Raw genomic sequence first — 56,739 nt, 5'->3', positions numbered from 1 at the left:
GATATATGCCTTGTGGGACCTGTGAACCTGCCGGTTGAACAAGGAGATTTCTCAACGGTTTTCCAATGGTATACATGGCTTCAGCTTGACGGTGCGGACAATGACAAGGATACGGTGCTTGATTCGCTTTCGGAAGCGAACCTCGCTTTTGGACAGCAATCCTCCGTATTGGTTTATGGTGATTTTGAAAAGTCGGAGGATGCACTTGTCCGGATGCATAGCATCTGCCACACAGGTGATATCTTCGGCAGTAAACGCTGTGATTGCGGCTACCAGCTCCACCAATCGATGAAGATGATAGCCGAGCATGGGTGCGGGGCCATTTTTTACCTTGCGGACCATGAAGGAAGAGGGATTGGCCTGTTTTCCAAATCTCTTGCCTATTTGCTACAGCAGGAAGGTTATGACACGGTCGAGGCGAATGAGGCTTTAGGATTCGAAGACGATACGCGATCTTACGAGGGAGCCATTCGCGTGTTGAGGGAACTTCGTAAGGATCCGGTTACTTTAATCACGAACAACCCCAAAAAGCTGGATGCCCTCATGAAGCATGGACTTGCGGCAAAGGACCATATTCCGCTATGGGGCGGTTTGACGGAAGATAATAGTTTCTATCTCGATACAAAGGTCAAGAAGTCTGGACATATACCCACAAAGAAGCCAACTTTGATTGTATAAAGGAGAGCTATAGAATGAATGATGATCAATATTACATGAAGCTGGCACTGGATTTGGCAGCCAGTGCTAAAGGAAAGACGAATCCAAATCCAGTGGTCGGGGCAGTCATAGTGAAAGACGGTGTGATAGCCGGGACAGGGATCCACCGTAAAGCGGGTGAACCGCATGCGGAAGTACATGCTTTTAAAATGGCGGGTGAGTATGCAGAAGGTGCAACACTTTATGTGACTCTTGAGCCTTGTTCCCATTATGGAAAGACACCTCCTTGTGCAAATTTGGTGAAAGAATCAGGTGTCCGGCGAGTCGTGGTTGCGACTCAAGATCCGAATCCGGAAGTGGCCGGCAGAGGAATATCGATCATAAAGGATGCAGGCATTGAAGTTGAAGTCGGCGTCCTGGAAAAGGAAGCTCAAAGGCTGAATGAGCGTTTTATTCACAATATGCTGACGGATCGTCCATTTGTCATATCGAAGTATGCGATGACGCTCGATGGAAAACTTGCAACCCACACAGGCCATTCAAAGTGGATAACAGGGGAAGAGTCACGTCATTCCGTTCATTTGCTCCGTGATGAGGTGGATGCCATCCTAGTTGGTATCGGGACTGTGTTGGCCGATGATCCATCACTGACGACCAGACTTCCGGAGGGCAGAGGGAAAAATCCGATCCGGATCATTTTAGACAGTGAATTACGGGTTCCATTGGATGCCAAAGTTGTAGAGGTATCAGATGCGAAGACCTTGATCGTAACGCAGGAAAATGCACCTGCGGATAAAATGGACCTTTTACGTGAAAAAGGGATCGAATTCATTTTCGTCCCCAAAAACGAGACGGGACTGAATCTAACGGCATTAATGGAAGAGCTGTATAAAAAGGGGATTACGGATGTCTTGCTGGAAGGCGGAAGCGAAGTGAATGCCTCATTCCTTAGGGAAGGGCTCATTAATAAATACTTGATTTATATAGCCCCTAAACTATTGGGCGGCAGAAACTCACTGACACCGTATACTGGCATGAATGTGGATACGATGGATGAAGCGATGGATGTTTCCTTCTCTGGCGTGGAAACGTTTGGTGAGGACATACGCATCACGGCTTATCCTAAATAAAAATAGACAACAGGTGAAGAGGCATGATGGTTAAATCAGATGTATGCATAGTCGGTTCAGGTCCTGGAGGTGCCCTGCTGGCTTACCTATTGGCCAAGCAGGACATTTCAGTCGTATTGCTTGAAAGGCATTCTGAAGTTTCAAGGGAATTCAGGGGCGAGTTCTTGAACGATGAAGGAGAGGGCATTCTTAAAAAGCACGGTTTATTCAATAGTGTGGAAAAACTTGGCTTGCTTAGGATGGAACAAATTGAATATTGGCATGACGGCCAAATATTCAAAAGCATTATCCCGGAATGGCCAGTCGATCATGTTGGGATCCATGTCCCTCAAAACCATCTGCTTAAAGCCATATTGAATGAAGCTGAAAAGCTGGACTCCTTTCAATTGATGATGAATACGAGGGTTACCGACTTGATGCAGAATGAAATGGGCCGTTTTACGAGTGTCAAGGCCCGTAATGACGGAAATGACCTTGAAGTGCAAAGTCCATTGATAATCGGAGCGGACGGCAGGTTTTCCATCGTTCGAAAAAAAGCGGGAATACCAGTCGAGATTAAAGGTCATGGCTATGATTTACTGTGGGCAAAAATTCCTGCTCCGGAGGGGTGGAAGCCTTCGATCAAGATGGCATTGGTCAATGGCTCCCAGGTTGCCCTCTTCACCCAGGCCGGAGGTTTCATCCAAATTGGATGGAATATAGAGCATGGTTCATTTCCCCATTTGCGAAAACAGCATTTTGAACCATTCATTGAAGATTTGCTTCTTGCCTTTCCTGAATTAAAAAAGGTTGTATGTGAAAATATCCGCTCTTGGCAGGACTTCATTTTATTGGATGTTTACAGCAGCTATTGTGAGACGTGGACAAAGGATGGCGTAGCTTTATTAGGTGATGCAGCCCATACGATGACGCCTACAGGTGCGTTCGGACTCAATTGTGCCATGAAGGATGCCGATATATTGGCCGAGCTTATTTCTGGATGCATCCTGCAGGGGGATACTGGCTTCCTTGGACTTAAAATTGCTGAGCCAAAAAGAAAAGCCGAGATTGAAAGATTACAGGCCATTCAGGTGGACAAGGAGATGTCCTTCGCATCACAGTTTGCTGCCGCTTATGTTTGAATAGGAGTGAAGGATATGAAATTCGGTTTTGATATTGACGATACCCTTATTAACTTGAGGGAGTTCGCGTTCCATCTTTATAATGAAAAGCTTAATACGAACATAGAGTTAACGAAATTCAGGGCATTAAAGACGTTGGAGATCCATGAAGCTTTCGGGCTTGATAAAGAGGCTGGGGGCAAGATGTGGAACAGCCTGGCCGATGAAGTGTATTATTCATCCTGTCCAGCCTTCGAGGGCGCAGTGGAAACGCTGCAGGAGCTTGAACGCGATGGCCACGAAATCTATTACATCACCGCCAGGAAAGCGGAGCATGGTGAACGGACGAAAAAATGGCTGATCGAAAACGGCTTCCCGGTTAAGGATGACCATTTTTACTGCGGGATGAAGGATCATGAAAAAATTGATACGATCCGCAAATTGGAATTGGATTATTATTTTGATGATAAACCGGCAGTGCTGGAAACGTTATTGGATATTCCAACGAAAGTGTATGCAATGGATAACTCCTATAACAGGGAATTGGATATTCCGAGACTGACAAGCTGGTTTGAATTAAAAGAAATCCTCTCCAAATAATACATTTACATTATTGAAGGATGACTTGATAGACTTGAGTCATCCTTTTTTTGTATACTAATATGAATAACGGTTCATTTTTTTTGCTAAAAAAACAAGAGAGTCGGGGGTAATGGGATGGAGAGAAATATTGAAAATTCATTGATAGGCACGCTTGGGATTGAAATGAAAGAAGTGGGCGAGGGGAAAGTCATTGCGACGATGCCTGTGGATGAACGCACTAGGCAGCCGTATGGTTTATTGCATGGGGGAGCGTCCGTTGCGCTTGCGGAATCCGTTGCAAGCTTTGGAGGGATGATGCTGGTAGATCGTACAAAACAAGCTGTCGTCGGCCTTGAAATCAATGCCAATCATGTTAGGGGCGTCCGTTCAGGTGTTGTTACCGCAGAGGGGAACATCATCCATCGCGGGAAGACGACGATGGTGTGGGACGTGAAGATCCGTGATGAAGAGGATCATCTTATCTGCATTTCACGCTGTACATTGGCCGTTATCGACTTACCGAAGTCAAAGTAAATCAAAAGAACAATCGCAATTTGGCGCAATGATTCTATCCGGTTTACGTATAAGATGGCAGTGGACTATTGTATGAAAAGAGGTTTTTCTATGCTGGTGGGTCATATACAAGAAATCACCCGTCATCCTGTAAAATCATTCACTGGTGAACAGGTACAGAAAACGAAGGTGATGGACTATGGACTTTATGGAGATCGCAGCCATGCCTTTAAAGGCAAAAATGGGAAGTTCCTGACGATAACTCAAGTCCCGGAAATGGTCCGATATCAAGCTGCTTTTTCTGGTGAGGAAGCACTTGACCAATATCCGGAAATCCAAGTGAAGACCCCTTCTGGAAACGTTTTGACATGGGGAGAGCAAGCCTTTCAGGAGGAAATGGAAAGGTTGTTGAAACAGGAGGCAGCACCAGTTGTTTATCATCCTTCCCATATTCCGTTAGGTGCGATTGAAGAAGAAAACATCCTGCTTGTCAGTGATGCCTCGATTGGCGAATTGACAAAGCTTTGGGGAAAAGAACTGGATGGCAGGAGATTCAGGCAAAATTTGATTATATCCTTAGTGAATAAAACCCCCTTTTTAGAAGAGCAATGGTTCGGAAAAAGGATTCTAATCGGAAATGAAGTGGAATTGGAGATCAAAAGGCATTGTGAGCGCTGTATGATCATAACTGTCGATCCAAGCGATTCACATAGAGATCCATCACTGCTGAAAACTGTCGTCAAGGAAAGGGAAAATCATTTTGGCGTATATGCCTCGGTCATGCAAACAGGTGAAATCAGAGTGGGCGATGAGGTATTTTTAAAAGATTGAAACAGAAAAGAGCTGCTCCTGTAATCAGGGCAGCTCTTTTTCAATAGCAGGAATCACCGGGTTTTCTTTAAATCATCCTGGACACTCCGATCCCACATTTTTACGCCAGTATGATAAGCCGAGCGCATGATTAAATGTCCGGCAACAGGACTGGTCATGAAGATGAAGATGATCGCGAGCACGACCCGGAAATCGAAATGGCTATGTTTATAATAAAAATATAACAAGGTGCCGATCAGGATGAACATGATTCCAAGTGTCGAGCTTTTTGAGGCAGCGTGATTTCTTGTATAGACGTCGGGCAGCCGGATGATGCCGAAAGCCGAGACTAAAAAGAGAAAGACTCCCATTAATAGGAATAGGGCCGATAGGATTTCAACGATTGCGGTCATCTTCGATTATCTCCCCTTTCTCAAGGAATTTGGCGAAAGCGACCGTTCCGATGAAAGATAGGATTCCGAGCAGAAGAATGGCTTCCAGATATGCGCTTGTATCCATGACGATGGAGGCAAGTGCAACGATTGCGATAAGATTGATTCCCATTGCATCGAGTGCGATGACCCGATCCGGTACGGAAGGCCCTTTGATTAAACGGTATAAGAATCCAATCATGGAAAGCGAAACACCGAGCAACGCGATTTTAAGCATTAGATCGAACATTATTTGCCCACCTCCATAATCGCTTTTTCAAATGTATTTTTAATGCTGTCCACAGCCTCTTCCTTGTCGGCAATATCCATCGCGTGGATATAAAGAATCCGATTATCTTCCGAAACTTCAACGACAAGTGTTCCTGGTGTAAGTGTAATTAAATTCGATAGTATCGTAATTTCCCAATCCTTGGTCAGCACGGTTTCAAATGCGAATATGCCAGGTTTCATATCCAGGCTCGGTTTAAGCACGGCCTTAAGGACGCTAATGTTGGAAAGTATGAGTTCCCTTGCGAATATGAGCAGCAATAGAACGACGGCATTCACCCTTTTCAAGTAAAAACGATCATTGAAAAAATGACGGAAGACGAACATGATGCCGAGCCCCAATATATATCCGATGATAAAAGTGCTCCCGTTAAACTCATTTTTTAAAAACATCCAGATAAACGCAAGGAACACATTCAGTAAAATTTGGAATGACATCAGGCACTACTCCTTTAAAACCGCTTTGTTATAGATTTCGGGATTCATTAATGAATCTACAGCTTGTGTAATGTATGGGTAAACCGATTCTGTCCCTACTCCGAATAAAACGGAAATGATGACGAGGAGGACTGCAGGAACCAGCATTTTATTGACCTTTCCATTAGTTAAGGCATAATCAGCTTTTGGAGTTCCCCAAAAGCCATTCATGAATATTTTCATGACGGAATAGAGGACCATCAAGCTTGAAATTAAGACAACGGCCATTCCCAAGTATGCCCCTTTTTCTGCAGCTCCCTGAAGAATAAGGAGCTTGCCGGCAAAACCGCTGAACGGCGGGATTCCCGCCAATGATATGGCCGCTATGAAGAAGGTCCATGCAACGGTCGGGTATTGCTTGATCAAGCCGCCCATGTCCCGTAAATCATCCGATCCGCTGATTTTGATCATGATGCCTACCAGCAGGAAGAGTGCAGCCTTGATCAGCATGTCATGAATGATATATAGAATGGAACCCGATAAGGCTTGTTCATTCATGACGGAGATGCCGAATAGAATAACCCCGACGGCGATGATGATATTGTAAATGATGATTTTTTTTAAATCCCAATAAGCTATCGCACCAATGACACCGATGATGATGGTCAAGATTGCAAGTATCGCCAGGAATGTATGGGTGAAATCCTGGTCATGATAAAACATCAGTGTATAGGTTCGGAAAATGGAATAGATTCCGACCTTTGTCAGCAATGCCGCGAATAGAGCCATCACTGGAATGGGCGGAGCATAATAAGAACCAGGCAGCCATTGGAAAAGCGGGAAAATGGCTCCCTTCAAACCGAAGACGATCAGAAAGCCAATCGCTATCACCGAGATGATTCCAGGCTGGTTGACCTCCGTTATCCTTTGACTGATGTCCGCCATGTTCAATGTTCCTACGACTGAATAAAGATAAGCCACCATGATGACGAAAAAGGAAGAGGATAGTACATTGACGATGATATACTTCAATGATTCCCTCAGCTGGATTTTCGTCCCTCCGAGTACAAGCAGCACGTAGGAAGCCATCAGCATGACTTCGAAGAATACGAATAGATTGAAAAGATCCCCCGTAAGGAAGGCGCCGTTCACCCCGATCAGCAAAAATTGAAATACAGGATAGTAATAATGTCTTTCCCGTTCTTCCCCTATGGAGTATAACGAGTAAAGCAGTATGGCCAATCCAATGATATTCGTGGTCAGTACGAGCAGCGAAGATAGCATATCTGCGACGATCACGATCCCGAATGGCGCATCCCAGCTGCCGACGCCTAAAGTCAAGATGCCTTGATTATGGACCGTAATCACTAGGTAAAAGGAAATTACAATTCCGATAAGAGAGGAAAAAAGCGATATCCCTCTTTGCAGCTTGATCTTTTTTGCAAAGAATATGAGCAGGATGCCTGTGAAAAGCGGCCATAAAACAGGCATGAAAGTAAGATTATTCATTCGTTTCCGTACCTCTCATTTCTTCCATGTCATCCGTACCGAGTTCCTGGTAGGTCCGATAAGCAAGTACCAGCAGAAATGATGTGACTCCGAAACTGATGACGATTGCCGTCAAGATAAGCGCTTGCGGAAGCGGATCGACATAGGATGCAGCTTCATCACTCAGCAATGGAACGGAACCGCCTTTCAAACCGCCCATCGTCAAAATCAAAAGGTGGGCGCCGTGACTGAGCAGCCCGGTACCGATTATGATTCTTAAAATGCTTTTGGAAAGCATTAAATAGGTCGCACACATAAATAGTATTCCAATGACAATGGCCATTAAAAGTTCCATTATTCACTCTCCCCTATCGTTTGAATAATGGTCATCGTTACACCAACAACCACAAGATAAACACCCAGATCAAAAAGTACCGCAGTATGAAGCGAGATGTGCCCAAGAAGCGGTAAATCAACGTATTGATATACATGTGTCATGAGGGGCACCCCGAACACCAGCCCACCGGCCACGGTCAGGCTTGATATGAACAGGCCTGAACCGATCATTAACTTATAGTCAATCGGCAAAATGCCGGTGACGGTTTTAATGTCGAAAGCGAGCAACAGCAGGACTATGGCGGCTGAAGTCATTAAACCGCCGACAAACCCGCCGCCTGGCGAATAATGCCCGCCTAAAAAGATGGCTACCGCAAACAGCAAGATAACAAAGGCGGCGACTTTCGTAACCGTTTGGAGAATCAGGTCATTTTGCTTCATGATTTATCTTTCCCCCCTGTCAAACGCAATTTGATCATCGCGAATATTCCGAGCGCAGCGATGGAAAGGACAGTGATTTCAAACATCGTATCAAGTCCGCGGAAGTCAACGAGAATGACATTTACGACGTTTTTCCCGCCTGCCTCCTTATAAGCATTTTCAAGATAGTAACTGGATATGGAATCAAACAGTTTATTGCTATGTGCCGATAAGGCGATCAATGTGACGATGACTCCTACACCAATGGATATCATGGCATTATTCAACTTGAACGTCATCCGTTCTTCCTTTCTGCTTGCCATTAACGGGAGGTGGAAGAAACAGAGCAAAAACAGCGATACCGAAATCGTTTCGATGACTAGTTGAGTCAAGGCTAAATCCGGTGCCCGCAGCAAAACGAAAAATAGGGAAATCGTATAACCGACGGCTCCTAAGATGATAATGGAAGTTAAACGGGATCTTGCAAACAGAATGGCGACCGAGCCAATCACGATGATTCCAGCTAATACCAATTCATATATGCCGATCGGGGCAAAATTCCCTGTATCCAATTTAAATGCATCCTTCCAATAGAGCGTAAAGCCCAAGGAAAATATGAAGAAAAGGAAGATTGAAAGCAGATACGTCCGAATCGAACCTGTCATTAATACTTTCATGACGAAGGAAGCTGAACGTTCGAGCCCTCTTACCACGTTATCATACAAAGCATTCAGGGAGATGCGTTCAGGAATCCACTGAGTGACTTTCTGCCACTTCGGAAGCGTTTTGTATAATAGAATTCCAAATGCTATGATGCCGATGGTCATCCATACTTCAGGTTCGAATCCATGCCAGAAGGCGATATGGACTTGGAAATCCGGTCCCGCCAAGCTTGGCTGTATGCCGGCTACAGCAGGTTTAATGATGGATGAAGACAGCAAGTTTGGAAAAATCCCGAAAATGATGACCAACGAAGCAAGGATGATCGGGGATATTAGCATCCCGGCCGGTGCCTCGTGGGGCTTCCTTTCCAAAAGTTGTAACTGAAGTTTGCCAGTAAAGGGTTTGAGCACGACAATCATGCTATAAATAAAAGTGAATACACTGGCTACCCATGCAACCACAGGGAACAGGACCCCCCATGTCTCCATATTGAAGATATCCAATTCCAATACATTCACCATGCTTGCCAGGAACATTTCCTTGCTCAAAAAACCATTGAAGGGCGGAAGTCCAGCCATTGAAAAAGCACCTATCACAGCGACGGTGAAAGTGATCGGCATCAACTGCATCAATCCGCCAAGCTTTCTGATATCACGCGTACCGGTTTCATGATCAATGATGCCTGCAACCATGAATAGGCTCCCTTTAAAGGTCGCATGATTAATCAAGTGGAATACTGCTGCAACCGTGGCTGCCAAGTATATATTTTCCCCCAACGTTTCATAGTGGAGTGCCGCAGCTCCAAGCCCCAAAAGCGACATGATCAATCCGAGCTGACTGATGGTGGAAAAAGCGAGAATCCCCTTCAAATCAGTCTGCTTGATTGCAAAGAATGAGCCCCAGAACAGGGTGATCAATCCGGCGATCGAAACGAGCCAGAACCATAATCCTGATTCTGCAAAAACAGGGCTTAATCGGGCAACCAAATAAATGCCAGCCTTGACCATTGTGGCGGAATGAAGGTAAGCACTGACCGGAGTAGGGGCTTCCATCGCGTCAGGAAGCCAAATATGGAACGGGAACTGTGCGGATTTAGTGAACGCGCCAAGCAGCACAAGCAAAAGTGCAGGAACGAAGAGCGAGTGTTCCATAAGTTCCCCGCTTTGGGCAATCAATTCACGTATGCTGAATGTGTTCCCCATAATGGAAAGGAGAATGATGCCTCCAAGCATGCTTAAGCCTCCAAGTACAGTGATCAGCAGCGATTTCTGCGCCCCGTAACGTGAACGCTCCCTCTCATTCCAATATCCTATCAATAGAAAAGATGATAAACTCGTGAATTCCCAAAACGAATAAAGGACTATTAGATTATCGGAAAGGACGACACCAAGCATCGCCCCCATGAAAAGCAAAAGGAAGACGTAAAATTGGTTAAGCTTTTCTTTCTCCTTCGATAAATAGAAAATTGAATAAAGAACGACGAGTGAACCAATACCTGTAATGAGCAAGGCAAACAAAAGCCCTAGTCCATCGACATAGAAATCAACATCTATTCCGAGAGAAGGAATCCATGTTGCGCTTTCCATAACGATATCCCCTTGTTTGGTCAAGGAAATGAACCTTGAAAAATAGGTGAAAAGGAGAATCGGTAAAATCAATACAAACCAACCTGTATGTATTTGTCGAAATAGTTTGTACAATATTGGTACAATAAGTGCTAATAGAAACGGTGATAATACCGCCCAATGAAGTAAAGACATAAACTCCCCCCTTTTTTAAAAAACGAAGTCAGTCGTCTTATTATGCTTTTTTCACGCAATCCTAGACGTTAGGAAATCTTCGTTGAATATGTATTTTTTTATCGAATGCTTGCCTCGCTTAAAAGTATAACGTAATTTATGAGGGTTTGCATGGCTTTAAAAACGGTGAAGGTCAACTAGAATGATGTTTTATATATAGGTAGAAAAGGAGGGGGAACCGTCCTGAAAAATATATTAAAAAAAGTTTTTCAACGGTGAATGAGCAGAGTATCCATTGTGAAATATTGGATTATATTGCATAATATAGGATAAAAGACACATTGATAGAGAAATCATGTAAAACACTTTTTTATTTAGCTATTTGCCAATCATCAATCCTGTTATTCAGCCTCTCCTTTGCCATTTATGGGGAAATGCAAATGCTCAAGTTATTTGGAAATTTGGGAATCTATCAAGGGATACTGGAATTCTTTTCTGAAGCCGGCATCAAGCTGGCGCTGCTGATCGTATTGCTCCTTTTATTCTTCATGGTTTTTGCTGCATTGAAGCTGATCTCCAATACGATATTGGAGCTGTCTTTATTTTTCTTTTCCAAGGATTCGGAGGGTAAAGCCCTGAACAGTGTAAGAAAGGGGTCTGTCATTTATGTGATTGGCGGTGCCTGTTCATTGTTCAGCGTTCAATTCATCTTCGGGCTTGGGTCGATCTTTATCGCGACGAATGTCGTGGCTAGTGGGATTGGTCTTCTTTCCGATCTTCGTTTGGACGGCATTGATTTCAATAGTCGCTTATGCGGGATTGAAGCTTTATAACAGCTTCATTGCAAGTCTTCCCATATAGCGAAAAAGAAGGTGCAATTGCGGCACCTTCTTTTTTCACTCGGCAGTCTGGCTGATATCTTTCCAAATCAATAGATGGGGTGAATGTGAATAAATGGATTGTAGATTGGATGGCTTGTCCCTTCCAATCCAAACGCCTGTTGTATAGTTTGCTGTCAGACCGACAAACCACATGTCTTTGACATCATTGGTCGTACCGGTTTTACCGCCGACATAATCTGTAGGAAAGTAGGCTTTTCGGGCTGTCCCGGAAAGCGTTGTTTCAGGGAGCAGCTGCCGCATCTTGGCTACGGTGCGTTTGTTCCATATCTCCTTGGAGCGGTCTTTCCATTTATAAAGGACTTTACCTTCTTGGTCGGTGACTTTTGTAATGGCTCGTGCTGGCTGATAGTTTCCGTCATGGAAAGAAGTATAAGCATTTGTGAGTTCAAGGGGACTCATGCCATATTCGAATCCGCCTATGGCCGAACTCGTATGGCGGTCTTTTTTGCTGACTTTTCTAAAGCCAAAAGCATCCAGGTACTTGAAACTCGTTTCCACCCCCATCTTTTCAAAGAGTCTTATGGCGGGTGTGTTATACGACTGAGCAAAGGCAGTTCTTAGTGTGACCATCCCATAGCTGTCTCCGCTATAATTTTTTGGACAATAGCTATTGCTGCAATAGCTTGCTCCGCTAACGAGCTGATTAATGTCAGCATCCGTTTCTTCTAAATAGGGAGCATAATCAAGAAGCGGCTTAATCGCAGACCCTGGCTGCCTATAGCTTTGGTATGCCCTATTGAAAGAATTTTTTTTTTAATCTTTTCCCCCAATCAAAGAGACAAGCTCGTGCGTATGATGCTGTATAACCACTAAAGCTCCCTCGATATCATTGACACCGATTTTTGATTGTACAGCAGTCTTTGATTGTGTTTGCAGTTTAGTATCGAGTGCGGTATGGATGGTTACACCGGAATTCAAAAGCTTTTTGACCTTTTTATCCAACTCGGCTTCCGCGTTCTTACGTATAGTACATCAGTGCTTTGCAGAGATTTGTCGAGACCCTCGGAGGATGCCACCAGGTTTTTCAATTCCTGATGAACATATGTCACGTAATCGGGATATAAGTCGACCGGGATGGACAAGTCTAATTTAATCGTACTTTTAATTAAGACTTTCATACTCGGCCTGTTCTAATGCACCATTGGCAACCATTTGTTCCAGCATTCTCTCCTGACGCTTTTTCGTCGCATCGAAATGTTCAAGGGGATTATAGTATTCCGGATTATTAGGGATTGCGGCAAGGAAGACAAGTTCCGCCTTAGTTAACTCTCCAGTCGGTTTACTTTAAATAATATTGGGAAGCAGCTTCGATTCCATAAGCTCCATTACTGAAATAGATGGCAATATAGCTCCATGATTTCCGGTTTTGATTTTTTTCGCTCTATCTGATAGGCATAAATGAGTTCACTGAGTTTTCGGTTATATGTCCTATCATGTGATAGATAAACATTCCTGGCCAGTTGCTGGGTAATGGTACTGCCGCCTTGTTCGATTGTTTTATTTTGTGAATTGATAAGAAGCGCCCTGCTTATGCCGGATAGGTCGACTCCTGCATGATCATGAAATTTCTGGTCCTCTGTAACGATGAACAGATTTTCCAGGAAAAGGGGGATGTCTTCAAGTTTTAAGTAAGTCCGTTTCTCACCAGTGGAAATTTCACTGATGACCTTTCCATTTGCGGCCTTCATGTAACTATTCTGAGCCAGTTTCTTTCGATTCAACAGGAATTCGCTCGTCGAGTACATGATAGGGAGATTGCGCTAAGGATCACTCCTGAGGGGAAAGGAAAATGAAAAGGATCAATACCGGAACTAAGAGGGAAATCGTGATATAGCCAGATACGTGCGCATAGTTCAACTTCCTAACTAATATATTTTTAGTATGTCCTTGGAATGAAGGAATGAAAAAATGGTACTTTTGGTTCATTCATCCATCGTGATCCAAAAAAGGTAGACAATAAAGGGTTTTGGGTAAATTAGGTAATGACGGCGAGCGCGGTATCCGAATGGCAAAGAAATAACTTTCTAAATCTTCTGTTATAATAATCTCGTGAGAAAAAACCATGTTTGTTTATATGTTGATGTCAGGAATATGAAGGGGGTCATAAAAATGGAGGAACAACAGCAATATGTATTCATAGATTTTGAATTTACGATGCCGGAAGGAAAGGCCAATCCAACGGGGTTTTATCCGGAAATCATTGAGGTTGGTTTAGTCACCGTCATTAATGAGACCATTGAGGAACAATTCTCATCTTTTGTTAACCCATTGAAATTTCCAGTTTTAACGGGAAGATGCAAGAAGTTCTTGAACATTACCCAGGATCAGGTGGACCGGGGGATTTCATTTGAAGAGCTGGTTGCGTTATTGAAGAAAATAGATGAACAGCACCCGACGACGATTGTTACTTGGGGAAATATGGACATGAAGGTGCTTCGCCAGAATTGTCAGAAGGCAGGATTGGATTTCCCTTTTTCAGGGAAGGAAAATGATCTATGCCTGGAGTATAAACGCTTTTTCGGGGATCAAAATCAAACCGGACTTTGGAAAGCTGTACAGGCCTATGGCAAAGAAGGGACAGGCAAGCATCATAGGGCGCTGGATGATGCGATTACGACATATAATATCTTTAAGTTAGTGGAGAAAGATAAAAGTTATATGAAAAATCATGAACCGACGACAATTGGCGACCGCATTGATTTATCAAAGGTATTGAATCATTTAGCGTTATAAAAGCCAAATCATATACTACTGATTTGGCTTTTAAGCTTTATTTGAAATAATCCGCCGCTAGATCTTCAAGCAACTGTAAGCTTTTATCATTCCACTCTGTTTGGGCTTCGCTTAAAGTGCCTTTCATTTTATCAACAGCTTCTCTTAAGGATTCCTTATACTCCGGAATCTCCTCATCGAAAGTCCTTACCATATTCTTTGGTACATTGGTTTGTTCCCGGAATGCAAGAGCACGCCGCTGATGGAACATGGACACTTCCGTTTGCTTCGGGTTATGAAGATCTCCCTGCATGGGATGCTTCAAAACAGCCAACACTCTAACAAGATATGCAGCAGGTCTGATATCGGTGACTTCCCCAATGTATTTTCCAGTTTTATATATGGCGGTAACCTTATCGCCGATTTTAAAATCCTGTTCTGACATTTCCCTACCACCTTTCTTTTAACTTCCTTCATAATACATAAGAACAACGATTTTTCACAGCGAATTTGTTCAATTTCGTAAAGATGCTTTTTTTTTGAAAATCGTGTAAAGTGTACAAATGAAGATGAAAAATGGTGTTTCATGCCATTTTATTTTAAAAAGAAAGAGGTTATGTACAATGACAAACTTTCCGCAATTAACAAGTGAAGTTTTGGAAAATGAAAAAGCGGTCATCATGCAAACGACGATGGGCGATATTAAAATTAAACTATTCCCTGAACTGGCTCCAAAGACAGTGGAGAATTTCTTGACACATGCTGAAAACGGTTATTACGAAGGAATCATCTTCCACCGTGTCATCAAGGATTTCATGCTTCAAGGCGGAGATCCGACAGGGACTGGAATGGGTGGAGAAAGTATTTGGGGAGCTCCATTTGAGGACGAGTTTTCCATGCAATTATTCAATTTGCGCGGAGCTCTTTCCATGGCTAATGCAGGCCCGGGAACAAACGGCAGCCAATTCTTCGTCGTACAAGCCCAGCATGTGGACAGCAGGATGGGTGAGCAAATGAAGCAAGCCGGTTATCCGGAAGAAATCATCAGTGCTTATATGGAACAAGGAGGCACACCTTGGCTGGATCATAAACACTCTGTTTTTGGACAAGTGGTCGAAGGCATGGACGTTGTTGATACGATTGCTAACGTAGAGACAGTTGCGGGAGACAAGCCAGCAGTTGACGTTGTCATTAAAGGGATCACCATTCTATAAATAAAGGCTGTTTTCACATACTTTGTTGCTATTTTTTTAAAACGATACTATTTAAGGTTGATTGGAGCGGAAGTGCGAGACTCCTGCGGGAGCAGCGGGATAGGTGAGACCCCACAGGCGTTTACGCCGAGGAGGCTCACCACCCGCCCCGCGGAAAGCGAGCATCTGGAGGGGAAATCAACCACAACTCACAACAACAATCTTTACGAAAAGAGCCTAAATAAAAGATAAGCGAGGGGCTCAGTGCCTCTCGTTTTTTATGTTTTAGTGGATTAGGCCCACTAGTGGATTGTTCTGGTAATTGATATAATGAGAGAATGCAGTTTAATTCCCTATCAGGAAGGATGTAACGGATGGACTTTCTCAATCATGCTTTACTAGGTTTGTTTCTTTACTTTCCGGAAGACAAGACTGAATATATCTCAGCTGGTATAACTTGCTTCATTTTTTTAGTGGCGGCCGTTTTTACGATGAGGGCAATTATAAGATATTCAAAGAAGGAAGAATTGAAAACGAAGCAATTCGAAGATGAGGTCACCAGAAGGAACCAGCGTATAAAGGATGATACCATTTCCTGATCCCGGAAGATGCCTGCATCTCGAGCCCCTTTTTTTTGATATTGATTATCTCAATATGAATGGTATTATGTTTTGTTAGAAGGTCGTAAAGAATTAAATGTTCCTTTCTCAGCATAAGCATTTTATACTATAAGCATAGAGATAGAAATTTTGGGGGCGTAATTGGTTATGCAAATCGTAGCTAAAAGAATGATTGCGGCAGATACGGTCAAGGATTTTTTCATTCAGCACTGGGAGACGACTCAAGTTGTTTTTTCAAGAGGCTTGTTTCATTATGCGGAACTTGAGGGTGTTGGGGTGATGGACGAGAATGGAAAAATCACGGGGTTGGGAACATACAAATTATCCGACCATGTATGTCAGATCATCTCTTTGAACAGTGAGCATGAAAATCAAGGTGTGGGCTCATCATTGCTTTATGTGATGGAAAATATCGCTAAGGAAAAAAATTGCCATACTATTAAAGCGATTACAACGAACGATAATCTACAGGCGTTGAAGTTTTTTCAAAAGCGTGGTTATGTCATTTCGGAAATCGTTAAAAATGCCGTGGAAGAATCACGGAAAATCAAGCCGGAAATACCATTCTACAGTTTTGATGGAATTCCGATCCGAGACGAGATCATACTGGAGAAATGCTTATAATAAGGTGAAATTCACCTGGATATTGATAGGGGGAATGGTTATGTTTAAGAAAATGGCGGCTGATGCCCTTGGTCTTAGTGATATTGGAAGTGTGATTAGTCCTGCAGATTATGACAAGGTGGATGCAGATGATTATATCATGCATGAAGATGGGGAAAAAATTTATTTCCTGATTAAATCGAAAACCGATGAGTACTGTTTCACGAATCAAGCGTTCATACATTTGGACGGCACAAGTGCGATCAGCAAAAAGCGAACACTTACGAGATATAGCTACAGCCAGTATACGATTTCCAACGCCACGCTTGAAACCGCAGGGACAGTGGATTTGGATGCAGAAATTAAATTTTCGATCGGTGCAAAGACTTTCTCCATTGATATCCATAAGAAATTCATTGAAGAATTAAAGGACTTGTTCAAATCACTCGTGAAAATATCGGAAATTAGCCATGAGAATGAGTTTGCCCTTCAATATGCCCAGCAAAGCGTAAACCTTGCTTCTTCCACTTTGAACCAGGTTCGAACTGATGGAAGCCAAATGGCAGCAAGTTTCAAGGAAATTAATTCGGCCGCTTTCGAATGGTTGATGGACAGCCGGAAAAAGTACCATGTGAAAGATTTTGGCTTTGTTTTTGAAAAATATATCAATAATTAAAAAAGAAGGCGAACACAGAACGATGTGTCCGCCTTCTTTTTTAATTATTCAAATCACTCAATCCCGGGCTATGCTCATTTGGCATATCCGGCATTTCAGGGACCGGGAATCCTTTTGGCGGCTCGGTAACAGCTAGGTTTCCGCCATTTCGGCTCGGTGTCTCCCCTTGGAAAATCTGGCTGATCCGTGTTTGGTCCATCCTGAAATTGAATTGGGCATTATGGTAGCCTAAATCCACATATTTGCGGCATTCAGGATATTTGTTCAAATCATAATTAGGCACAGGGAAGATTTTTCCCCAGTCGACGCCAAGCGTTTCCAATGCCTTGGCAAATGCATTTTGGTGGGCATTGTCGCGAACCATTAAAAATGCCAGTGTTTCGCGCATTGTTTTATTGGAACTCATTTCATAAATCCTCGACTTTTGCAGGACTCCCGTAGATTCAAGCATGACATTATTCAAAAGGTTGGCCACAAGATTACCGTGATCATAAACCCATGATCCGTTCCATGGATTGCCGCCAGCATCGACGGGCAGGGATGCTTTCGCACCGATGATGAAATGGTGAGGGTTTGCGCCGCCTTTAATGACTTCATCCAATGGAGCGCCATCGGTACCGGAATCTCCAGGCATATCCCCGCCAGCATCATTCAGCAGCTGATTGATGGTAGATTGGACAAGTTCTACATGGCTCAGTTCCTCCAAGAAAACTCCGCGAATTAAATCACGATATTGTTTAGCCTTGCCGCGGAAGTTGGCGCTTTGGAAAGAATATTGCATCATCGTCCGCATTTCACCGAATTGCCCTCCAAGCGTTTCCTGGAGCACTTTTGCTGCATTTGGATCAGGCTTATCGGGAACGATCATATTGATTAAGTCTTCTTTATAGAAGTACAAATGGAAGCCCTCCTTAAAATAAATATTTCTAAGTTAGCTTCTGTTATCTGAATTAAATTATTCCTAAGGTAAAAAGTACCTTTATGGAATGACGGGAAGAGAGAAATACTAGAGGGAAGAACGATTTTGAAAGGATGTTGCACATGCTATCCAATCAGCAGCTAAAAGAATTTCAACAGCAATTGCAGCAAACGAAGCAAGAGTTGGAAGAGCGATTAAATGATTCAGGCAACTACGATTTAAGAAGAAGCATGGAGGATTCGACTGGTGAGTTATCGAGTTACGATAATCATCCCGGAGATGAAGGAACCGAGTTATATGAACGGGAAAAAGATTTAGCCCTTTCCGAGCATGATCGGGATGAAATAAGGGATATTGAACGAGCGCTTTCTGCCATCGAGGCAGGTGGGTATGGAAAATGCGAGGTTTGTTCAAAGGAAATACCTCTTGAACGTTTGAAAGCGATCCCTACTACGACTTATTGCGTCGAGCATACGCCCTCACAGGAAACTTCGGACAATCGGCCGGTGGAAGAGGAAGTGCTCGGACCCCCATTTGGGAGGTTTGATTATGATGACCGGCATGAATCGGTTGCGTACGATGCGGAAGATTCTTGGCAGGATGTTGCCAGTTATGGAACATCTGAATCGCCTTCCGATTTCGTAAATCCGCCAAACGATTACGAAGATATGTATGTCGAGTCCGAAGAAAATGTCGGCTATGTCGAAAATTATGAAAATTTCGTTGGTGTGGATATATACGGTAAAGAGGTAACGGTTTATCCGAACTCCCAATATGAAGAATTGAAGGAAGAACTTTTTGAAGAAAATATTCAAACCCCGTTTGGGGATTTGCCCCGATATGAGCATGATCCATATGTGGATGAAGAAAAAGATTGAAAAAGAAGAACCAGGATGCTAAGCCTGGTTCTTTTTTTAAGTAAAAGCCAATTTCAACCGGTTTAGCCCATCCATCATGACGCTGCGTGAACAACCGAGATTCATGCGGACGAAACCTTCTCCGCCAGGTCCGTATTTAGAACCAGGCTCCAATGCGAGCTTCCCTTGATGGATCAGTCGATCCTTTATTTCCTTGTCGGTCAATCCAAGGTCACGGCAGTCAATCCATAAAAGGTAAGAGGCTTCCGGATGCATGACATGCAGTGAAGGAATTTCGGCTGCAATGAATTCCTCTGCCACTTTTATATTCTCCTCAATGTAGCCAATCATGTCTTCAAGCCATTCCAAGCCCTCCCGATACGCGGCTTCCATTGCTGTTAAGGCAAAGATGTTAAGGCCATGGAAGGCTAGTTTCGTTTGCGCCATTTGCAGTTTCTTCTGCAATCTTTCATTACTGGTGATCAGGAATGAAGCCTGAAGGCCGGCAATATTGAATGTTTTGCTTGGCGCCATCAATGTAACGGTCCTATCCGCTAATTTTCGTGAAAGGGAGCCGATCGGATAATGCTTGGATGTTGTATGGAATAAGTCAGCATGTATCTCATCACTGACGATGACTACATCATATTTTTCACATAGCTCCCCGATCCGTAGGAGTTCATCCTTTGTCCAAACGCGTCCGCCAGGGTTATGGGGACTGCAAAAAAGGAATAGTTTCACTCCGCTCTTCAGCTTGTCCTCAAAATCGTTGAAATCAATCTCGAAGCGGTCCTTTTCTATGATAAGGGGACTGTTGACCACTTCCCGGTCATTATTTTTGATCATATCAAAAAATGGGGTATAGACGGGAGATTGTAACAGTATTTTATCGCCCGGGTTCGTGAATGCCTGGATTGTTGTACCGATTGCGGAAACGACGCCGGAGCTGAATGAAATCCACTTCTTATCGATTTGCCAGGAGTGCCGGTCTTTAAGCCAGCTTTGAATTTCAGTGAAAACCGTTTCAGAAGGGACGGTATAGCCGAAAATCGGATGATTCAAGCGTTCCATCAATGCCTTTTGAATGCCCTCAGGAGATGGGAAGTCCATATCGGCAACCCACATTGGCAGAACATCCTCGCGCCCATATAAGGATGTGAGGGAGTTTTTATCCCATTTTGCAGACCCTGAATTTTCCCTGTTGATTTGTTCTTCAAATATTGATTTATTCAAAATATCCACCACCGAATAAAAATTTGTCGTCTTCGCGAAAAGCCTGTTGTTATGATACTATGATATCATGTTCTTTGAAAATATTGAGCAGGTGATAAATTAGATGGATACACAGCAAATGAATTTAGCGTTGGTTGCCGTTTTACAAGAATGGGACCCTTTCAAGATAGGTTGGGATCTATATGAGCCGGAAATTGCAGATACGGTCGTAGCAATCCGGGATATAGATGACCCGAAGGAACTGGCGGAAAAAATAAAATCCATTTACGAGTTCGCATTCGATGAATCCATTCAGATGGAAAAGTGCCTGGACGTTGCACGAAAGCTGCTCATCATAAAAAATGATGCCAGCTGTTCGATATAAAGGTGAAAAAGGTGTACCCGGAAATCAGGGGCACCTTTTTTACGTTGTTTTTTTGCTCTATACCCATAGTTTGTTCAGTTAACTGATGGTTTGTGCAGTATACTCGTGAATTTCAGTGATTTACCCGTGAGATTCGGCGATTTATTGGTGAATTGTGCTTTTACTCGTGAGTTTGTGCAGTAAACTCGTGAGTTTTGGCGATTTACTCGTGAATTACAGCCATTTACTTGTGAGTTTCGCCCATTTACTCGTGAATTTCGCCCATTTACTCGTGAGTTTCGCGCATTTACTCGTGAATTACAGCGATTTACTCGTGAATTTATATTGGGGTGGCTACTCCAATAAACCCCTTAATTAGTTGATACACTTCTTCAGGTTTCTCCTCTGGAAGAAGGTGACCGGAATCCTCAATGACAACAAGCTCGGAATTAGGCAGGTCTTCATGGAGCCTTTCGCCGATACTCAATGGCACCACTCGATCATGTCTTCCCCAAATAAGCAGGCATGGTGTATGTATATCACTAAGGTCCTCCTTCAGCAAATCGATTTCCTTATCTCGAAGCATCCTTCCCAATGCCCGGAAAATATCATGCTTCTTTATGAATGGCCCTAGATATCCCTGCCGCATTTCATCGTCAATCATCGCCGGGTCATGGACGACATTTTTCAAGTTCTTTTCGATACCTGATTTTTGCAGATACCGTTTTATCCCGTATGAAAAGAAAGGCAGGTAACTGACCATCTTCATTTTTTCCGAATAGCCGGGCTGATAGCCTGAGCCGGCAAGTAGAATGGCATGGTCGACAAGGTCAGGATATGACTTGATGAGCTGCAGGGAAATCTGCCCGCCCATGGAATGGCCGATGATACTGAATTTCTTGATTCCTTTTCCCTCCAGGAACATAACGACGGATTTAGCGATGTTTCGGAATGAATATGTATATCGATAATCTTTTCCGCTTTGCCCGAATGGCGGGAGGTCTATGGAGATCACATTGTATTCCTTGATTAAATGGGGGACTAATTTACGGAAACTGAAGCTCGATGACAAAAATCCGTGAAGCAGGACAAGGGTGGGGAGAGAATCATCGATTTTGTCATATTCAAAATAGATTTCGATATTCCCTACCCGTTCGAGACCTTTGATTGTATGACTTTCCATATAAGCTCCTCCTCCGTTATTGTTCCATGATAAAAACCTATGTTACCCTGAATATTCCAAAAAAGGTCCTATAATACTGTTGCATAACAGTAATTGTAATAATAACGATGAAAAAAGACAATTACTATAACAGGTCACCAGCCAATTTTGATATAATAGTGTAAGTTTATCCTGACAGCATAGGACTTATTAAATTATATTGTCATATAGGTTTTTTAAAAAGTCTAATAAGGTAATTCGTGAGACTATCTGCCAGCCAAACCATCACAGCTAAATTAGTGAATTCCAAAAGGGGGGTTTTCCAATGCACTTGAATGAAGAGGAATTGGAAGTCTTGAGAATCATTGAAAATAACAGCCGGATTGATCTGAAGGATTTGGCTAAAATGACCGATCAATCAGATTCGGACATTGAAATAACATTGAAGAAATTGGAAGATATGCGGGTCATTGTACGTTACTTAACAGTCATTAACTGGGCTAAAGTGGATGAATACCATGGTGTCACAGCGATGATCGATGTAAAGGTCACTCCAAAACGCGGCGTCGGTTTTGATGATGTTGCAAAAAGGATTTACAAGTTCAAAGAAGTCGAGTCCGTTTATTTAATGTCTGGGGCATATGATCTTTCAGTCATTGTCGAAGGACGTTCGATGAACGAAGTGGCAAGCTTCGTTTCGGAAAAACTTTCGACACTGGATTCAGTCATTTCTACGACGACTCACTTCATAATGAAAAAATACAAGCATGATGGCACCATTTTTGATCAAACTGAAGAAGATAAGCGGATAGTGGTGTCACCATGATTAAAACGAGTTATGTTTCAAAAACGATTGCAGAGCTTAAGCCATCAGGCATCCGCCGCTTTTTCGACTTGGCAGCCAATTTGGAAGGGGTCGTCTCGCTTGGTGTAGGTGAACCGGATTTCGTTACATCTTGGGCGGTAAGGGAAGCGGCGATCAACTCCCTGGAGGAAGGATATACCTCATATACGGCCAATGCCGGATTATTTGAATTAAGGTCGGAAATCAGCCGGTATATGGAGAAGCAGTTCCATGTTTCGTATAGACCGGATGATCAAATCATTGTCACGGTCGGAGCAAGCCAGGCCCTCGATATTACCCTGAGGACCATCTTGAATCCAGGTGAAGAAGTAATTGTCGTCGAACCTTGTTTCGTCGCCTATGCACCGCTTGTGACCATGGCAGGGGGAATACCGGTCACGGTCCAAACATCCAAGGAAGAAGACTTTAAGTTGACTCCCCAACAACTCGAAGCGGCGATCACGCCTAAAACGAAGGCCGTTTTAATCTGTTCACCGAATAACCCGACGGGAACCCAGCTTGGGCAGGAAGAATTAGTGATGCTTGCTGACATCGTTAAAAAGCATGACTTGCTGGTGATTTCCGATGAAATCTATGCCGAACTTGCTTATGATGAGGAATTCACTTCTTTTGCTGCCGTTGACGGCATGCTTGAGCGGACGATTGTCATCAATGGGTTTTCGAAAGGGTTTGCGATGACAGGGTGGCGTCTTGGGTTCGTTTGTGCACCTAAGGAAATTTCCGAAGCGATGCTTAAGCTTCACCAATATGCGATGATGTGCGCGCCGACCGTTGCGCAGCATGCTGCATTGGAAGCTTTAAAGAACGGTATGCAGGATGTGGAAGAAATGCGTCGGAGTTATCGGAGAAGACGAAATTATATCGTGAAATCATTTAACGATATGGGGCTGGATTGCCATAATCCCGGCGGGGCTTTTTATGCTTTTCCATCAATCGAGAGAACGGGGATGACTTCGATGGAATTTGCTGAAAAACTTCTGACGGAAGAACTTGTGGCCGTTGTACCGGGAGATGTGTTCGGGGAAAGCGGTGAAGGTCATATCCGCTGTTCTTATGCATCCTCCATGGAACAGCTTCAGGAGGCGCTCAGGAGAATGGAACGTTTCATGAAGAATCATTGCCAATAAAAGCAAAAAAATAGGGATCCGGCCATTAGCAGCCGGATCCCTTTCCATAGGGGGAATTAGAAAAAAGAGTTAATCTAATGGATTAACATAGAAAGTGTTAATCATAGTATATCCAGTACCCAGAAAAAAAATACACATACTACGACCCATTTTTTGAATTAAGCTTGTGTTTTATATAAAGTATGCATAACTTTCAGAATTTTTTCTTCGCTAAAGTCCTTGGCTGTCCTTAGAATGAGCTCAGCTTTTTTGGTTCCGATTTCTTCAATCAATTTTTTTAAGTCCTCGTCGATACCAGCAGCGTTACCGGTCTGGGCATCCTTCAGGAATTCTGAAGCCGGAATGTCAAGAACGGTGGAAAGACGTAAAATGGTTTGTGTATCAGGAACCGATTCACCCGATTCATACTTTTCGATTTTCTTTGTGCCGATTCGTAATTTCAAAGCCAGTTCCTGTTGAGTTAGGTTGTGATCTTCTCGGTATTGACGGATATTCTTCGCGATATTTGACATGGTCAGACACTCCTTTTTCAGGAAATATATTTTTATTATGTAATTATTTTACCATATTATTACTTAAGTGAAGGAACGGAATATGTAGGTTTTGTGAAAAAAATGCCGCATCGAGAAATATCGAAACGGCACGTTGAATGTTAAATGAGATTAGTTGACTTAAGGAATACGAGTATGATCATGATCGGCACGATGTAGCGAATCAGGAAGTACCAAAGTTTAAAAAGTGATCGGCCGGAATCAGCGCCAGTTTCGAACTCCTTTTGTACCTCGATCCTTTTCATTTGATAACCGATGAAAAGGGATATGAACAAGGCGCCGACTGGCAGCGCGATATTGCTTGTCAGATAATCAGCGAAATCGAATACGGATAAATTGAAAATCTTCACATCCGAAAGCACCCCAAAGGACAATGCGCTAGGAATCCCAATCAGGAAAACGGTGATACCAGCTATCCAAGAGGCCTTCTTCCGTTTTGCGGAATCCCCCTTGATCATGGCTGCAACGACGATTTCGAGAATGGAGAATGCCGTCGTAAGGGTGGCAAATAATAATAATATGAAGAAAATGAACATGAAGATCCCGCCAAGCGCCATTTCATTGAAGACGGCAGGCAACACGACAAATACCAGTCCAGGCCCGCTTGAAGGACTGAAACCCAGTGCGAAAACAGCCGGGAAGATGACCAAACCTGCCAGCAAGGAAATGAAGATATTCAGTCCAACTACCGAAAAGGCCGATTTTGTAATATCTTCTTTTTTACTTAAATAGGATGCGTAGGTTACCATCACGGAAACACCGACACTTAGTGCAAAGAAGGATTGGCCGAGTGCCAATAGGATCGTTTCCCCTGTTAATGCGGAAAAGTCCGGTTTCAAGAAGAATTTAACACCTTCCATTGCCCCATCCAGGGTCAAGGAGCGGATAAGAAGGATGATGAAAAGAATGAACAATGAAGGCATCATATATTTATTAGCCTTTTCAATTCCCTTGGAAACGCCGCCTTGCACGACCCAAATGGTAAAGACCATGAATAATAACTGAGCGATGACCGTTTCATAAGGATTACTGATTATCGTATTGAAGAAGTTCCCATATTCCTCTTGCGTCAAGTTTGAGAGGGAACCTGTAAAGCTCCTTGCTAAATAGGAGATGATCCAGCCTCCAACAACACTGAAGAAGGAAAGAAGGATGATTGAAGCGACTACACCGCCATATCCAATCAATGCCCAAGGCTTTCCAGGGGCGATATGTTTATATGCGCTAATGGCATCTTTCTGTGCATTGCGGCCAATCGTGAATTCCGCTATTAATATCGGTGCCCCGATAAGCAGGGTGAATATAATGAAGAGCAGGAAAAAGACCCCACCGCCATTTTCCCCAGTCATATACGGGAGCTTCCAGATGGCGCCCAATCCAATAGCGGATCCCGCGGCTGCCAGGATGAACCCAAGTTTTGAAGTCCATTGATCTTGTTTTGACATGATGGAAAAACTCCTTTAGATGTAAAGAATATCTAGCTGTATATTATTTTTTTAAAACATTTTCTCATCTTACTATGATTAGGGGCAATTGGATAGGTTTAATATTACAATCTTTAGAAAAATGAGTAAATATCTTAAGGGAAATAGGGGTTATTTGCAAATTTTTAGGTTAAGTTATATACAAAGATCTTATAATATTTATTATTTCCAAAAAACAAACATTTTTAATGAGTAAAATCCCAAAAAGTATGGTATACTTAACTTTGATTATTTTCCAATTATGTGATATAATTTATTATTGCGTGAAAAGACGAAAAAATATATATAAAATAGGAGTGTTACCATGTCTGAAAAATTCGAAATTGGTGCGGTAGTTGCTGGTAAAGTTACTGGTATTCAACCATACGGTGCATTTGTTGCTTTAGATGAATCAACTCAAGGTTTAGTTCATATTTCTGAAATCACTCACGGCTTCGTTAAAGATATTAACGAACATTTAAAAGTGGGCGATGAAGTGAAAGTTAAAGTTCTTTCCATCGATTCAGCTGCTGGAAAAATCGGCTTATCGATCCGCGCTACAGAAGAAGCTCCTGAGCGTACTGAAGCTCCGAAAAAAGCTCCGAAAAAACGCCAAGCATCTGTTAAAGCGACATCTCACATCGAATCTACTGAAGGTTTCAACACATTGAAAGACAAACTTCAAGAGTGGATTGAACAATCTCAACGCGAAGACTTAATCAAAAAATAATTTTTTAGAACCGGCAGATCCTCGATCAGCCGGTTTTTTTTGTCCTGGTGCCATGAATGAAATAAAGCCGGTCATGTGTTTATCCATGGTCCGGCTTTATTTTATAGAACATAACATTGTCGATGATCAAGATCTCAGCGAGTCGGTTTGGTTTCAGGCTCCCTGGAAATTTCAGGACTTGGTTTAAAGAGAAGACCAAGATTAATGAGACCGGCAATTCCAACCAATCCATAAACGATACGGGCCATTCCAGCATCTTGCCCCCCGAAAATCGAAGCGACCAAGTCAAATTGGAAAAACCCTATTAATCCCCAGTTGATTGCCCCGATTATAGTAAGAACAAGTGCAATTCTTTGTATTCCACTCATTGTACAGCCTCCTTTTTTTGAAAAAATCAGTTCTTTACTTATCATGCATTTTCAGCATGTAAATATACATCCACTCAAAAGTTACGGGCGGATGTTTTGTATTTAAATGGAACATTGGTCATAATGAATAAAAGAAAAACTAGCACTTGGCCCCTGTCGTTCATTCGAAAACGGAGTCAATGTGGCATTAAAGGAGAGATACCATTGGAGAATTTCACATATAAAAATCCTACAAAAGTAATTTTCGGGAAAGGTCAGCTTGAAAGCTTAAAAACTGAAATTCCCGCCTATGGCGATAGAGTTTTACTTGTATATGGCGGGGGAAGCATAAAGAAAAATGGCTTATATGAAAAAGTGATCAATGTCTTGAAAGAGATCGATGCAGAGGTGCACGAACTTTCCGGAGTTGAACCGAATCCACGCATCTCAACGGTCCGGAAGGGTGTTGACCTTTGTAAAGAACATGGGATCGACTTTGTCCTTGCGGTTGGAGGGGGAAGCGTTATAGACGCTACAAAGGCCATCGTTGCAGGTGCTAAATATGAGGGGGATCCATGGGATCTTGTCATTAAGAAGGCACCAGTCGAAGAGGCCCTTCCATTCGGAACGGTGCTGACTTTAGCTGCAACAGGCTCTGAGGCGAATTCCGGATCTGTCATAACAAACTGGGAAACGAAAGAGAAATATGGATGGGGAAGTCCATTGGTATTTCCTCAATTCTCCATTTTGGACCCTGAAAATACTTTTTCAGTACCAAAAGACCAGACGGTATACGGAATGGTCGATATGATGTCACATGTATTCGAAACGTACTTCCACCCGGAAACGCATGCACCGCTGCAAGACCGTTTTTGTGAATCGCTGTTAACGACGGTGATTGAAACGGCACCTAAACTATTGGAAGACCTGGAGGATTATGAGCATCGGGCCACTATCCTGTATGCCGGAAACCTAGCCTTGAATGGGTCGCTTGGGGTTGGTTACAGCGGTGATTGGGCAACGCATAACATTGAACATGCCGTTTCAGCTGTTTATGATATCCCGCATGCAGGGGGATTGGCCATCTTATTCCCGAATTGGATGAAGCATGTGCTCCATGAAAATGTCGCACGCTTTAAACAAGTTGCAGTCCGTGTATTCCATGTAGATCCGGAAGGTAAAACGGATGAGGAAGCGGCCCTAGAAGGCATTGAAAGACTTAGGTCATTTTGGAGCAGCTTAGGGGCGCCGACCAATCTTTCGGATTATGGCATCGATGACTCACAATTGGAAGTCATGGCTGATAAAGCGATGAGCAGAGGGGAATTTGGACGATTCAAAGTCCTGAACCGTGAAGATGTCCTTGCCATTTTACGGGCTTCCTTATAAACAAGTGATATGATCCGATCTCCCTCCTTGCCAGGTGGGAGATTGCTTTATATGCATAATTCGTTATTTACTTGATCGATTTCTTGATTATGAGAATTACATCAGATAAAGTGAAAGGGAAACTAAAGAATTCAAGGAGGAATTTGAATGGCCCATATTCGTTTCGATTATTCAAAAGCCCTGCCGTTTTTCGGGGAGCATGAAATTACCTATCTACAGGATGCTGTAAAAGTGGCACACCATTCCCTGCATGAGCAGACAGGGGCAGGCAATGAATATCTTGGCTGGCTTGATTTACCCGCCAATTATGATAAAGAAGAATTCTCAAGAATCAAAAAAGCGGCCGCGAAAATAAAAGAAGATTCAGAAGTGCTGCTGGTTATCGGAATCGGTGGATCATATCTGGGAGCACGGGCAGCAGTTGAGATGCTTCAACATAGTTTTTATAACATTCTACCTTCGGATAAAAGGAAAGCACCGCAAATTTTATTTGTCGGTAATAATATAAGCTCTACATATATGCAGGACGTGATGGACCTATTGGAAAATAGGGATTTCTCGATCAACGTCATCTCTAAATCCGGTACGACCACGGAGCCTGCACTGGCCTTCAGGATTTTCAGGAAACTGCTTGAACGAAAATACGGCGTTGAAGAAGCTAAGAGCCGCATTTATGCTACGACTGATAAAGAGAAGGGCGCATTAAAAACGGTAGCAACGGAGGAAGGTTTCCAAACATTCGTCATTCCTGATGATGTTGGCGGACGTTACTCGGTCTTAACGGCTGTAGGGCTGCTTCCGATTGCTGTCAGCGGGGCGGATATCGATCAAATCATGGAGGGAGCCGAGCGTGCCAGGGCCGACTTCAGTTCTTCCGAGCTAGGAGAGAATCAGGCATACCAATATGCGGCGGTTCGGAATATCCTTTACAATAAAGGGAAAACGATTGAAATGCTGATAAACTATGAGCCTGGACTTCAATACTTCTCTGAGTGGTGGAAACAGTTATTTGGAGAAAGTGAAGGAAAGGATCAAAAAGGGATATTCCCTTCATCGGCTAACTTCTCGACCGACCTGCACTCATTAGGGCAGTATGTCCAGGAAGGACGGCGTGATCTTTTTGAAACGGTCATCAAAGTCGATAAGGCCCGTCATGAAATCGTGATTGAAGAAGCGGCCAATGACTTGGACGGCCTGAATTACCTAGCAGGTGAAACGGTGCAATTCGTGAATAATAAAGCATTTGAGGGTACGCTGTTAGCCCATACGGACGGTGGCGTTCCCAACCTGATCGTAACGGTTCCTCAGCTCGATGCTTATACTTTTGGCTACCTTGTATATTTCTTCGAGAAAGCTTGTGCAATGAGCGGTTACTTACTGGGTGTAAATCCATTTGATCAGCCTGGAGTGGAGGCCTATAAGGTGAACATGTTTGCTCTTTTAGGCAAGCCGGGTTATGAAAAGAAAAAAGCGGAGCTTGAACAGCGCTTATAATATAAAAGGCAACAAGCCGGAATAACATCCGGCTTGTTGCCTTTTTTGGTTGAACGCCAAAGGGTAAGAATAAACATATTCGATACTGGTATCGAATATGAAAGTGGGGGGGAATTAGTATCGAGGAGCTAGAGAAACTGAAAACGGTTCCCCGGTCCGCAAGAAGCCTGCCTGCCGGATGGAAACAAGATGTAAGATGTTTAAACAAGAGAAAATCAAAACTGGAGGAAATCATATTGGGAGACTTAAATATTTTTTATCTTTTGCTGCTGGTTGGACTCCTTGCATAGGACCCATATTAGGGGCCATTGTAACCCTTGGTTTGTCTACAGGTTAGATGTTAATAATACAAAAAGTGAACCTAGGCAAAGAATTATTTAAAAAAATCCTAGTTCATTCTGAGAAAAAAGGAATTCCCACTTTTCCCAAAAAGAAAAAAGCCTGAAGCGGTTTTTCTGCTCAGGCTCTTTTTTTAGCTTTTGGTCTTCATGTAAATTTGAAACAAAGTTTGATCAAAACACGCAATAAATATATTTAGTTTAGCATTGAACTAAAGAATTTAATACCAACGAGTATACAAATATCCCCACCAATGACCACGACCATATACACCTTGAAAGAGAACATTAGCAGTAGCGCGTGCAAAGTTTAGTGAAAATAGATTTAAAATGACCTAAGATACTTGACTGCAGTCTCAGCGTATATCTCGGCAGATTCTACTAAGTTCTCCACTGAAACCCGCTCATCGTACCCATGGATAGTGTGTTCCAGCCCAGGACCGTAAAGGACAGTTTCAATGCCATGGCGCCGGAAGTGACTGGCATCACTTGAACCAAGCAAAAGTACGCTGAAGACGGGTTCCTCCATTCCAAGGACACGCTGGATTCCCAGTTCTATGGCCCTCACAATTGGACGATCCTCAAAGGTCCAGTTCGGGTTAGTACAGGGTACCATTGGCTCTACAACCGCACCTGGCGCTACAGCACTAACAAGATTCCTAGCGATATCAAGTACAAACTCGGGCTTCATACCGAATGGAACCCGGGTATCCACTTTAATGATACACTTGTCTGCGACGACGTTCACATTTGTTCCGCCCTGGATTATACCTGGATTGTAAGAGGGACGATAAAGTAACTGTGACAGTAAGGAATTTCCTAGAATCTGAGATAGGAGCCACTCAGTATTGTACAAAAGTTGACAAGGCTCTGGCGGAGGCGTTGCCTTGAGCTCCCATAGCTTGGTTAGTGCTTCGACCGCGGCTGCCCCTCTTCGTACGGCGGAGATTCCATAAAGCGGTTGTAGGCTGCCATGATCTGTCTGACCTGGTATGATCACCTGCATCCATGCCTTGCCCTTTTCACCGGCATTCGGATGGTAGCGGTCCGTTGGTTCACCAATCAGACAAGCATCACCCTTAATCAATCCTTGATCAAGGAGCGAGGCCACCTCAATGCCGCCAGTCTCTTCATCCGGAGAGGCAATAACTCCTAGGCTACCTTTCAAATTAAGAGTGGGGGCGAACTCCTGAAGTAGTCCAGCCACAAAAATCAGTGCTGCCAAGCCTCCTTTCATATCGGAGGCTCCCCTACCCAAAAGCATACCTGCTCTGACTTCTCCTGAGAAAGGATCGAAGGTCCAATGTGAACAATCGCCTGCAGGTACGACATCTGTATGTCCACAAAATAGGAGCCGTGGACCAGGTACCCTGGTTAAGGGAGCATCACAGACCACGGTAACCAGCGCATTTTCGCTACGGCGGTGCTCGGTAATCAAGAACCCTTTTGCTGCTAGGTATCGGCTAATATGGCGTCCCATTTCTGCTGACCGCTTCTTAAACTCGGGCGATGGATTTTCAGATGGAATTCGAATAAATGAAGCAGCAAGTTCGACTAATTCCTGTTGCCTTGACCTTATCAGTTGCCGGATCATTCTGGTACTCATATAAATACATCCCCTCCATGTCCAGCATTAGCCGCAATATTTCTATACTATTCTATGTGCTGTTCCTAGTTCATATTTCTGAGGTTAAAAGTGGGGAATTTAAAGTCTCGTTCAATGCTATAGTTAAACTTAATGAGCCAAAGAGCCAAAGTTATATATGGGTAGCGTCAGGAAAATGTGCTTAACGTTGTAAATCCGCATTTTCCTGACGCTACCAGCAGAAGATCCAGTAATTACGAATGGAGGAGGAGGGAGCGACGAAGCTGAAATAAAAGCGTAAGGAAAGCTTGGAAATCAGTGAGGAAGCCAATCTTCCTTTATGCCTGATCAAGGGGACAATAGAGTCATTCCAGGTTTTTTTTAGGCGCTTTGGTTAAGCTAATAGAAAATTAGCGAAAGAGGTTTTATACAATGATTAAAATTTCTTCTCAGTTGGAAGGGAAAACTTTCGGGTTGTTCGATTTGGAGACAAAGTTAAAACCGGAAGGATATGCGATAGGCGGAGGATGGGATTATGACCACGGGTCTTTTGATTATAAGATTGATGACAGTGATGGCTACCAATTCTTGCGGGTCCCTTTCAAGGCTGTTGATGGTTCACTCGATCAGGACGGGGTAATGGTCGAACTCTTACAACCGTTTTTGTTATCTCATAAGTACGAGGACGGGAATGACGATGAAGGAAATATCGGAAACCTTTCCGCCTCCTTCAATCAGTTTGCCGAGCCTGAAAATCCGGATGCCGAATTTCCGGAAAACTATATCTCTTTAGGAAAAGCGCTTGTCCGTAATCTGGAAAAGCTTTTATTACATTAATCATCAATGATGATTAGAGTGTCATCACGATGGATGATTACATCTCCGGGGGGCTTGATTAAGGTCTTGCCTCCTGAAATGATGCCGACCAATAAAATGTTTTGATCGAATAGCTTAACGTTCAGCTGTTTGAACGTCAATTCCGCCCAGTCATCCTGGATGGGCAGCTGTTTGAGGCTCAATCCATCCAGCTCATTTTGTTCTCTGGCTTCCGTTATGATCCCCTTCGATAAGCAATCCTGCATATATTCACTCGCGAATTTATTCGTTTCGACTATACCGTCCGCCCCAGCCCGTAAAGCATTTTCCTTTTGTTCATACGTCAATATTTCCACAAGACAATACACATGCGGATTCAGCCCTTTGACGGCCAGTAACGTTAAAATCGAGAACATATCCGTTTGCAGCTCGTCCTGCTTAAGGTCAGCCGTAATAAGGACGCGAATGGCTTGTTTAATATTGGCTTTCTGCAAAACGGAATCCAATGTAGCTTTTCCTTGGATAAAGTGGATATTCGTTCGTGGAAGCGGGTGCTTTTGCAGTGTATCATCGATAAGGACAATGGATTGATGGTGCTTGCGATCATGGATGTTTTGGATGATTCTCTTGGAACGGCCATTCCAGCCCACAATGATAATATGTCCGCCGCCGCCGAATACTTTCTTTCCTGTTAGAAATTGCTGTTCATTGGATATGGAAATTTTAGCGATGTACGCAAAATAAGAAGTAATCAGGCCGGCCCCTGACAAAATGAGGACCATCCCAATGATTTTGCCAAGATTGGTCACGGGAGTGAAATCTCCATAGCCGACCGTTGACATCGTCACGATTGCCCACCAGATGCCATCAAGCAAGGTGGGGAATCTCTTTGGCTCCACAATGTGGATCAAGACCCCGAATGAAAGTAAAAATAATGCGATGATGGAAAGTAATCTGATGAAACGCGGAAATCTTGGAACGGTACTGATGTATGGACCGATTCGAATCATTATTTTCACACCCTTTGAGCTTTTCTATAGTATGGTCAAAAAAGGCATGGCTCATAAGGGTCCGAACAGACAAACTTTGAATGATGAATATCGGCATATTGCCTGATCGAATTACGGTAAATGATAAAAGCCCTCCGGAAGATGTCGGAAGGCTTTTAGTGCTGAGTCACGTATCCTGAATGGACTTCATGCTCGATGGTTGATTATATGCCCATTTCAGCTTCGGTATTCTATATCTTTTGTTAAACCCTTCTCCGTACGTTGAAGTTATCACTGATGAGCAGCCAGTTTTGGGGGAAGGCTAAGCCGAGCTTCCAATAACTCATTCCCCTTAAGTTCAATTCTTTGAGTAAATCGAATTTTGCCTGAATCGATCTGGCATCTTCAAACCACACCTCATGCTGCCTATCCTCAATATCGGTATAATTGAAGTGAGGGGCCTGTGCGGTTTCATCATACTCAATTGAAACATCATTGTCCGCCGCAATTTGGATGGCCTGCTGCGGACTTACGGCCTTGGCAGTGGATCCCTGTACAAAAGGCAAGGTCCAATCATAGCCATATAGGTTTTGCCCCATCAAGATCTTGTTGGAAGGAATATCGGTGACGGCATATTCGAGGACATCCCGAACAGGTCCGATAGGTGACACTGCCATTGGCGGTCCGCCGCTATACCCCCATTCATATGTCATGATGATGACGAAGTCTACGATTTCACCATGTGCTTTATAGTCATGCGCCTCATACCATCGGCCTTTTTGCTCAGCACTTGTTTTAGGGGCCAGTGCCGTGGAAATGAACCATCCTTCCTTCTTGAAGCGGTCCCTGGCTTTCCGGAGAAATTGATTATAGGCTTCTCTGTCGGCCGGCCGTAAATACTCAAAGTCAAAGTGGATATCCCGGAAACCATATTTCTTTGCCGTTGTAACGATATTGTTCAGGAACTTATTCTGAACGGAAGTATTCGTTAAGATGATCCGCCCGAGCTCATCGCTGAACTGGTCATTCTCCTGATTTGTGATCACCATCATCAGGACATTTTTATTTTCCCTGGCGATGGCAGGGAAGTCATCGAGTAATGGCTCTTTTAAGGAGCCGTCTCGCAGCGCCTGGAAGCTGAAAGGGGCTAAGTAGGTTAAATAGGGCGCAGCTTCCCTGGCGGCCGTCACAAGGGCCGGTGCAACCGTCGTACCCCTCGGCTCGACATAGCCGTTGAATTCGGCGGTCCTTTTCCTCCGTGCCGGAATATAAAGCCGGTATCCAACGGATAGGATTTGATTTTCGGAAATGCCATTTATATTTGCCAATTCTTGAACAGGGACATCAACCCTTTGGGAAATGGAATAAAGACTATCACCCGGTTGAACGAAATAATAACTGCCGACGATTGGAATGACAAGGGCCTGCCCCGAAACAAGATTATTTGGGTTAGGGATCTTATTTGATTCAACGAGCCTGTCAACGGTTACGCTGTACGTCTGGGCGATGCCATATAACGTCTGGCCTGGCCTAACCACATGTATTTGCAATTCTTTTCCCTCCTACTGAAAGTTTCCTAACAGTTTATGAGCATAAAAAGAAATTCATGATAAAGAGCTCAGGATTGGGAGAAACGCAAACAAAAAAATTCAATAAATTGGCAATAATAATTTAAGCTTAAAATGCTAATTAATATTAGTAGGAGGTGAAAAACACATGGCAAACAACAATAACAGCAATCAACTTTTAGTATCTGGTGCAGAACAAGCCCTACAACAAATGAAGAATGAAATCGCTAGTGAATTTGGTGTAAACCTAGGTGCTGACACTACTTCTCGCGCTAACGGATCTGTTGGTGGGGAAATCACAAAACGTTTGGTTCAAATGGCTGAACAACAACTAGGCGGTTCAAACTTCTCTCGTTAATTAATTGAATAAATATGGATTTGAAAGAGAAGGAGCAACGCTCCTTCTCTTTCGCATGGTTCAGCCATGTGACTGCCAAGCTTTTAAAATCTTGATTGCCCTTTCAGGGAAATCGGTCATGATGACGTCGACTCCCAACTCTGCCAGCCTGACGATGTCGGCTTCATCATTGGCGACCCAAGGCCGGATTTTATATCCGAGTTTTTTCGCTTTTTCTTTAACCGCTGGAGTCAGGCTGTTTTTATCTGGATGAAAACCCGATTCCTTTTTATCACGTAAGATTTCTTCGAAGTTTTCAGGAAGTCCCTCGAACAATAATGCCCGTTCAAGATCTGGGGCAAGCATCTTCACTTTTTCAATGGATTGATGGTTGAAGGAAGAGAGGATCACCCGGTTTTCCATTCCATATTGACGAATTGCATCAATGATCTTCTGTTCGATTCCTTCATAAGCGAGTTTATCCGTCTTGATTTCGACATTCATCAATAAAGCATTTCCCTTAGCCCAGTCGAAAACGTCCATTAAAAAAGGAATCCGCTCCCCAAGGAATTCATTGGAAAATTTGCTCCCGGCATCAGCCGTTTTCAGTTTTTGTGCCGAATGATCTTTTACATGACCAGTAAGGGTGGTCGTTCGATCAAGTGTTTCGTCATGGATGATGACCAATTCCCCGTCAGAACTGAGGTGGACATCGAACTCAATCCCCTCGGCCCCGATTTCTGCCGCCTTTTGAAAGGCTGCCATGGTATTTTCAGGATGCGTCCCCTTGGACCCTCTATGGGCGAAAATCAGTATGTTTTGCAAAATCATCACTTCCCCTTTAAACTTTATCTTGAACCCTATCATACATGTACGCTTGAATTGTTTCAGCAATGTTTAATAGACAATATTTTAAACAACGAGTAAAATACATATGGTATTTCCATAAATAGGTGTTCGAAACATGAGGTGAATAAAATGAATATGTGGGAAATTTTTGTTGCAGTTATCCTTGGTCTTGTAGAAGGATTAACTGAGTTTGCTCCTGTATCGTCAACAGGGCATATGATTATCGTCGATGATTTATGGCTGAATTCGAAAGAGCTTTTCGGGAGTGAAGTGGCTAATGCCTTTAAGGTGGTCATCCAGCTTGGTTCGATACTCGCCGTTGTCGTGCTCTTCTGGGGGCGATTCATGGACTTGCTTGGTTTAAGGAAGCTGAAAGGCACATCCGCTGGGAACGGCCAAAAGCTTAACCTATTGCAGATCATTGTCGGATTGTTGCCGGCGGGCGTTTTAGGTCTATTATTCGAAGATTATATTGATGATCATCTTTTTACGATGAAGACGGTTATCGTCGGATTGTTCCTTGGCGCATTTTTGATGATTGCTGCGGATAAATTCCGTCCAAAGCTGACTGCAGAGACGGTTGACCAAATCACTTATAAACAAGCCTTTGGTGTAGGATTAATTCAATGTTTGTCACTATGGCCGGGATTTTCCCGTTCAGGTTCAACGATATCAGGCGGTGTGCTATTAGGGATGAGCTATCGGGCTGCTTCCGATTTCACGTTCATCATGGCAGTGCCGATCATGGCTGGTGCCAGTCTCTTGAAAATCGTGAAATACTGGGATAGCTTCACGCCTGAAGTTCTGCCATTCTTTATTGCAGGTTTCATCAGTGCATTTATCTTTGCATTATTCTGTATCCGCTTTTTCTTGATTTTAATCAATAAAGTTAAATTGACTCCTTTTGCCATTTACCGGATCGTCTTGGCGGTTGTGCTTCTATTCATTATTTGGTAATACGAAATGAAGCTTGAAAGAGGAGAGGAACCACCCCGTTGATTCGGGGTGGTTTTTTTTGTGTCCGAAAATGAGCAGGATTCCCATGAAATTAATAACGAATGATAATTTATTTTTTAAGTTTTTAATTCGTTATTATTGAGTAAAAACTCAATAAATCTTTTTAAAATAAAAAAATATTCGGTTTTCAGTGCAGTTTCAGTCATAATTAGTAAAAAAAATATAAATAAAATAAAACTGTCTGAGCGTAATGATACCAACGTGTTTGAGTATTTTCCGGAATATTCAAATGATTACATAAACTATTTCCATATAATTTATATGATATAATTTTAGTATAAATAAAGTACATGTGTACACCTGGGGAGGACAACATGAGAAATGACCAATTGAAGAAAACGATTGGCTTTTGGGTTGGAACATCTATTGTAGTTGGTACAGTTATCGGTTCTGGTATTTTCATGAGACCTGGTGACGTGCTTGAATTGAGCGGTAATTCAACCATGGCCTTGTTAGCTTGGCTGATAGGCGGTCTGATTACCCTTGCAAGCGGGTTGACGATTGCGGAAGTGAGTACACGGATTCCTAAAACGGGCGGCTTATATGTCTATATGGAAGAAGTGTACGGTAAAGCATGGGGATTCCTATGCGGCTGGGTTCAGACATTGGTATACGGACCTGCAGTCATGGGCGCACTCAGTTTATACTTCGGGTTATTAGTTGCAGGAATATTTAAGATCGCTTCAAGCTACTCTTTGGCGATAGGGATTCTTACGATTGTATTCATAGCAGGCATGAACTTGCTGGGGACAAAATACGGCGGTATCATCCAAACCTTATCGACCGTTGCTAAATTGATCCCGATCATTTTCATAGCGGTATTCGGTATCGCACAAGGTGATATGCCTGTATTCAATATCGATAGCGAAAGTTCAATGAAAATCAGTATGGCCGGTGCGATTTTGGCAACGCTCTGGGCGTATGATGGCTGGATGAATGTCGGCTTCATGGCAGGGGAAATGAAAAACCCGCAGAAAACGTTGCCGCGGGCAATCATAACGGGATTGGTCGTGGTCATGGTCGCTTACTTGGGTGTGAATCTTGCCATGCTTCATGTATTGGGGGCGGAGGGAGTCATAGCCCATGGTACGAATGCAGCGAATGTTGCAGCAACGCTTCTATTCGGTGAATTGGGCGGGAAATTGATATCGATCGGAATTGCGATTTCAATCTTCGGCTGCTTGAACGGAAAGCTTTTGACCTTTCCGCGCATTACCTTGGCGATGGCGACTGATAAAATGATGCCAGGCCATAAACAAATCGGAAAAATATCGCCCAAGTTCAAAACGCCTATAAATGCCACGGTATTGCAAGTGTTCATTGCAATCATCATGATGGTAGCAACAGACCCTGACAAACTTACCAATATGGCTGTTTTCTCTGTCTTCTGTTTTTATGGATTAGCCTTCTTTGCGGTCTTCATCTTACGCAGAAAAGATCCGGATGCAAAAACGTATAAAGTGCCGTTTTACCCATTCATCCCCATCGTGGCGATTGCTGGTGCAATATACATCGTTTTAAGCACGTTAATCCAAACACCTTTAAATGCCCTGTACTCAGTGATCATCCTCATTATCGGTATGCCAGTGTACTGGCTCCTTAAGAAAAGCGAGCGGGATGGTAAACGTTCAAATTAATGAAAAAACCTTCACTGCATGCAGTGAAGGTTTTTTTAGTTCTGGAATGAAATTTTCCCGTTGGATAGAGTGGTGAAATAGACAACTCGGGAAGTTCGTATTAACATAGGGGGAAAGTTAAATAGTGAAGGGTCTGAACAAAAGTGAATTATATCGAGCCTGCTGGTAAATCATTCAGGAAAACGATCTTGGCTTTATTTCTCGGTAGCTTTGTAACGTTTGCGGATCTGTATAGTACCCAACCGGTCATTCCGGTTTTCGCAAAGCAATTTGGAGTCTCTCCTGCAATGGCAAGCCTTACATTATCTTTCGCGACTGGAACGCTCGCACTCTGTTTATTGCTTGTTTCTTTTTTCTCAGAAAATATCGATAGGAAAAAAATAATGGGGACGGCGCTCACTCTGTCTGCATTGTTATCCATATGTGTCAGCTTCATCCAGGATGATCTATACATCCTGATCGCAATTCGGGCGATTCAAGGAGCGGTGCTTGCAGGTTTCCCGGCCATTGCGATGGCCTATATCAATGAAGAATTTCATCCGAAAAGCCTTGGCTATGTGATGGGGATCTATGTGAGCGGCTCGAGTATCGGCGGATTGGCTGGCAGGCTGATTGTCGGGGTGCTGACCGACCATTTCTCATGGAACATAGCGATTGGAAGCCTTGGAGCTTTAAGTTTGATCATCAGTCTGGCTTTTTGGTGGATGCTACCGCCTTCGCAGCATTCTGTCCGCGTACGGGTCTCATTATCGAGAATCAAAACCTCCCTTATCAATACCTTAAGGAATAACAGACTAGTACTCTTATTCGGCATGGCCTTCCTATTAATGGGCTCGTTCGTTACCGTTTATAACTTTGTGGGTATACCTTTAATGGGACCGCCATATCATTTATCACAGACATTGATTGGCTTCATATTCATAATCTATCTTGTGGGGACGTTTAGTTCAACATGGATGGGGAAGCTTGCCGATCAATATGGTCGGAGTGTTGTACTTCTTATCGGAATCGCAATCATGCTGATGGGCGCCCTGTTAACTTTATTGGACCCGCTTTTGCTGAAAATAATGGGGCTTGCCCTGTTTACATTTGGCTTTTTTGGAGCTCATTCCATTGCGAGCAGCTGGGTCGGCAGTTTGGCAGATAAGAGTGAAAAGGCACAAGCATCCGCATTATATCTCCTGTTTTACTATGCAGGATCAAGTATAGTTGGGGCATCAGGCGGTTTATTCCTGATGAAGTTCGGCTGGGGAGGGGTCATCTCGGCTGTATCCATTCTGATCCTCCTTGCTGCCGCTTGTGCGATGATGGTGGAAAAAGTGAAAATCGTTAAATAAAATGATCTTTTCTATCATGTTTTTCCGGAATCCTGAATATAATCTAGTGAAAATGGATATTGAATAATAGATTGATAAGAGAAGAGGGTATTAGATAGAGTGAAACGAAAAGCAGTAATTCTCATTGGGTTAATAGCCGTTTTAATTATATTATTCGTTGTATACTTAACAAGTCCGGGCAGATTGCATAAGGTGCAGATTGTTGAAAAATACTATCCGCATTTCTCCGATGGCAAGGCAGTCGGTTTTAAGACGAACGAAGTCATTGATGTGACGGAAACCGAAGAGGGATCCAATTGCGCAATGAAATTCGACAATGGGAAAACGTTTGAAATTGATTGTGACCGTTATTTAACATACAAAATTGATGAAACAGTCTATATTACTACTGAAGGGAACCATGTGGAAGAGATCCGGAGAAAAAGGTAGTGGCTTTTCGATTTTTAATGACGAAAGAGCTGGGCTTGCCTAATAAACAACTCAGCTCTTTTATTTTTATCCCATTCAAAAAACCCAGGCCAATTTGGACTGGGCTTTTTCATTTTTTATCTTTGCCTTTACTTTTATCCTTTTTATTACGCCGAAGTACATCCAAGATTCTGCGGCTGTTATTTTTACTGTTTATGAGCTCGACTAAATCGCTCATGTTTTCAGATTCGAAGTCTTGTTGATCTTTTTTCATGTTCATCCCTCCAAGTCATACATCATAATACCCTTATCAAGAAAAGGGTAAACGTCTATTAGCATATTGGTAATAGAAGGATTTTATATCCTTACCCCTCGATTATTGCTAAAATATGATAAAAGCCCTGTATGGGAGGTCCATATGGAAGAATTAAGAATGATTGGCGAAAAAATTGAAAAATTTAAATATATCCTAGTGGAGCATATCGAGTTGTTTGAAGAAGAGGAACCGCTCTATGATTTAGAAACCGGTAAAGAGGTTCGGTCAAAACTTATTCAAATTCATGCAGATGCCTTGATTCATGGAAAGGCACAAGCGATGGAAAGCATGAAGATAACGGGTATGGAAATAGGTAAGCGCATCGTGGATATGGGCATTTCTTTAGATAAGAATATTGAGGAAGCTCAAGCGATACGTAACCTTTTCTGGAGTTTCATTGAAGAAGAGGTGAGCAACCGATATTACTCCATTGAAATTCTGTTGAAGGCAAGCTCGATAATTGATGTAATCCTGGACCAGTTCATACACTGTGTGAGTATCAGTTACGTGAATCATTATAAAGAAATGGCGAAAATGGCAAACGATTCTTTGCAGAAGATAAAGGAAAACCAAGAAGTCATGGAAGAATTGTCCACGCCGATTGTTCAGACCGTATTAAAGGATGTGCTGCTCTTACCGTTGATCGGACGCATTGACGATTGGAGAATGGAGTCGATGCAATCGACGGTGCTGCAAAAATGTGCAGATCTGCATGCGGAAGTATTGATCATGGATTTCTCGGGAATTACCTTTACGAAGGAAAGCAATATGCTCTCCCTGCTGGATCAATTAGTGGGGGCATTGGCCTTGATGGGAACGGAAACGATGTTTGTCGGTTTTACCCCTGATGTCGTAAAAGAGATCGTCAAACTTGATCTTGCAAATCAGGTAAAAGCCTTTCTATCGTTCAGGCAGGCCCTGGAATATCTGTTTAATCAAAGAGGGCTGGCTCTTCAGCCAGTATGATGGAGGTATCCTTTTTTTAGGGTATCTTTTTTTCTATGTCAGGCTAACATTCCTGCTGCTCCCATATTTAATCGCCCATCGATATTTCTCCATGTTATAGTGAAGTGACGTGGACGGACATGTTGTTTTTAATTTAAATTAAATAGGACATGTAAAGCGTATAAGGAAGGTGGTTGAATAGTGTTTTTCAAGAAAAATGAAGAACCTGAACATTACGAAAAATGGTATTGTGTAGGAATCATGACGGATAATGGGCTGGAGGATGAAGAATATGATGTTTTATCCAAACGCATCCTCGACTCAGTCCAAAATGTCTCGGTCATATCGGACTTGGTAAGGGTGGAATGGGATCGGGACAAATTGCGAGCCTTGAAAGAACGTTTTGGGGACCCCTCATTTTCCGACCCATGGTTTATCATTAATGAATTCATACCAGAGGATATAAAAAAGGAAAGAAAACTTCTGGAGAAGACTCATAAATGGAAGAGGATCTTTGGTCTCCTTTCCTCGATTGAATATATGGAAGCCGAGACGAAGGCGGCCCATGACTTTGATAAAGCCCTCTTTTATACAGACGATGCAGATAAAGTGATTGAATACATTATTGCAAATAGCTAGCATTCCCTGCCACATCGATACATTGTATCGGTGTTTTTGCATTTGATTTACTGTTTATCGGAGTAATTTCACGGTGAAAATTCGACCTTGAGCGAGTTGATTCGACCTTGTGTGTAATAATTCGACGTTGCTCGGAATAATCCGTACTTGCACCTTGAAATAAAAAGAGAGAATGTGGGGAGGGTGGTAGGAAAGCTGGAGTTAAACGCGGAATATCTTAAATAGAAAGAAAGAGAGTTTTAAGGGGAGAGGAAGATGAATCGATGGAAGTTGCCGTACCTCAGCAAAAGCCAAAACGGAAGTGGAGAAAGCGGGCGCTATGGAGTTTTGGAATCCTGATCATACTTTTGCTGTCTGTCTTGATTGCCGCAAATGTATTCCTTTCAAGAGCCTTGCCGGAAACGAAGGGGGAAATATCGCTTCCAGGTCTTTTGAAACCGGTTACGGTGGTGAGGGATTCAAGTGGGGTCCCGCATATCAACGCAGCGAGTGAACATGATTTGTATTTAGCCCAAGGATATATCCAAGCACAGGACCGTTTATTTCAAATGGATTTAAGCAGGCGTCAGGCGTCAGGTAGATTAAGTGAAGTGATTGGTGAGAAAACCGTCAAAAATGATAAGTATTTCCGCACACTTGGTTTGAGGCGGGCGGCCGAAGCCTCTTATGCTGCATATTCAAGTGACGGAAAAGAAGCCTTGGATATGTTTGCCGAGGGGGTAAATCTTTATATCGATGAATTGAAGGAGAATGGAAAATGGCCGGCGGAGTTCACTCTGCTTGGATACGAACCGGAGCCTTGGACACCGGTCGATTCGCTGACCATAGGTAAATATATGGCCTTTGATTTAGGCGGGAACTGGGAAGATCAGGCGTTTAGGCAGTATTTGCTGCAAACGTTCCCCAAGGAAAAGGCATATGATTTATTTCCCGATTATCCAAAGAACGCTCCATATATCATCAGCAAGGAAGAACTGGATATTGAAAAAAGTTTTGCAGGGGCCGTTATTCCTTATGAATTCAACGGCAGCAATAACTGGGTCGTTTCAGGCAAGAAAACGCAATCCGGTCAGCCGTTATTGGCGGATGATCCCCATTTGGGTTTGGCTACACCGTCGGTTTGGTATCAAATGCATTTGGAGGCCCCGTCAGTCAATGTGAGCGGTGTTATTTTTGCCGGGATTCCGGGAATCATACTAGGTCATAACGAAAAGGTCGCTTGGGGTGTGACCAATACCGGTCCGGATGTTCAGGATCTGTATATTGAGAGGAGAAACCCGGAAAATGAGAAAGAATTCTCCTACAAAGGTAAATGGGAAAAAGCTGAAATCCTGGACGAACCCATCAAGGTGAAGGATGGGAAAACACTTGACTATCAAGTGACGGTTACCCGCCATGGACCCGTTGTCTCCGAGTTTGCCGGGAAAAGCGGAAAAGATACCGTGCTTGCCTTAAGGTGGACGGCACTTGATCCATCGGCCGAGCTTGAAGCGGTACTGAATATGAATAAGGCGGGAAGCTGGAAAGAATTCGAAAAGGCCCTCTTGAAATTCGAAACGCCGGCACAGAATTTCGTCTTTGCCTCAGCCGATGGGACCATTGCATACAAGGCGAATGGGAAAATCCCAATCCGGAAAAAAGGTGATAGTATGCTGCCTGTACCTGGCTGGACGGATGAATTTGAGTGGAAAGGCTATATTCCCTTTGATGAACTTCCAAAAACGGTGAATCCAAAAGAGGGATTCATTTCGACAGCGAATAATAAAGTCATCTCGGATGATTACCCTTACCATATCAGCAATAACTGGGCACAGCCATACCGCCAGATGAGGATACAGGAGTTTTTAAAGGCGAATAAAAAGCTTACGGCCGAGAATATGCAAAGCCTGCAGATGGATAAAGTGAATTTGCAAGCTAAGGAGTTTGTTCCTCGATTCGTGGAGGTATTGAAAGGTCCATCTGGGAAACAGGAAGCCCAGGCACTGACGATTCTGATGAAATGGAATCATATCGATTCAGCTGATGAAGCGGCACCGATGATTTTTAATGTCTGGATGCGAAATATAGGGGATGTTCTGCTTAAAGAAGAAGTACCGGAAGAAACCCTCAACCTTTTTAATGGAAGGCGTTCGGCGGTTGATGAACTGCTAAGGCGGGCACTGGACGGTAAGCCGGGCCCTTGGATTGAAGATGCAGGCGGACTTGAGCAGGTGCTTGCCAAGTCGTTACAGGTGACGTTAACGGAACTGGAAGAATCACAAGGTGACGATATAGCTGATTGGGAATGGGGAGACTATCACCAGGTCAGGTTTAACCACCCGTTATCAAGTGTCGCCCCGTTACATTATTTATTTAACGGCGGCGGCGGCATTCCGGTAGGCGGCAGCAGTGTCACCGTACAGGCTGCGGCATTTTTAGATGATGGAACCGTTAATCACGGTGGCTCCTGGCGATTCGTCATCGACCTAGCCGACATGAAACAAGGATATCACCTTGTTGGACCGGGTCAATCAGGTAACGTTAAAAGTGAGTGGTATCACGATCAGCTTGATGATTGGGCAGAGGGTACTTATCACAAAACCACGATGGACGATCCAAAAGGGGATAAGCTGATATTGAAACCATCAAACTGAAATTCAAAAAAAAGTACCAAGTCCAGCAGCTTTCTCTGGACTTGGTACTTTTTCATTGTTTTTGCTTAGTCAGGAATTCTGCAAGGAACTCCTCAAAATTAGGGGCTTCGATTGCTGCGATTTTTTCATATGATTCAATGATCTTGAGTTTAATTTCTTGCTCCAGATCATTCCGATCTTGATAGTTCGTATTTTTTAATGATTTTTTTATTTTAGGATTCAAAGAGTCGATCAGGTCCAACAATTCTTCTTTTGACAGTTTTTTATCCACAATGGCTTTTCTCCTTTCTAACATATACCTCATCCATATAGTGCTTTCGAAGTTTTTTAAGAGCTTGTTTACGGATGCTTGAGATATTCTGTGGCGACTCCTGGAAATAGGCAGCGATTTCCTTGTTGGATAGGCCGTAGGAAAAGATCATGGTCAGCACCAGGCTTTGTTTGGCTGTTAACTTCTTCAAGGCTTTTGCCATCTCTTCATCACTTATGTGTGAAGCGAGTTCATTCGATTCCCCCATCTTTTCAAGTTGAACATCCAAGGTGCCGATTCGATCAATCAATCCGCCAGTATCCCTTGGTGTCGCATCAAGTACCATTCGATAGCGTTCCCGCTGCTTCCGTGCCCTTTTATCAAAATCAACAGAGAAAAAGTAAATTAAGGAGCACATGTATTTGTATACTTTAGCCCGGTAGTAGAAAATTTTGAAAGTCTCGTTGAGATGATCAATGTTGTGGGAAGAAGGGGAATCAAGAGTTTCAGTGAAAATCTTTAAATGCTCTGGGTTCTGTAAGAATAATTGAATGATCGGTTGTGCAAAGAAAGATGAGTACTGTTGCTGCAGAAACTCCAATGAATGAGAAAAAAAATGAGAAGTTAATTGGTTCATTGTTATCCCTCCTTTTATTAATAAAGTGATGGACAAGGGGAATAAATCAATTATATAGGAACATTCGTTCTTTTTTCCATAAATCAATAGTGCTAGATTGATTTTTTTTGACAAGTTTCACTTTAGATATCAGATACAAGAAAAGGGGTGAAGAGGATGATGATTGAGGATGCTACTATGTGGGTTTCATTAGTTAGCGAATTTGGCTATCCATTCGTCGTTTCTATGTTTTTGCTCTTCCGCTTCGGTAAACAATTAAAAGAACTGACAACGGACGTAGAGAACTTAAAAAAGTCCGCTCATAAAACGAAAAAACGATAACCTCAGGACGTAAGTGCCGGATGGTAAACACCGAATTTCGGATTCTATACTAAAAAGGGTCCGGAATTCGGGTATAAAGAAATGGGTACTAACTGATTCAAGCTTTTGTTAAATCCCTCCCTTAACCTAAAATAAAATAATAATAAACCATTATTTGGAATATAGCACAAAATAGGTAAAAAATAATCGTCATTTGGAATCATTTTACTGCTATAATTCATCCGTCAATGGAATTAGATAGGAAATCCTCCCCTCGTAGGATTTTAGTTTTATGGATTAAAGTGAAAATACTTTTAAAAAAACAACATTCATCAATAAACTTCTGAATAGTTTGCGGCACCCAAGTAAAAGGGTGCTGCTTTTCTTATTTTTTGGTAATAAACTGATAATATGGAAAAGGGGTGGCAAAATTGAAAAGTGAACAGCTGGAAGATATTCGGATCCTGCAGCAAGAATGTGAACGGGAAGGTTATACGTTAAAACTGAATTGGGAAACGCTTCGCAGTCGAAATGGTGTTCATAAGAATGCTTTTCTCCACTATGATGGATTGAAGCTTGTTGGTTTTCTTGGTCTTTACGATTTTGGAAACAAAGCGGAGATGTGCGGGATGGTGCACCCCGACTACCGGAGGCAAGGCATTTTTACTAAGCTGCTGGAAGAGGCGATAAGGAGTGCCGTGGAGCGCAACTATAAGGTGATTCTCTTGAACTCACCTGCTCAATCACATTCTGGGACAGAATTTTTGAAACAGCTCCCATGTGAGTTTGCTTTTTCAGAGTTTCAAATGAAGTGGTCCGAAACGGAGCTTGATGATTATGATGATGCAGTCGTTCGCCCTTCACGGAGAGATGATGAGGAAACGGAAATTCAGCTGGATATTCAATGTTTCCGATTTACGGAACGAGAGGCGAAGGATTATTATCGGCGCATCCTATATGAGGATACTCTGAAAACCATGATGATTGAAAAGGGCGGCCGCGCAGTCGGTAAGATCCGTGTTGATCACTCAGGCAGGGAAGCGTGGATTTATGGATTTTCCATTTTGCCAAAATACCAGGGAAAAGGACTTGGAAGAAAGGCATTGAAAAAGGTTGTAGCCGAACAATGCCAGCTGGGATATGATATTTTTCTCGAGGTCGAGGCGACTAATGAGCATGCGTTAAGACTCTATGAATCTTGTGGCTTCAAAACGATTCAAAGACAGGATTATTATCAATACAAAGGCTGAAGGGAATTTGACGACAAAGAGTGTTAGGGGGGATGGGAAGGATGTTGACATTATTCTATTATAACTGGCAGGTGAGAAGGGAATGGTTCAAGTGGTGCCGATCCTTACCGAATGAGGAGCTGAAACGGCAGCGTACGGGAGGGATGGGCAATATATTGCGGACACTTGCCCATATTATCGATGTCGAATGCAGCTGGATCAGGGCCATACAAGGGAGGCCTGATGTCGCAATCGATTTGGACGCTTATAATACGATCGGAAAAGTGGAAGATTTATCTAACCAATATCACTCAGAGATCATGGACTATTTGAACTCGGATGCAATTGAAGAAGAGAATGGAATGGTTCAGCCATCTTGGATGAAGGGGACATATGAAAAAGGCAGGATATTGCGCCATCTCATAGCGCACGAAATTCACCATATAGGCCAGCTGTCCATCTGGTCGAGGGAGATGGGCATCGAACCGGTATCCGCCAGTTTAATAGATCGGGATTTATAGGTTTGCCGTTTCAAAGGGTTTCCCTGAAAAAAGAGCGTAAGGAACATATTTGAAAACCATACGATGTTAGCAGGCTGGTTCATTTTCATGGGCCAGCTTTCTCTATCAGGGGAGATTCTCCCTAAGGATACAAAGGGTTTCTATGATGATTTATATACATGATTGAAGGTATATCGAGCTAGGCGCTCTGGATGGAAATGAGCAAAAAGTACCATTTATTCAAAATTCATAATATTACGGTAAGTTTTGGCGATAATTCGACAGAATCATGATATATTATTCTAGCATTTTACAAAACTAGAAGGGTTGTGAAGTATGTCGTACAAGTTGCAAGTTAAGAAGATGCTCGCACCGATTCTTGCTGTGAGTTTAATTACAGCGCCATTTACCGTACCGGGGGAGGCATCCGCCAAAGAGTCTAAAAAGAAACCGGCCACGACTGAACCATTTATCATTTCAGCTCCTACTGTTCATTACTCAAAAGGCACCAAAGCGACTGTAACGGTCACACCGAAAAAGGGGAACAAAGGAAATGAAACCGTTGTCTTTCAATTAATGAATGGGACGAAGGTCATTTCACAATCAGCCGTTGAGGCGGATATTAAATCGGCCCAAAAGTTCTCGGCGTACTTCAACTCGTACAAATCGGGTTATTGGGTTAACGTATCGGTTGTCTCCAATTATAACGGCCATACGAGTGACTTCGGCAAAAGCCTGGCAGCCTCCGTTTCGGATGCACCATTTGAACTAAGGGTCATGGAAACGACTGATATACACACCAATCTGGTGAGCTATGATTATTATAAGGATGCCATATCGGACTCCGTCGGCTTTTCCCGCACCGCATCTTTAATCAAACAGGCTCGAAAAGAAGTGAAAAATAGCGTTTTAGTGGATAACGGCGACCTTATTCAAGGGACTCCCCTTGGTACGTACAAAGCGAAAATAGCGCCTCTGAAAAAGGGTGAAGTCCATCCCGTTTATAAAGCGATGAACTTGCTTGATTATGATGTGGCCACATTCGGCAATCATGAATTCAATTATGGTTTATCTTATTTGGACGAGGCCATCAACGATGCGAACTTCCCTTACGTCAATGCCAATGTTTATAAAAAGGATAAAGACAATAATCCAAAGAATGATAAAAATAAATATGCTCCTTATAAAATCGTCACGAAGAAAGTGAAGGACATCAGTGGAAAGGAAAAAACAGTAAAAATAGGATACATTGGATTTGCCCCTCCGCAAATCATGGATTGGGATAAAGCGAATCTAGACGGTAAGGTCATGACAAAGGAAATCGTCACGACCGCAAAAAAATATGTACCTGAAATGAAGAAAAAAGGCGCGGATGTCATCGTGGCCCTCACACATTCCGGGTTTAATGGCGATACCAAGAATACCGAGGATGTCATCTATTCATTAAGCAAGGTATCCGGCATCGATGCCATCACGTTCTCCCACACGCATAAAGTCTTCCCGGCACAAGATGAGGCTTCTTTAGACAGCCTATTCAAAGATAGCCAAGGAAAGGTTCTTGAAGGCGTGGATAATAAAAAGGGTACCATCAATGGTGTACCAGCCGTTCAAGCAGGATATGGCGGCAGTCATCTCGGGATCATCGATCTTGATATCCAAAATATCAAGGGAAAATGGAAAGTCGTCAATTCCGATTCATCAACACGGGCAATCAACGACAAAATAACAGGAAAAAAAGCGGCTGAAGATGCAGCTGTCGTCAAAGCCGTGAAGAAGGATCACGAAGGAACGATCAAGTATGTTAACACGCCAATCGGAACGACTACAGCTCCAATTCATAGTTATTTCGCCCTTGTGCAAGACGATCCTTCCGTACAGGTCGTGACGAGCGCACAGAAATGGTATGTAGAAAAATACATTCAAAGCAACCGCCCTGAATACAAAGACTTGCCCATCCTCTCTGTAGGAGCACCATTCAAAGCGGGTCGCAATGGCGTAGAGGAATTCACGGAAATCAAGGAAGGCGGACTGACCATCCGCAGCGCCGGTGATTTATATTTATACGATAATACCTTAAAGGCAATCAAGATCAAAGGGTCAGTGGTTAAAGAGTGGCTTGAGATGTCTGCCGGGAAATATAATACGATCGATCCTGCCAAGTCTGAGGAACAGGAGCTGCTTAATGGAAAGTTCGCCGTTTATAATTTTGATGTAATTGACGGTGTCACGTACCAAATCGATGTCACCAAGGCTCCGCGCTATGATGAAAAAGGGATAAAAGTGTCGGATTCAAGCAGGATTGCAGATTTGAAATATAATGGTGAACCAGTGGACCCGAATCAAGATTTCATCGTCGTGACGAATAATTACCGTGCTTCGGGCGGGGGGAACTTCCCGGGAGTCAAGGGCAGCGAATATGTGGTTGACTCTGCGGATGAAAATCGCCAAATCTTGATGGATTACATCACACAAGAGGGTGAGATCAATCCAACCGCTGATAATAACTGGTCGATAGCCCCGATTTCAGGCAAGGTGAACGTTACTTTCACCTCATCGCCAAAAGGTGCGGAATATTTAAAGGAAGACAGCCCGATTTCCTATACAGGAAAAAAGGATGATAAAGGCTTTGGCATTTACAAATACAATTTGGGAAAAGAAAACGTTAAGGTGCAACTGCTCGGGATCAATGATCTTCACGGCCAGCTTGATACCACCTCCGATTTTGGCGGCATCAAACAAGGGCGTGCCGATTATTTAGCCGCGCACTTGAAGCAGCGTAAAGCCGAAAACCCTGAAAATACACTTTTACTTTCGGCAGGGGATGCCGTTGGGGCAAGTGCACCCGTTTCTTCTTTGATCCAGGATAAACCGACGCTTCAGTTTTTGAATGATATGAAATTCGATGTCGGAACTGTCGGGAACCATGAGTTCGACAAAGGGGTAGAAACCTTGATGGCTCAAATCAATGGCGGAAAGTCGCCAACATCCGATGTGGTATTCGATAAATTGAACTTTCCATATGTAGTGGCCAATGTCGTATATAAAGACACGAAAAAACCGATTTTGGACCCTTACGTCATAAAAAATGTCGGCGGGGTTGATATTGGGTTCATAGGTGTAGTCACGAATGCAACACCTCAAAAAGTAAGTCCGGATGGCATTAAGAATGTGGAATTCATAGAACAGGCACCTGCCGTAAATAAGGCGGTTAGTGAGTTGAAAGGTAAAGGCGTCAAATCGATCGTGATCATCTCACATGACCCAGGCACGGAAAAGGAAGGGGTCATCACAGGCGAAGTGGCTGATCTTGCCAATGCCGTGGATGATGAAGTGGATGTGATCTTAGCCGGAGATAATCATGCAAAGGTCAATAACTATGTCGATAATAAATTGATCGTACAAGCTTACTCTTATGGAACGGCTTTTGAAGATGTGGATTTGGAAATCGATCCAAGCACAAAGGATATTGTCAAAAAGTCAGCTGAGATTGTTACGGTTACACAAGATGGCATCACACCGGATGCCGGGACGACGAAATTCATCAACGACTACCTGGACATGTTCCCCGAGCTGAAAGCTCCGCTTGGGACAACGGACGAGAAAATTTTAAGAACCAATGCCTATACGCAGGAAACGGGCCTTGGAAATTTAATTGCCGATTCAATGAAGGCCGATTTGAACTCCGATTTTGCCTTCATGAATCCAGGCGGAATCCGTGCAGATATTCCAAAGGGGGAAGTCACTTTTTCCGATTTAGCGAAAATCCAGCCGTTCGGAAACGTATTGGTTAAGCTGGAACTGACTGGAGCGGAAGTGAAAACGCTGCTTCAACAGCAATGGGTAGTGGAAGGATCTCCGAAAACTTTGCAAATTTCTGGACTGAGCTATACAGCCGACTTCAGTAAACCTGTCACGGAGCGTGTCACCTTATTGAAGAAAGCGGACGGAACACCGATCAAGGATACTGAAACATACACGGTGGCCGTCAATGATTTCATGGCAAGCGGCGGTGATAACTATACCGTCCTGAAAGGAAAAGAGCGTGTGTTTGGACATGCAGACCTGGAAGCATTCGTTAACTATGTGAAAGAGACCTTTAAAGGCGGAAAGATCACGGCAGGAATTGAAGGCAGAATTACGAATATCAATAATTAGTTAAGGTTTACTCGTAAAAATAGCACATTTACTCGTGAGTTTAGCGGGTTTACTCGTGAAAATTGGGCAATTACTCGTGAGTTTTCAACTTTTACTCGTGAAACTCTAAAGGGAGCGCTCCTTAATAGAAGGGGCGCTCTTTTTTGTGATTAATAGTTTCTGAAAATGGAAAAGTTCAATCTAAATAGCAAGGTGACCCATGCTATATAGGGAATCATTGCTAAACCTGATGTACGGTCTATTTTATAAAACTCGAATGCCGTCAATGTTATCAAGGTCAGCAGTCCCATAATCGTATAAAGGCTGGTCCAAGCAACGGGGAAAGTCCAGGAAGGAGGAGCAAAGCAGGTTTCTTGAGTTTGTCATAAATTTCTTTTGAATTCCTTGTGGCGAATATCCCTACAAGTGATCTTCTGAGGACAGGTACCAATACACTTTTAGCCAATTTTCCGTAGTTCATAATGCAATCCGTTTCTTTCTTCATTTCTTATACCTTTACTTTCGCACCTGAAAATAAAACATCCCCTTTAATCAAGAAGTGTAACTTTCTTCCAATTTTTACGTCGGTACTATTAAGAAAGGGGGAATACCGATGAACCGTAAAACAATGATGCTAATGTTCAGTTTGTTCCTTTTACTTGCTGGATGCAGCAGTAACGATAAAGATGATTCAGCATCGGAATCACAGGGTGAAAAGGCGGAAAGTAAAATGGACGCTTCCATTTCCGGGAATAAGGTGCAGGAAGAAGCAGCGGAAAAGGAAGGGATGACGGATGAAAGAAAGGTCATCCATCAGGCCCAGCTTGAGTTGAAGGTGAAGAACCTTGAAAAGGCACAAATGAAGATTGAGAATAAGGCGGCAGGATATGGCGGATATGTTGTTGAGTCCAATGTATACAGGGAAGATGAAGAACTGGTGGAAGGAACGATCACTGTTCGGGTCCCTGAAGCCCATTTTCAGGATTTTCTAACCGATAGCGAGGGCGAGGCTTCAGAAGTGGTCGGAAGGAATGTGACAGGACAGGATGTAACGGAGCAATATGTGGATTTAAAAGCAAGATTGAAGTCAAAGAGGGCAGTGGAGGAAAGGTTACTTGCATTCATGAAGGATGCTGAGAAGACGGAAGATTTGCTGAAAATATCATCCGATCTTGCCGTGGTGCAAGAAGAAATAGAGCAGCTGACCGGGCAAATGAAGTATCTTGAAAACCAGACCTCATATTCGACGGTCACCAACACGTTATCACAGGACAGGATAATTGTGCCGGGCATTGATAATAAGGAATTGAATACATGGGAGAGGACAAAGAAACAACTTGCAACGAGTGCGAATCTATTACTTAAAGCGGGTTCAGGAATCATTGTTTTTATAATCGGAAACTTGCCGATCCTCATTATTTTAGGCGGAGCTGGTGCGGTGGTCCATTGGGTGATCAAAAGAAGGGGTAAAAGGTGAAGGAATGAAATAGAGGGTGCCAATTAGATTGGGCACCCTCTGGCATTTATCTTTTCCGTTTATGCAAGCCGGTCACATAATACAGGACTACCAACAGTAAGATCCAAATCGGACCAACGATTAGAGCGATTCTTGTATCTGCTGAAAAACCGAGTACGATCATTACGAATACTAAAAAGGCTAAAGTGAAATAAGAAGTCAATGGGAAAAGAGGCATCTTGTAAGATAAGCCTTGTTTTTCTCCCTGACTCATTTTTCGTCTAGACATAATCTGTGTGACAAGTATCGTTCCCCATGTCCAGAGGGCGCCGAATGTAGCGACACTTGTGACGTAAGTGAAAACTTTATCGGCTTCCATGTAGTTAAGGTAAACGCCGAAAAGAAGTACGATAGCCGAAACGATAATGGCAACGCCAGGAACGCCTGACTTTGTTGTACGTTCGAAACTTTTTGGTGATTCACCTTGCTGTGCCAGGTTGAATAACATTCTTCCTGTACTGAAGATCCCGCTGTTACAAGATGAAAGGGCTGCTGTCAGTACGACAAACTGAATGATTCCTGCTGCGCCTGGTATACCGATTTTATCAAACATCATAACGAATGGGCTGTTTTCTCCATTCATTTCATCCCATGGAGTGATTGATAAAATGACCGTCAGAGCTAAAACGTAAAAAAGTAAAATCCGATAAAAAACGGTATCGATGGCTCTTTTTAAAGATTTTTCAGGGTTTTTAACTTCACCTGCGGTTACACCGAGCATTTCAATTCCCAAATAGGCGAACATGACCATTTGGAACGAGAGGATGACTCCAGAAATCCCATTAGGGAAAAATCCGCCATTTTCAACAAGGTTGCCGAAACCGACCGCGATTCCGCCGTTCCCCAAACCAAAGATGATCATTCCGAAGCCAAGGACAATCATCAGGATGATCGTTACGATTTTAATGAGGGCGAACCAAAACTCCAATTCACCGTAAGCTTTTACAGCAAGAAAGTTAATCGTTGTCATGATGGCAAGTGCGGCTAACGCCCAAGCCCATTGCGGAGTATCAGGGAACCAAAATTGCATGTAGATTCCGACTGCCGTAATTTCAGCCATACAGGTGGCGATCCAAACGAACCAGTAATTCCATCCGGTAATATATCCGGCAAGAGGACCGACAAATTCGCTTGCGTAGCGGCTGAAGGAGCCTGCGACTGGATTTTTTATTGCCATTTCACCTAGTGCACGCATGATAAGATAGATCATAAGTCCGCCAATGGCATAAGAAATGATGATTGCTGGACCGGCTAATTTAATCGCAGATGCCGAGCCGAGAAATAAACCGACTCCAATGGCTGCGCCAAGAGACATTAATGCGATATGTCTTTCTTCCAAACCTCTATGTAGTTGAGATTCTTTGGAGTTTTGCATAATTTTCCCCTTTTCTATGTTGGAGTTTAATTTTCTCTATCTAGCATTTTATCACTAGTAGAGGAGAATACATATTATTTATTGATTTTTCACATAATATTACAACTAAATAATATATTTTAATAGGATGAATGTAAAGCAAAAAATGAAAACGCTTACCACGGGAGTGACCCCATGTTTTTTCTCGTATAATAATTATTCGAAACTATTTATAATGCTATATAAACAAAATATAATTATGTGATTTTTCAAAAAATTTAGACATTTAAAAGTGAAAAAGCTGTCCCAAAGATAAGGAACAGCTTGGTTTAGTTTCATCATTGCCAGCCGTTGCTAGTGATGGAGTAATGAAAAGAGAGGGAATAAAGAAAGCGAGCGCGAGTAATATGGACTGGGCAAATCTTGATTCATGTTTTGTGAACATGTGATTCCTCCAAATTCTATACATACCCATTTCCAGAGAAATTGGCATGTATATGTAAAGTTATGGATATTAGCCGCTTTTTCCTTCTGGATTATCAAAAATGAGAGAAAACAGCTAGTGATGCTTAGCGGAATTTAGTGAAATAGCCCGGGAAATATCGAAGGCTGTCATGGAAATGACACGAAAAACCGTCAGCATGCTACTGACGGTTTTTTTTACTCTGTTTTATAAGAAGACTTTGAATGAAACTCAATAACAATGATCCGATTAAAGCCCCCCAAAAAGAATCTATTACAAAGCCACTGACAATATAGGAAGTGATTTGGAATGTGAAGGCATTGATAATGAAAGAAAACAACCCGAACGTCAGGATGGTGATTGGCAATGTGATAAGTTGGAGGATGGGTCTAACCAGCAAGTTCATGATCGATAATATAAAAACCGCCAGCAAGGCAGTTCCGTAAGATTTGATCGTGATGGAGTCGAGAAGCCAGTCAATAACGAGCAATACCAGCCCGTTGATAAGAAAACGCATGATTATGTTCATGAAAAACTCCTCCTGAAGACACTTTCTACAAGTCATTATACTAAAATTTAATGAGTTTCAGTTATATGTTTGCAGAATTGTCACAAAAAAAAGAGGATACGATATGCATTCCCAGAATGGAATAGACGCTTTTTATTTAAAATGTCCGTCGATTTCAGAAATCCGCTCCCTTTCCGCGGACTGTCTGCCAAACCTCCTCGGCTAAGCGCCTGTGGCGTCTCGGCTAGCCAGTATTTCGGCAGGAGTGTCGCAATTTTCTTCCATCCAATGAGGATTACAGGTGAAAAAAACTTAAAGGATAAACTAGTTTTAAACTTGGTTCCGAATAGATATCTGCCTGCAGTTTTTATTTTAAAAAACATTTCGGTTGATTGGAACGGAAGGTACGAGACTCCTGCGGGAAAAGCGTGGCCAAGGGAGACCCCGCAGGCGACGCCGAGGAGGCTCCCGCCCGCCCGCGGAAAGCGAGTGCCTGTAGTGGAAATCAACTAACGTTCCCATTTACAAACCCACAAAAAAAAGACTGCCGGCAAACAAATATTATCTAGCTTGAATCAAAAGGGTTCTATCTAAATAAAACAAAGTTGATTGGAACGGAAGGTACGAGACTCCTGCGGGAAAAGCGCGTCACGGGAGACCCCACAGGCGCTTGC

59 protein-coding genes and 3 pseudogenes (1 of these 62 cut by a window edge) are annotated in these 56,739 nt (G+C 43.0%); 33 read left to right on the top strand and 29 right to left on the bottom strand.

The features are described 5' to 3' along the window. The 6 genes from AC3WLU_RS06825 to AC3WLU_RS06800 form a co-directional block, all read left to right on the top strand. Positions 1–678: the 3' portion of a GTP cyclohydrolase II gene (locus AC3WLU_RS06825; protein ID WP_057278041.1), read on the top strand. It extends 72 nt beyond the left edge of the window; only the last 678 of its 750 coding nucleotides appear in the window; its start codon lies off the left edge, out of view; it ends in the stop codon at positions 676–678. 14 nt (positions 679–692) lie between these two features. Continuing rightward, positions 693–1,787, top strand: a complete 1,095-nt coding sequence (gene ribD / locus AC3WLU_RS06820) for a bifunctional diaminohydroxyphosphoribosylaminopyrimidine deaminase/5-amino-6-(5-phosphoribosylamino)uracil reductase RibD (protein WP_492597029.1) — start codon at positions 693–695, stop codon at positions 1,785–1,787. Positions 1,788–1,810: 23 nt separating this feature from the next. After that, the gene (locus tag AC3WLU_RS06815) at positions 1,811–2,908 is read left to right on the top strand and encodes an FAD-dependent monooxygenase (RefSeq protein ID WP_492597028.1); all 1,098 of its coding nucleotides are present in this window, start codon (positions 1,811–1,813) and stop codon (positions 2,906–2,908) included. Positions 2,909–2,923: 15 nt separating this feature from the next. After that, positions 2,924–3,487 carry a 5' nucleotidase, NT5C type gene (locus tag AC3WLU_RS06810; protein WP_034310235.1) on the top strand — a complete coding sequence of 188 codons (564 nt, stop codon included), beginning with the start codon at positions 2,924–2,926 and terminating at the stop codon, positions 3,485–3,487. A gap of 117 nt (positions 3,488–3,604) precedes the next feature. Beyond that, positions 3,605–4,003 carry a hotdog fold thioesterase gene (locus tag AC3WLU_RS06805; protein ID WP_323596151.1) on the top strand — a complete coding sequence of 133 codons (399 nt, stop codon included), beginning with the start codon at positions 3,605–3,607 and terminating at the stop codon, positions 4,001–4,003. Between the two features lie 90 nt (positions 4,004–4,093). Beyond that, positions 4,094–4,813, top strand: a complete 720-nt coding sequence (locus AC3WLU_RS06800) for an MOSC domain-containing protein (protein ID WP_492597027.1) — start codon at positions 4,094–4,096, stop codon at positions 4,811–4,813. Between the two features lie 53 nt (positions 4,814–4,866). Here the strand turns inward: AC3WLU_RS06800 and mnhG are convergent, their stop codons facing one another. From mnhG to AC3WLU_RS06765, 7 genes are read right to left on the bottom strand one after another with little or no spacing between them, the layout of a single operon-like run. Then, positions 4,867–5,205 carry a monovalent cation/H(+) antiporter subunit G gene (gene mnhG / locus AC3WLU_RS06795; protein WP_048687653.1) on the bottom strand — a complete coding sequence of 113 codons (339 nt, stop codon included), beginning with the start codon at positions 5,203–5,205 and terminating at the stop codon, positions 4,867–4,869. Next, the gene (locus AC3WLU_RS06790; RefSeq protein WP_370023645.1) at positions 5,189–5,461 is read right to left on the bottom strand and encodes a Na(+)/H(+) antiporter subunit F1; all 273 of its coding nucleotides are present in this window, start codon (positions 5,459–5,461) and stop codon (positions 5,189–5,191) included. Before AC3WLU_RS06790 ends, mnhG begins: the two co-directional genes overlap by 17 nt. Positions 5,462–5,472: 11 nt before the next feature. Continuing rightward, positions 5,473–5,949 (bottom strand): Na+/H+ antiporter subunit E, encoded by a 477-nt coding sequence (locus tag AC3WLU_RS06785; protein WP_057278036.1) that lies wholly within the window; start codon positions 5,947–5,949, stop codon positions 5,473–5,475. A 6-nt stretch (positions 5,950–5,955) separates the two neighbouring features. After that, positions 5,956–7,437, bottom strand: a complete 1,482-nt coding sequence (locus tag AC3WLU_RS06780; protein ID WP_492597026.1) for a Na+/H+ antiporter subunit D — start codon at positions 7,435–7,437, stop codon at positions 5,956–5,958. Further along, positions 7,430–7,771: a Na(+)/H(+) antiporter subunit C gene (locus AC3WLU_RS06775; protein WP_054398868.1), complete on the bottom strand. Its 342-nt coding sequence runs from the start codon at positions 7,769–7,771 to the stop codon at positions 7,430–7,432. Before AC3WLU_RS06775 ends, AC3WLU_RS06780 begins: the two co-directional genes overlap by 8 nt. Next, entirely contained in the window at positions 7,771–8,193 is a 423-nt protein-coding gene (locus tag AC3WLU_RS06770) for a Na(+)/H(+) antiporter subunit B (RefSeq protein ID WP_034310256.1), read from the bottom strand. The genes AC3WLU_RS06775 and AC3WLU_RS06770 overlap by 1 nt, the downstream gene beginning before the upstream one ends. Continuing rightward, entirely contained in the window at positions 8,190–10,595 is a 2,406-nt protein-coding gene (locus AC3WLU_RS06765) for a Na+/H+ antiporter subunit A (RefSeq protein WP_492597025.1), read from the bottom strand. Before AC3WLU_RS06765 ends, AC3WLU_RS06770 begins: the two co-directional genes overlap by 4 nt. 413 nt (positions 10,596–11,008) lie before the next feature. Between AC3WLU_RS06765 and AC3WLU_RS06760 the strand changes: the two are divergent. Continuing rightward, a pseudogene (locus AC3WLU_RS06760) lies at positions 11,009–11,435 on the top strand (DUF5366 family protein). Between the two features lie 35 nt (positions 11,436–11,470). On the opposite strand, the pseudogene AC3WLU_RS06755 reads toward AC3WLU_RS06760, so the two are convergent. From AC3WLU_RS06755 to AC3WLU_RS06740, 4 genes and pseudogenes are all read right to left on the bottom strand, one after another. Then, positions 11,471–12,202, bottom strand: a pseudogene (locus tag AC3WLU_RS06755) (penicillin-binding transpeptidase domain-containing protein); the annotation flags it as partial. Positions 12,203–12,229: 27 nt separating this feature from the next. Continuing rightward, positions 12,230–12,418: a hypothetical protein gene (locus AC3WLU_RS06750; RefSeq protein ID WP_231892149.1), complete on the bottom strand. Its 189-nt coding sequence runs from the start codon at positions 12,416–12,418 to the stop codon at positions 12,230–12,232. Between the two features lie 159 nt (positions 12,419–12,577). Then, positions 12,578–12,745: pseudogene (locus AC3WLU_RS06745) on the bottom strand (transglycosylase domain-containing protein); the annotation flags it as partial. Positions 12,746–12,801: 56 nt separating this feature from the next. Next, entirely contained in the window at positions 12,802–13,197 is a 396-nt protein-coding gene (locus AC3WLU_RS06740; protein ID WP_492597024.1) for a transglycosylase domain-containing protein, read from the bottom strand. Positions 13,198–13,585: 388 nt separating this feature from the next. Here AC3WLU_RS06740 and kapD point away from each other — a divergent pair, with 388 nt between their 5' ends. Continuing rightward, positions 13,586–14,209, top strand: a complete 624-nt coding sequence (gene kapD / locus AC3WLU_RS06735) for a 3'-5' exonuclease KapD (protein WP_034310264.1) — start codon at positions 13,586–13,588, stop codon at positions 14,207–14,209. A gap of 37 nt (positions 14,210–14,246) precedes the next feature. Here the strand turns inward: kapD and kapB are convergent, their stop codons facing one another. Then, the gene (gene kapB, locus AC3WLU_RS06730; RefSeq protein WP_057278031.1) at positions 14,247–14,633 is read right to left on the bottom strand and encodes a kinase-associated lipoprotein KapB; all 387 of its coding nucleotides are present in this window, start codon (positions 14,631–14,633) and stop codon (positions 14,247–14,249) included. 178 nt (positions 14,634–14,811) lie between these two features. Between kapB and AC3WLU_RS06725 the strand changes: the two genes are divergently transcribed. The 4 genes from AC3WLU_RS06725 (at position 14,812) to AC3WLU_RS06710 (ending at position 17,280) form a co-directional block, all read left to right on the top strand. Then, the gene (locus tag AC3WLU_RS06725; protein ID WP_034310270.1) at positions 14,812–15,402 is read left to right on the top strand and encodes a peptidylprolyl isomerase; all 591 of its coding nucleotides are present in this window, start codon (positions 14,812–14,814) and stop codon (positions 15,400–15,402) included. Between the two features lie 353 nt (positions 15,403–15,755). Continuing rightward, positions 15,756–15,980, top strand: coding sequence for a hypothetical protein (locus tag AC3WLU_RS06720; RefSeq protein ID WP_034310272.1), 225 nt, complete (start codon positions 15,756–15,758; stop codon positions 15,978–15,980). Positions 15,981–16,148: 168 nt separating this feature from the next. Next, positions 16,149–16,625: a GNAT family N-acetyltransferase gene (locus AC3WLU_RS06715; RefSeq protein WP_034310275.1), complete on the top strand. Its 477-nt coding sequence runs from the start codon at positions 16,149–16,151 to the stop codon at positions 16,623–16,625. A gap of 40 nt (positions 16,626–16,665) precedes the next feature. Then, entirely contained in the window at positions 16,666–17,280 is a 615-nt protein-coding gene (locus AC3WLU_RS06710; RefSeq protein ID WP_492597023.1) for a PH domain-containing protein, read from the top strand. A gap of 40 nt (positions 17,281–17,320) precedes the next feature. Here the strand turns inward: AC3WLU_RS06710 and AC3WLU_RS06705 are convergent, their stop codons facing one another. Next, on the bottom strand, positions 17,321–18,178 hold the full coding sequence (locus AC3WLU_RS06705) for a manganese catalase family protein (protein WP_098864791.1): 858 nt from the start codon (positions 18,176–18,178) through the stop codon (positions 17,321–17,323). Positions 18,179–18,321: 143 nt separating this feature from the next. On the opposite strand from AC3WLU_RS06705, the gene AC3WLU_RS06700 reads away from it, so the two are divergent. Next, positions 18,322–19,077: a TraR/DksA C4-type zinc finger protein gene (locus AC3WLU_RS06700; RefSeq protein ID WP_095679249.1), complete on the top strand. Its 756-nt coding sequence runs from the start codon at positions 18,322–18,324 to the stop codon at positions 19,075–19,077. Between the two features lie 36 nt (positions 19,078–19,113). On the opposite strand, the gene AC3WLU_RS06695 is transcribed toward AC3WLU_RS06700, so the two are convergent. After that, positions 19,114–20,298: a MalY/PatB family protein gene (locus AC3WLU_RS06695; protein ID WP_369315067.1), complete on the bottom strand. Its 1,185-nt coding sequence runs from the start codon at positions 20,296–20,298 to the stop codon at positions 19,114–19,116. 94 nt (positions 20,299–20,392) lie between these two features. Here AC3WLU_RS06695 and AC3WLU_RS06690 point away from each other — a divergent pair, with 94 nt between their 5' ends. Beyond that, on the top strand, positions 20,393–20,653 hold the full coding sequence (locus AC3WLU_RS06690) for a DUF1871 family protein (RefSeq protein WP_048882924.1): 261 nt from the start codon (positions 20,393–20,395) through the stop codon (positions 20,651–20,653). A 319-nt stretch (positions 20,654–20,972) separates the two neighbouring features. Here AC3WLU_RS06690 and AC3WLU_RS06685 read toward each other — a convergent pair whose 3' ends face one another. Continuing rightward, entirely contained in the window at positions 20,973–21,815 is an 843-nt protein-coding gene (locus AC3WLU_RS06685; protein ID WP_492597022.1) for an alpha/beta fold hydrolase, read from the bottom strand. A gap of 304 nt (positions 21,816–22,119) precedes the next feature. On the opposite strand from AC3WLU_RS06685, the gene AC3WLU_RS06680 reads away from it, so the two are divergent. Together AC3WLU_RS06680 and AC3WLU_RS06675 are read left to right on the top strand one after the other, a co-directional pair. After that, the gene (locus AC3WLU_RS06680) at positions 22,120–22,620 is read left to right on the top strand and encodes an Lrp/AsnC family transcriptional regulator (RefSeq protein ID WP_034310292.1); all 501 of its coding nucleotides are present in this window, start codon (positions 22,120–22,122) and stop codon (positions 22,618–22,620) included. Next, positions 22,617–23,786, top strand: a complete 1,170-nt coding sequence (locus AC3WLU_RS06675) for an aminotransferase (RefSeq protein WP_413024686.1) — start codon at positions 22,617–22,619, stop codon at positions 23,784–23,786. Before AC3WLU_RS06680 ends, AC3WLU_RS06675 begins: the two co-directional genes overlap by 4 nt. Before the next feature lie 158 nt (positions 23,787–23,944). Here AC3WLU_RS06675 and AC3WLU_RS06670 read toward each other — a convergent pair whose 3' ends face one another. After that, a complete protein-coding gene (locus AC3WLU_RS06670) occupies positions 23,945–24,298 on the bottom strand; it encodes a helix-turn-helix domain-containing protein (protein WP_057278025.1) in 354 nt (117 codons plus the stop codon). 140 nt (positions 24,299–24,438) lie between these two features. Continuing rightward, entirely contained in the window at positions 24,439–25,782 is a 1,344-nt protein-coding gene (locus AC3WLU_RS06665) for a sodium-dependent transporter (RefSeq protein WP_413024684.1), read from the bottom strand. A gap of 343 nt (positions 25,783–26,125) precedes the next feature. Between AC3WLU_RS06665 and yugI the strand changes: the two genes are divergently transcribed. After that, positions 26,126–26,530, top strand: a complete 405-nt coding sequence (gene yugI, locus AC3WLU_RS06660; protein WP_034310304.1) for a S1 domain-containing post-transcriptional regulator GSP13 — start codon at positions 26,126–26,128, stop codon at positions 26,528–26,530. A gap of 134 nt (positions 26,531–26,664) precedes the next feature. Here yugI and AC3WLU_RS06655 read toward each other — a convergent pair whose 3' ends face one another. Further along, positions 26,665–26,898: a DUF378 domain-containing protein gene (locus AC3WLU_RS06655; RefSeq protein ID WP_034310308.1), complete on the bottom strand. Its 234-nt coding sequence runs from the start codon at positions 26,896–26,898 to the stop codon at positions 26,665–26,667. Between the two features lie 204 nt (positions 26,899–27,102). Here AC3WLU_RS06655 and AC3WLU_RS06650 point away from each other — a divergent pair, with 204 nt between their 5' ends. Continuing rightward, the gene (locus AC3WLU_RS06650; RefSeq protein WP_063574781.1) at positions 27,103–28,266 is read left to right on the top strand and encodes an iron-containing alcohol dehydrogenase; all 1,164 of its coding nucleotides are present in this window, start codon (positions 27,103–27,105) and stop codon (positions 28,264–28,266) included. A gap of 147 nt (positions 28,267–28,413) precedes the next feature. Next, positions 28,414–29,760: a glucose-6-phosphate isomerase gene (locus tag AC3WLU_RS06645; protein ID WP_492597021.1), complete on the top strand. Its 1,347-nt coding sequence runs from the start codon at positions 28,414–28,416 to the stop codon at positions 29,758–29,760. A 663-nt stretch (positions 29,761–30,423) separates the two neighbouring features. Here AC3WLU_RS06645 and AC3WLU_RS06640 read toward each other — a convergent pair. Continuing rightward, the gene (locus AC3WLU_RS06640) at positions 30,424–31,704 is read right to left on the bottom strand and encodes a M20 family metallopeptidase (RefSeq protein ID WP_492597020.1); all 1,281 of its coding nucleotides are present in this window, start codon (positions 31,702–31,704) and stop codon (positions 30,424–30,426) included. A 411-nt stretch (positions 31,705–32,115) separates the two neighbouring features. Between AC3WLU_RS06640 and AC3WLU_RS06635 the strand changes: the two genes are divergently transcribed. Continuing rightward, complete coding sequence (locus tag AC3WLU_RS06635; RefSeq protein WP_057278022.1) at positions 32,116–32,520, top strand: YugN-like family protein; 405 nt, start codon at positions 32,116–32,118, stop codon at positions 32,518–32,520. On the opposite strand, the gene AC3WLU_RS06630 is transcribed toward AC3WLU_RS06635, so the two are convergent. Together AC3WLU_RS06630 and AC3WLU_RS06625 are read right to left on the bottom strand one after the other, a co-directional pair. Beyond that, positions 32,517–33,509 (bottom strand): potassium channel family protein, encoded by a 993-nt coding sequence (locus tag AC3WLU_RS06630; RefSeq protein WP_413000828.1) that lies wholly within the window; start codon positions 33,507–33,509, stop codon positions 32,517–32,519. The genes AC3WLU_RS06635 and AC3WLU_RS06630 overlap by 4 nt on opposite strands. A gap of 242 nt (positions 33,510–33,751) precedes the next feature. Then, the gene (locus AC3WLU_RS06625) at positions 33,752–35,038 is read right to left on the bottom strand and encodes a glycoside hydrolase family 18 protein (protein ID WP_096339285.1); all 1,287 of its coding nucleotides are present in this window, start codon (positions 35,036–35,038) and stop codon (positions 33,752–33,754) included. A 166-nt stretch (positions 35,039–35,204) separates the two neighbouring features. On the opposite strand from AC3WLU_RS06625, the gene AC3WLU_RS06620 reads away from it, so the two are divergent. Continuing rightward, positions 35,205–35,414 carry an alpha/beta-type small acid-soluble spore protein gene (locus AC3WLU_RS06620; RefSeq protein ID WP_034310322.1) on the top strand — a complete coding sequence of 70 codons (210 nt, stop codon included), beginning with the start codon at positions 35,205–35,207 and terminating at the stop codon, positions 35,412–35,414. Between the two features lie 60 nt (positions 35,415–35,474). Here the strand turns inward: AC3WLU_RS06620 and AC3WLU_RS06615 are convergent, their stop codons facing one another. After that, a complete protein-coding gene (locus tag AC3WLU_RS06615) occupies positions 35,475–36,218 on the bottom strand; it encodes a glycerophosphodiester phosphodiesterase (protein ID WP_492597019.1) in 744 nt (247 codons plus the stop codon). Between the two features lie 153 nt (positions 36,219–36,371). Here AC3WLU_RS06615 and AC3WLU_RS06610 point away from each other — a divergent pair, with 153 nt between their 5' ends. The 4 genes from AC3WLU_RS06610 to AC3WLU_RS06595 all read left to right on the top strand — a co-directional run bounded on the left by AC3WLU_RS06610 (position 36,372) and on the right by AC3WLU_RS06595 (position 40,662). Next, positions 36,372–37,199, top strand: a complete 828-nt coding sequence (locus AC3WLU_RS06610) for an undecaprenyl-diphosphate phosphatase (protein ID WP_057278017.1) — start codon at positions 36,372–36,374, stop codon at positions 37,197–37,199. Positions 37,200–37,573: 374 nt separating this feature from the next. Further along, positions 37,574–38,896 carry an APC family permease gene (locus AC3WLU_RS06605; RefSeq protein WP_063574788.1) on the top strand — a complete coding sequence of 441 codons (1,323 nt, stop codon included), beginning with the start codon at positions 37,574–37,576 and terminating at the stop codon, positions 38,894–38,896. Positions 38,897–39,039: 143 nt separating this feature from the next. After that, positions 39,040–40,233 carry an MFS transporter gene (locus tag AC3WLU_RS06600; protein ID WP_492597018.1) on the top strand — a complete coding sequence of 398 codons (1,194 nt, stop codon included), beginning with the start codon at positions 39,040–39,042 and terminating at the stop codon, positions 40,231–40,233. A gap of 99 nt (positions 40,234–40,332) precedes the next feature. Next, positions 40,333–40,662, top strand: coding sequence for a hypothetical protein (locus AC3WLU_RS06595; protein WP_034310337.1), 330 nt, complete (start codon positions 40,333–40,335; stop codon positions 40,660–40,662). Positions 40,663–40,771: 109 nt separating this feature from the next. On the opposite strand, the gene AC3WLU_RS06590 is transcribed toward AC3WLU_RS06595, so the two are convergent. Next, positions 40,772–40,915, bottom strand: coding sequence for a hypothetical protein (locus AC3WLU_RS06590; RefSeq protein ID WP_158226130.1), 144 nt, complete (start codon positions 40,913–40,915; stop codon positions 40,772–40,774). Between the two features lie 144 nt (positions 40,916–41,059). Here AC3WLU_RS06590 and AC3WLU_RS06585 point away from each other — a divergent pair, with 144 nt between their 5' ends. The 3 genes from AC3WLU_RS06585 (at position 41,060) to AC3WLU_RS06575 (ending at position 45,174) form a co-directional block, all read left to right on the top strand. After that, positions 41,060–41,923, top strand: a complete 864-nt coding sequence (locus AC3WLU_RS06585) for an STAS domain-containing protein (RefSeq protein WP_492597017.1) — start codon at positions 41,060–41,062, stop codon at positions 41,921–41,923. A 180-nt stretch (positions 41,924–42,103) separates the two neighbouring features. Continuing rightward, on the top strand, positions 42,104–42,541 hold the full coding sequence (locus tag AC3WLU_RS06580; protein WP_413004781.1) for a hypothetical protein: 438 nt from the start codon (positions 42,104–42,106) through the stop codon (positions 42,539–42,541). A gap of 263 nt (positions 42,542–42,804) precedes the next feature. Continuing rightward, positions 42,805–45,174 carry a penicillin acylase family protein gene (locus AC3WLU_RS06575; protein WP_492597016.1) on the top strand — a complete coding sequence of 790 codons (2,370 nt, stop codon included), beginning with the start codon at positions 42,805–42,807 and terminating at the stop codon, positions 45,172–45,174. A 52-nt stretch (positions 45,175–45,226) separates the two neighbouring features. Here AC3WLU_RS06575 and AC3WLU_RS06570 read toward each other — a convergent pair whose 3' ends face one another. After that, positions 45,227–45,445: a hypothetical protein gene (locus tag AC3WLU_RS06570; protein ID WP_048678007.1), complete on the bottom strand. Its 219-nt coding sequence runs from the start codon at positions 45,443–45,445 to the stop codon at positions 45,227–45,229. After that, positions 45,438–46,061, bottom strand: coding sequence for a sigma-70 family RNA polymerase sigma factor (locus AC3WLU_RS06565; RefSeq protein WP_063574794.1), 624 nt, complete (start codon positions 46,059–46,061; stop codon positions 45,438–45,440). Before AC3WLU_RS06565 ends, AC3WLU_RS06570 begins: the two co-directional genes overlap by 8 nt. Positions 46,062–46,217: 156 nt before the next feature. On the opposite strand from AC3WLU_RS06565, the gene AC3WLU_RS06560 reads away from it, so the two are divergent. From AC3WLU_RS06560 to AC3WLU_RS06545, 4 genes are all read left to right on the top strand, one after another. Further along, positions 46,218–46,382: a YvrJ family protein gene (locus AC3WLU_RS06560; protein WP_081088496.1), complete on the top strand. Its 165-nt coding sequence runs from the start codon at positions 46,218–46,220 to the stop codon at positions 46,380–46,382. Between the two features lie 401 nt (positions 46,383–46,783). Next, complete coding sequence (locus AC3WLU_RS06555; RefSeq protein ID WP_492597015.1) at positions 46,784–47,611, top strand: GNAT family N-acetyltransferase; 828 nt, start codon at positions 46,784–46,786, stop codon at positions 47,609–47,611. A gap of 41 nt (positions 47,612–47,652) precedes the next feature. Further along, positions 47,653–48,111, top strand: a complete 459-nt coding sequence (locus AC3WLU_RS06550; RefSeq protein ID WP_492597014.1) for a DinB family protein — start codon at positions 47,653–47,655, stop codon at positions 48,109–48,111. Between the two features lie 315 nt (positions 48,112–48,426). Continuing rightward, the gene (locus AC3WLU_RS06545; protein ID WP_492597013.1) at positions 48,427–52,245 is read left to right on the top strand and encodes a bifunctional 2',3'-cyclic-nucleotide 2'-phosphodiesterase/3'-nucleotidase; all 3,819 of its coding nucleotides are present in this window, start codon (positions 48,427–48,429) and stop codon (positions 52,243–52,245) included. Positions 52,246–52,394: 149 nt separating this feature from the next. On the opposite strand, the gene AC3WLU_RS06540 is transcribed toward AC3WLU_RS06545, so the two are convergent. Continuing rightward, positions 52,395–52,535, bottom strand: a complete 141-nt coding sequence (locus tag AC3WLU_RS06540) for a tryptophan-rich sensory protein (protein WP_268591467.1) — start codon at positions 52,533–52,535, stop codon at positions 52,395–52,397. A gap of 302 nt (positions 52,536–52,837) precedes the next feature. Between AC3WLU_RS06540 and AC3WLU_RS06535 the strand changes: the two genes are divergently transcribed. Then, positions 52,838–53,701: a DUF4349 domain-containing protein gene (locus AC3WLU_RS06535; protein ID WP_492597012.1), complete on the top strand. Its 864-nt coding sequence runs from the start codon at positions 52,838–52,840 to the stop codon at positions 53,699–53,701. Between the two features lie 46 nt (positions 53,702–53,747). On the opposite strand, the gene AC3WLU_RS06530 is transcribed toward AC3WLU_RS06535, so the two are convergent. The 3 genes from AC3WLU_RS06530 to AC3WLU_RS06520 form a co-directional block, all read right to left on the bottom strand. Continuing rightward, positions 53,748–55,115, bottom strand: coding sequence for an amino acid permease (locus tag AC3WLU_RS06530; protein ID WP_057278004.1), 1,368 nt, complete (start codon positions 55,113–55,115; stop codon positions 53,748–53,750). Positions 55,116–55,380: 265 nt separating this feature from the next. Continuing rightward, a complete protein-coding gene (locus tag AC3WLU_RS06525; RefSeq protein WP_156500228.1) occupies positions 55,381–55,539 on the bottom strand; it encodes a hypothetical protein in 159 nt (52 codons plus the stop codon). A gap of 199 nt (positions 55,540–55,738) precedes the next feature. After that, positions 55,739–56,086: a phage holin family protein gene (locus AC3WLU_RS06520; RefSeq protein WP_034310369.1), complete on the bottom strand. Its 348-nt coding sequence runs from the start codon at positions 56,084–56,086 to the stop codon at positions 55,739–55,741. Positions 56,087–56,739: the final 653 nt, after the last annotated feature.

The sequence above is a fragment of the Peribacillus sp. FW305-BF15 genome (genome assembly GCF_058783805.1).
Note: the sequence above shows the minus strand (reverse complement) of the source record. Positions and strands in the feature narration are given on the sequence as shown.

Excerpts from the sequence above, each read along its gene's own strand:
- kapD (WP_034310264.1), top strand. The coding sequence starts at position 13,586 with ATGGAGGAACAACAGCAATATGTATTCATAGATTTTGAATTTACGATG.
- AC3WLU_RS06535 (WP_492597012.1), top strand. The coding sequence starts at position 52,838 with ATGAACCGTAAAACAATGATGCTAATGTTCAGTTTGTTCCTTTTACTT.
- AC3WLU_RS06630 (WP_413000828.1), bottom strand. The coding sequence starts at position 33,509 with ATGATTCGAATCGGTCCATACATCAGTACCGTTCCAAGATTTCCGCGT.
- AC3WLU_RS06655 (WP_034310308.1), bottom strand. The coding sequence starts at position 26,898 with ATGAGTGGAATACAAAGAATTGCACTTGTTCTTACTATAATCGGGGCA.
- AC3WLU_RS06785 (WP_057278036.1), bottom strand. The coding sequence starts at position 5,949 with ATGTCATTCCAAATTTTACTGAATGTGTTCCTTGCGTTTATCTGGATG.
- AC3WLU_RS06815 (WP_492597028.1), top strand. The coding sequence starts at position 1,811 with ATGATGGTTAAATCAGATGTATGCATAGTCGGTTCAGGTCCTGGAGGT.
- AC3WLU_RS06770 (WP_034310256.1), bottom strand. The coding sequence starts at position 8,193 with ATGAAGCAAAATGACCTGATTCTCCAAACGGTTACGAAAGTCGCCGCC.
- AC3WLU_RS06605 (WP_063574788.1), top strand. The coding sequence starts at position 37,574 with ATGAGAAATGACCAATTGAAGAAAACGATTGGCTTTTGGGTTGGAACA.
- AC3WLU_RS06700 (WP_095679249.1), top strand. The coding sequence starts at position 18,322 with ATGCTATCCAATCAGCAGCTAAAAGAATTTCAACAGCAATTGCAGCAA.
- AC3WLU_RS06575 (WP_492597016.1), top strand. The coding sequence starts at position 42,805 with ATGGAAGTTGCCGTACCTCAGCAAAAGCCAAAACGGAAGTGGAGAAAG.
- AC3WLU_RS06665 (WP_413024684.1), bottom strand. The coding sequence starts at position 25,782 with ATGTCAAAACAAGATCAATGGACTTCAAAACTTGGGTTCATCCTGGCA.
- AC3WLU_RS06620 (WP_034310322.1), top strand. The coding sequence starts at position 35,205 with ATGGCAAACAACAATAACAGCAATCAACTTTTAGTATCTGGTGCAGAA.
- AC3WLU_RS06810 (WP_034310235.1), top strand. The coding sequence starts at position 2,924 with ATGAAATTCGGTTTTGATATTGACGATACCCTTATTAACTTGAGGGAG.
- AC3WLU_RS06765 (WP_492597025.1), bottom strand. The coding sequence starts at position 10,595 with ATGTCTTTACTTCATTGGGCGGTATTATCACCGTTTCTATTAGCACTT.
- AC3WLU_RS06520 (WP_034310369.1), bottom strand. The coding sequence starts at position 56,086 with ATGAACATAATCATGCGTTTTCTTATCAACGGGCTGGTATTGCTCGTT.
- AC3WLU_RS06540 (WP_268591467.1), bottom strand. The coding sequence starts at position 52,535 with ATGGGACTGCTGACCTTGATAACATTGACGGCATTCGAGTTTTATAAA.
- AC3WLU_RS06640 (WP_492597020.1), bottom strand. The coding sequence starts at position 31,704 with ATGAGTACCAGAATGATCCGGCAACTGATAAGGTCAAGGCAACAGGAA.
- AC3WLU_RS06680 (WP_034310292.1), top strand. The coding sequence starts at position 22,120 with ATGCACTTGAATGAAGAGGAATTGGAAGTCTTGAGAATCATTGAAAAT.
- AC3WLU_RS06525 (WP_156500228.1), bottom strand. The coding sequence starts at position 55,539 with ATGTTCACAAAACATGAATCAAGATTTGCCCAGTCCATATTACTCGCG.
- AC3WLU_RS06645 (WP_492597021.1), top strand. The coding sequence starts at position 28,414 with ATGGCCCATATTCGTTTCGATTATTCAAAAGCCCTGCCGTTTTTCGGG.
- AC3WLU_RS06565 (WP_063574794.1), bottom strand. The coding sequence starts at position 46,061 with ATGAACCAATTAACTTCTCATTTTTTTTCTCATTCATTGGAGTTTCTG.
- AC3WLU_RS06550 (WP_492597014.1), top strand. The coding sequence starts at position 47,653 with ATGTTGACATTATTCTATTATAACTGGCAGGTGAGAAGGGAATGGTTC.
- yugI (WP_034310304.1), top strand. The coding sequence starts at position 26,126 with ATGTCTGAAAAATTCGAAATTGGTGCGGTAGTTGCTGGTAAAGTTACT.
- AC3WLU_RS06690 (WP_048882924.1), top strand. The coding sequence starts at position 20,393 with ATGGATACACAGCAAATGAATTTAGCGTTGGTTGCCGTTTTACAAGAA.
- AC3WLU_RS06685 (WP_492597022.1), bottom strand. The coding sequence starts at position 21,815 with ATGGAAAGTCATACAATCAAAGGTCTCGAACGGGTAGGGAATATCGAA.
- kapB (WP_057278031.1), bottom strand. The coding sequence starts at position 14,633 with ATGTCAGAACAGGATTTTAAAATCGGCGATAAGGTTACCGCCATATAT.
- AC3WLU_RS06675 (WP_413024686.1), top strand. The coding sequence starts at position 22,617 with ATGATTAAAACGAGTTATGTTTCAAAAACGATTGCAGAGCTTAAGCCA.
- AC3WLU_RS06805 (WP_323596151.1), top strand. The coding sequence starts at position 3,605 with ATGGAGAGAAATATTGAAAATTCATTGATAGGCACGCTTGGGATTGAA.
- AC3WLU_RS06530 (WP_057278004.1), bottom strand. The coding sequence starts at position 55,115 with ATGCAAAACTCCAAAGAATCTCAACTACATAGAGGTTTGGAAGAAAGA.
- AC3WLU_RS06610 (WP_057278017.1), top strand. The coding sequence starts at position 36,372 with ATGAATATGTGGGAAATTTTTGTTGCAGTTATCCTTGGTCTTGTAGAA.
- AC3WLU_RS06635 (WP_057278022.1), top strand. The coding sequence starts at position 32,116 with ATGATTAAAATTTCTTCTCAGTTGGAAGGGAAAACTTTCGGGTTGTTC.
- AC3WLU_RS06780 (WP_492597026.1), bottom strand. The coding sequence starts at position 7,437 with ATGAATAATCTTACTTTCATGCCTGTTTTATGGCCGCTTTTCACAGGC.
- AC3WLU_RS06775 (WP_054398868.1), bottom strand. The coding sequence starts at position 7,771 with ATGGAACTTTTAATGGCCATTGTCATTGGAATACTATTTATGTGTGCG.
- AC3WLU_RS06715 (WP_034310275.1), top strand. The coding sequence starts at position 16,149 with ATGCAAATCGTAGCTAAAAGAATGATTGCGGCAGATACGGTCAAGGAT.
- AC3WLU_RS06720 (WP_034310272.1), top strand. The coding sequence starts at position 15,756 with ATGGACTTTCTCAATCATGCTTTACTAGGTTTGTTTCTTTACTTTCCG.
- AC3WLU_RS06545 (WP_492597013.1), top strand. The coding sequence starts at position 48,427 with ATGTCGTACAAGTTGCAAGTTAAGAAGATGCTCGCACCGATTCTTGCT.
- AC3WLU_RS06585 (WP_492597017.1), top strand. The coding sequence starts at position 41,060 with ATGGAAGAATTAAGAATGATTGGCGAAAAAATTGAAAAATTTAAATAT.
- AC3WLU_RS06790 (WP_370023645.1), bottom strand. The coding sequence starts at position 5,461 with ATGCTTAAAATCGCGTTGCTCGGTGTTTCGCTTTCCATGATTGGATTC.
- AC3WLU_RS06590 (WP_158226130.1), bottom strand. The coding sequence starts at position 40,915 with ATGAAAAAAGATCAACAAGACTTCGAATCTGAAAACATGAGCGATTTA.
- AC3WLU_RS06725 (WP_034310270.1), top strand. The coding sequence starts at position 14,812 with ATGACAAACTTTCCGCAATTAACAAGTGAAGTTTTGGAAAATGAAAAA.
- ribD (WP_492597029.1), top strand. The coding sequence starts at position 693 with ATGAATGATGATCAATATTACATGAAGCTGGCACTGGATTTGGCAGCC.
- AC3WLU_RS06670 (WP_057278025.1), bottom strand. The coding sequence starts at position 24,298 with ATGTCAAATATCGCGAAGAATATCCGTCAATACCGAGAAGATCACAAC.
- mnhG (WP_048687653.1), bottom strand. The coding sequence starts at position 5,205 with ATGACCGCAATCGTTGAAATCCTATCGGCCCTATTCCTATTAATGGGA.
- AC3WLU_RS06800 (WP_492597027.1), top strand. The coding sequence starts at position 4,094 with ATGCTGGTGGGTCATATACAAGAAATCACCCGTCATCCTGTAAAATCA.
- AC3WLU_RS06710 (WP_492597023.1), top strand. The coding sequence starts at position 16,666 with ATGTTTAAGAAAATGGCGGCTGATGCCCTTGGTCTTAGTGATATTGGA.
- AC3WLU_RS06560 (WP_081088496.1), top strand. The coding sequence starts at position 46,218 with ATGATGATTGAGGATGCTACTATGTGGGTTTCATTAGTTAGCGAATTT.